Consider the following 57,671-nt stretch of genomic DNA (forward strand, 5'->3'; position numbering starts at 1 on the left):
ACATAATGAAATGGTTTTTTTATGCTTTATATTCGCTGCCTCCCTAAGACTTAGCTCCAAAAAAATCTATTATAATGGATGGGGGAACGAACCCCCCAAGAGCGCTGCATCTAGATTATTAATTTAATACTATACCATAATACTATAATTTTCCACGTTATTTTTCCTGCACAAGTTGATTATGAGCTGCCTTATACTTATAGTATTCTCAAAAAAACTTTACTCCGTTTCTGTATGCTGCTGTGATGGATTTTTTTATAAAAGTTTGTTTAATCGGTACGAGCATAAGCAGGAAGCCAACAAATACGAGAATTCCGGAAATACCAAATGATGCTTGAGGGAATAACATCTCACCGAATATACCCGATAAGATGGGCGCTAACCCCGCACCAAACCAACGGACAAAATTATAAACAACTGATGTTACACTCCTGGCATAAGGTGATGATTCCATGGCATGAGTAGTGAATAAAGCATTATTCAACCCGGAAACAAGGCCTGACAAAATCACAAGGGCAATCTTACCTCGAGAGAAGCAGCAATAAAAAATGAATGTATAAAAGACATTACATCAAAACACTTTGGCCGCTATATTTTTTTTAAGAGGAGACTAAGACTCGAAAAAGAGGAAATTTCCTGGTGTAAATGGGTGTTATCTTTATTGGAGAAGTAGAGAGACAAGAAAATTCTTAAACAAAAAGAAGCGCTCAAACGGCGCTTCTTTTTGTTTGGTTATATTATCGCATGTTCATTTCGCTTGGCTTAGGACCTTTGCGTTGGTTCTTGTCAAGCTTATTAATCTTATCCATTTCATCAGCTGTTAATTCAAAATCAAATATATTAAAGTTTTCTTCAATTCGTGAAGGTGTTACAGATTTAGGAATGACGATCGTATTGTTTTGCAAGTGCCAGCGAAGCACAACTTGAGCTGCTGTTTTGCCATGCGTATCAGCAATCTCTTGAACGACCTCATCTTTAAGAACATCGCCGCCTTGGTCTAACGGACTCCATGCTTCTACAAAGATATCGTGTTTGGCACAGAAGTCTTTCAACTCATTTTGCACAAGATATGGATGGCATTCCACTTGGTTCAAAACAGGCTTTACGTCGCATTCGGCAAAAAGACGTTCCAAATGCTCAATATCAAAATTACAAACACCGATCGCTTTCACGCGGCCATCATTATAAAGCTTTTCTAACGCTTTGTATGTATCCACGTACTCATCGAATTGAGGAGTCGGCCAATGAATTAAATACAAATCTACATAATCAAGTCCGAGCCTTTCAAGACTTTCATCAAATGCCCGTAATGTGTTGTCATAGCCTTGATCGCTGTTCCATACTTTTGTCGTAATAAATAAATCTTCGCGAGGAACAGACGCATTCTTGATCGCTTTTCCGACCCCTTTTTCATTTTTGTAAATCATAGCTGTATCAATAGAGGTATAACCAACTTCAATTGCTTTTTCTACGGCAGTTGTAGCTTGATCATCTTCTACTTGCCATACACCAAATCCGAGCTGGGGCATTTTTAGACCATTATTTAATGTAACGAAATCCATTTGAAAGCACTCCTTGTCGTTTGATTCTTAAATAGTATATCGAGTTTTTGATTGTATTGTCATACAATGTGCTTCGGGCTGTTATACGTTTAGCTATTTAGAATGCTATTGCTGTACCGTAAATTTCTTTACCTTCAGTGGAGAGAGAATGTAGTCGCCTACTTGAGAGCTGAATGATTTAAAGTGCGGCGTTTTTTCATGTTCTTCAAGATCAGATGCCGTATCCCATTCTTCTAGCATAATAAACGTATTTTTTACTTCTACATCTTGAACTAGAAAATAACTAATATTTCCCGGCTCTTGTTGTGAAGCTTGTACTAGAGGTTTAACAAAATTTAAAAACGCTTCTGTCTTTTCTGGATTGACCTCCATATATGCGTGAATAACAATCATTTCAATTCCCTCCATGTCATAAAATTTATTTCCTTACTCTACCCATTGAATGATTTGTGATCTCGTTTGTCTTGTTTTTTCACGTGGTTCTTTCACACGGAAGCCAAAAGCAACCATACAAGAGATGCCAAATTGATTTGTATCAAGTATACCTTCTTCTACTAGAATTTGCTCGACTTTACCTTTATCGAAGCCTTCCATCGGACAAGAATCGATGCCGATTTGTGCAGCTGCGGTCATCATGTTTCCTAATGCAATATACGTTTGTCTGCATCCCCATTCAAACATAGCACGTTCATTACCAAGCAAGTCAAAATCGGATTCTAGAAATTTATGATATAAACCGCCTTTTCCTATCACCACATCTTCTGGGAGTTGTTGAACATCTTTCATCATACGGAGAATATGCTTAGAATCAGCAAGCAGCTCTTTCGGTGTTCTAGACAAGATAATAACAAAGTGGCTGGATGTTGGTAATTGTTTTTGTCCTCCCCAAGTAACTGGCAATAGTTTATCCCTTAGAGTTTCATTTTGAATGACAAGAAACTTCCATGGTTCAAAACCAAATGAACTAGGAGATAAACGTCCTGTTTCTAAGATGAAATTAAAATCTTGTTCACTTATTTTTTTGGCAGGGTCAAATTCTTTAGTTGCATGTCTATACTGATATGCCTGTAGTATGTCTTCTTTTTTATTTGTCATGATCGTCATGAATAACACTTCCTTTTTATTAAATTTAATAGCTTTTCATATAAGTAAAGTATAAGTTGTTGGATTTAATATTGTAAGTACGCACATAATTGTTGTATAGTACCACCTTTTATACCATTAAAATATTGTCGATTAGCCTTCTGCTGAACCTGTCTATAATTTTTAAGCTCTATTATCATTGATCAATGTACTAAGACACTTAAGAAAAACTAGATTATCTGCTATAATGTTATTTATCATAGTATATTCTCCTTTTGTATGGGCTGGGCAAAAGGTCAAACCCCAATACAATTAGGGGATTTTTTATGGATTTATACCGGCTTTTCTTTCATTTTACAGAATGTTTGTAAAGCTAGATTGTTTTAAGAGGGAGGATAATGGATGAAAAAGGTAAAAATTGGTTTGGCGTATCAAATATTAATTGGACTTATACTCGGTATTGTAGTAGGTGCAATATTTTACGGTAATGATAACATTGCAGCTTACTTGCAGCCGATTGGAGATATATTTCTTCGGGCGATAAAAATGATCGTTGTTCCAATTGTGATTGCTTCTATTGTAGTTGGTGTAGCTGGTGTAGGAGATTTGAAAAGGGTCGGAAGATTAGGATTTAAAACAATATTGTATTTCGAGATTGTAACAACGATCGCCATGGTTGTAGGGTTGTTATTCGCCAACATATTCCAGCCGGGTGTTGGTATTGATCGATCAAAATTAACAGAAAGCAGTATTTCTCAATATGAAGAAACAGCAGAAACCCAGGAAGAGCACGGAGTTGTAGAGACATTTGTAGAAATTATACCGACGAATATTTTCCAAGCATTTGTCGAGGGAGATATGCTTGCTATTGTTTTCTTTTCTGTTCTCTTTGGAGCTGGAGTTGCAGCGATAGGAGAACGAGGTAAACCAGTCTTGGACTTTTTCCAAGGTGTTGGGGATACGATGTTCTGGATTACAAACCAAATCATGAAGCTGGCGCCTTTTGGGGTATTTGCTTTAATTGGCATTACGGTATCTAAGTTTGGATTAGAATCGCTGATTCCGCTTGGAAAACTGGCAATCGTTACGTATGGAAGTATGGTCTTTTTTGTAATTGTCGTATTTAATATAATTGCAAGAATAGCCGGAATCCGTTTGTTCTCGTTGCTACGTTTGTTAAAGGATGAAATTTTGCTTGCTTTTTCTACTTCGAGTTCAGAAACAGTACTCCCAAGAGTCATGCAAAAGCTTGAAAAGTTTGGTTGTCCGAAGGCAATCACTTCCTTTGTAGTTCCGACAGGCTATACGTTTAATTTGGACGGTTCTACACTTTATCAAGCTTTAGCCTCCGTTTTTATTGCTCAAATGTTTGGTGTAGAAATAACGATCGGACAGCAGCTTATGATTGTTCTCGTGCTTATTGTGACTTCAAAAGGTATTGCTGCAGTGCCAGGCGCGTCATTCGTTGTGTTGCTTGCCACATTAAATGCAGTAAATTTACCTGTAGAAGGTCTTGCTTTTATTGCCGGTATTGACCGGATCTTAGATATGGGCAGAACTGCTGTGAATGTTGTCGGGAACTCTTTAGCGGCGGTTGTTATTTCTAAATGGGAAGGTAAATTCAACCAAGAAAAACAAGTTGCGTAATAAACCCCAAAAAAGACCCGTATCACTAAAAGTGGTACGGGTTTTTTTGATATGGATGATTAGACAAACGGAGCCTATCCATAAAAAGCTTATCGTCTGATAATAATATCTAGTCTTGTATTACGGTTATTTTTTTACCTGTCTCTGCAGAATTTTGTATTGCGTCTAACAGTTGATGCAATTTGACAGCGTCATTAAAATTGGGCATTTGCCGTTTATTTTCTGCTATATCTTGCGCGAAACGATGATACGCTCTTTCAACATACCCTGCTGGATAACGATCTTTTTCGGAGGATATTCTTATTTCTTCCGAAAAGGCATGATCAATTTCAGAATGCAAGGACGAATAATTAGGATGTGTGATTTTTTCGACGGTCAGGTTACCAAATTGTACGTGACCAACGGAATTGCTCTGTTTTAAACGAAATACACCCTTTTCTCCTCTAACTTCCAAATGAAACTCAGGATATACTCCCCCTTGAATGTGTACGGATGCAGTGATTCCATCAATTAGTGTTCCGTGTATTGCGATTTGATCAGCTGTAGTTTTAGCCGTTGTTAAACCGGTTTCTTGGATGATTGCTTCGGAATAATTTTGACTCATTACAGCTGAGACTTTTTTAAAATCACTAAGAATGTAGCAAAGCACATCAAGCGAGTGCCCGCCATTTATCGTAAGGAGACTCGCTCCCTTTTCTTTTTTTAATAGATAAGCGTTTCTTTCATCTGTGATTCTGCCTTTTCCTTGTGTAGCGACTTGCATTGTACAGGAAAGGACCCTGCCGATTTCCCCTTGTTTGATCGCTTGTTTTACATAATTGACCTCCGGTGATTGCCGTGCTTGTAATCCAATCACGTGGTGAATATTCGCTTGATCGGCCATTTTTGCCATCTCTTTCGCTTCAGAGGTGTTTATTCCCAATGGCCATTCACAATAGAGGTGCTTCTTTTCTTCAATGGCAGTGATGGCAGCTTCATAATGGAAAGGAACCTTCACACTTACGACGACTAAATCAACATCTTCGGATTTTGCTAATTCCCTATGATTAGTAAAAGCTAAGGGAGCGTTAATCGCCATGGCGCTTTTTTTCGCGGTTTCCATCTTAGATGTCCCAATAGCCGTAATTTGATAAAAAGGACTTTCTTTCAGAACGGGAATATGTGTTTTGCTCGCCCACTGATTATTTAAAGAACCTCCTATAATCCCGGCATTAATTACATTTTGCTTCATGGTTTATCCCTCCAAAATGCGTATTGCATTTAGTATACTTAATAAGTGATATCATAAATAATGTTAATTTATGATAGTAGTATCACTATTTTTGATAGGGAGGTGCATCAATGGATATCGAAAACTTGAAAGCTTTTATAACAGTTGCCGAACTAAAAAGCATATCTGCTGCGGCGATAAAGCTTAATCACCTCCAATCCAATATGACTGCGAAAATAAAGAAGATTGAATCCTATTATAATCAAGAGCTGTTTATTAGAAATTCAAAAGGTATGGAATTAACTAAAGATGGAGAAAAATTATATCACCAATTAAAAAAGATCTTGATCCTCTGGGAAGAAACTGAAAATAAAATGAAAAAGCACGAAGAAACGCTCAGGATAGGGACGATGATATCAGTTGGTGGAACTCAATTCTCCTCAGCATTAAATAAACTTTATCAAACATACCCTGACTTATCGGTTACGTTAAAAACGGGTTCCACTGATTATATTGAACATCAAATTCTTGGCGGAACAATTGATATAGCTTATACGATTGGATCGTCAAATCATAAGAAAATCACCTATAAAAAAGTGGGGCAAGAAGAGCTGGTTATTATCGGTAAAGGTATTGAGAAAAACACAATTTTTAAAGAGTATATCAGCCGAAAAAATCTGCTTGTTCTTTCGGATAAATGCTTGTATCTCACGTTGTTACGCAATATTTTCACAGGCATGGGTCGTGAGTATGGGGAAATCATTGAAGTAGGCGATCCGGAATCACTCTTGCAGTTTTCAATAATGGGAATGGGGATTTCCTTAGTATCGAAACGTACGGCAAACCGCTACAACATCAACAATTATATAGAGGTACCTTCAGTTTATAAATACATCAACATTTACTTAATTACTCGTTTGCACCATGAATTAACACCTATTGAAAGACAATTTACAGAATTGAATCATTCGCTTGTGAACGAATAATGGAGAGAAAGTATTTAACCGAATGGTTGACTAATTCTAGGTTGTTCTTTATTGTTAACTATATGGTTAAACAAAGTAGCCACAATTTAGATTGGATTTTTCATGCTACGTCAGACCGAATTATTACGGTGGGTATTTAATGATTGCAGGGTTGAAAGAGATCGTAGAAAGCGAATGAATTAAAAAATAAGGAGATGTTTTTAATGGAAAAGGTGACACCATTCTTAATGTTCGAAGGAAATGCGGAAGAAGCCATGAATTATTATACTTCTTTGATTGAAGAATCAGAAATTACCAGAATCACTCGTTATGGACCAAATGAAGCAGGAGATGAGGGCAGTGTGATGCAGGCTGTCTTTTCATTAAAAGGACAGGAATTTATGTGCATTGACAGTAACGTAAAGCATGAGTTCACGTTTACCCCTTCCTTTTCAGTGTTTCTTACATGTGATTCTGAAGAGGAAATTACCCGGCTTTATGAGAGCCTCTCAGATGGCGGGGGCGCCCTAATGCCATTAGGTGATTATTTCTTTAGTAAGAAGTTCGGTTGGATTGTCGATAGGTTTGGAGTTTCATGGCAGCTCAATTTTCCAAGCTAAATGTTGGATGGTGTTCCTTCTAAAGAGGAGCGCCATTTTTTATTCCTCCTTTACATAAAGAGTTGAAAATGCCCTGTTCTTTAGTTAAAGAAGTATTCAAATTTTAGATTTTAAAATTACATATTTTTTTAACAATTTTTGTTTACATTTTTAGTGCACAGAAGTATGATAATCATCGGTTTCATATTTCTAAATCGCTGAGACCTAAAGGTGCGGGGGAACCATTTTTGTGGATTGTTACACAATCCAAAGGGGTGAATCCTTTTAAAAGGTAGGGCTACTCAAATGGTCCGAATCCGACAGCTAACCTCGTAAGCGTTATATGAGAAGGAAGGTGGAGCTTGTGAGACAAAAATTATATTGTCTTCAGGCCTATTATCTATGGCTTGCAGGCATTTTTTATTTTAATTGAACTAAAGTGTTTTCGTAGAGTGTTATTTGATATACAGGAAAAGATATGTTTAATACAATCTGGTAGTGAAATTTGTGATTTCTTCTCTAAAGAGATTTTTAATAGGCCGGCCATTAAAATCAACTGAACTAGGGGAACAGAAGCTTAACAAAACAAAAGCATTAGCCATCCTATCTTCTGACGTTTTATCATCAGTAGCCTATGGTCCGGAGCAAATTTTAATTGTCCTGGCAACAGTTGGTGCAGTAGCATTTTGGTATTCAATTCCGATAGCAATGGGAGTATTAATTCTATTAACTGCTCTCATATTGTCGTACAGGCAGATTATCTTTCGCCTATCCTCATGGCGGTGGAGCGTATGTAGTATCAAAGCATAATTTGGGTATAAATCCGGGGTTAATCGCTGGAGGATCCTTGCTGGTAGATTATATTTTAACAGTGGCAGTTAGTGTATCTGCTGGTACAGATGCGATAACATCTGCATTTCCTGCCTTACATTCTTATAATGTGATCATTGCGATTATCTTTGTGATTTTTCTTACCATCTTAAATTTAAGAGGGGTAACGGAATCCGCCTCTATTTTGGCGTATCCGGTGTATTTATTTGTTTTAGCGTTATTCGTATTGATTGGTGTGGGCATCTACAACATTGTAACAGGTCAGGTTCCGCCTGATTTACATCCATCAATTGGTACACCCGTGGCAGGAATCAGTTTATTCATCCTCCTGCGAGCGTTTGCCTCAGGCAGCTCTGCTTTAACAGGAGTTGAAGCCATTTCGAATGCCATTCCCAATTTTAAAGACCCGGCACCTAATAATGCAGCTAAAACGTTACTTGCGATGGGTGCCTTGCTCGCTTTGTTATTTTCGGGAATTGTATATTTGGCCTATTATTACGGGATTACTCCCAGTGAAGAGGTCACTGTTGTCTCACAACTTACGGAAGAGACATTTGGTCGAAATTTCATGTATTTCTTTATCCAAGGAACTACAGCATTGATATTGATCCTGGCTGCCAATACAGGTTATTCAGCGTTCCCATTACTTGCGGTTAATCTTGCCAAGGATAAGTTTATTCCAAGAATGTTTACAATAAGAGGAGACCGGTTAGGATACTCGAATGGGATTATTATTCTTGGGATTGCCTCGATCATATTAATTCTTGCTTTTAAAGGACAAACTGAACAGCTTATCCCGCTATATGCAGTCGGCGTGTTTATTCCATTTACGCTGTCTCAGTCGGGAATGATTGTTAAATGGATTCGTGAAAAACCAAAAGGATGGGTATTTAGGCTTGTTATTAATTCAACCGGTGCCTTGATTAGCTTTACCGTTACGATCATTTTCTTTTTAACCAAATTCGCACAGGTTTGGCCAGTCTTAGTTTTTTTACCCATTATCGTTTTTGTTTTTCACCAGATAAAGAAGCATTATGACGCAGTTGGCGACCAATTGCGACTGACAACATGTGAACCTTCTGTCCCGATTAATGGGAACGTCATTATTGTTCCTGTGGCTGGTATGACTCATGTAGTAGAGAACACGTTAAACTATGCTAAAACTCTTTCGGCAGAAAAGATCATTGCCGTTTACGTTGCGTTTGACAGAGAAGTCGAAAGAAAGTTTGAAGAAAAGTGGAAGAAATGGCAGCCTGATGTCAGACTCGTGACACTTCACTCTCACTATAGAAGTATTATTCATCCTTTGACCAAATTTGTTGATACGGTTGAGCACAAAGCCAGAGAGTCGGATTATCGGGTTACGGTCGTCATCCCTCAGTTTATTCCTAAAAAAGGCTGGCACAATATTCTTCATAACCAATCTAGTTTATTGATTCGGGCATATTTGCTTTATCGGCGGGACGTAGTCGTTACTACTGTCCCTTACCATTTAAAAAAATGAGTTTTTACGGGTGTCTCCTTAATGAGGCACCTTTTTTAATTATACCTTTTAATAATTTTTTTCTTTTTCAGGCAGGAATAGGATAAACATAAGAGAATGATTTGTAGTCGGAATAAAAATTAGAGGGGAATGGGCAAGTATGGGAATACAAATGAAAAGTATCTTTGTTAATTTACCGGTGAAAGATTTGGAAAAAACGAAAGAATTTTTTTCGAAAATTGGTTTTGAATTTAACGAAAAATTTACTGATGAAAATGCAGCGAGCATGGTGATTGGTGAAAATATCTTTGCCATGCTGTTGGTGGAAGAGTTTTTTAAAACGTTTACGAAAAAAGAACTTTCTGATGCAGCAAAAAGTACAGAAGTTATCGTTGGGTTAGCAGTTGATAGCAGGGATAAGGTTGATGAGATTGTAAATAAAGCGCTGGATGCAGGCGGAAAGCCTTCAAATGATCCGATGGACCATGGCTTTATGTACGGATGGAGTTTTGAGGACATAGACGGCCATCTTTGGGAAGTCTTTTACATGGATGAAAGTGCAGTCTGAGCAAGAGTAAAAATAAGAAATTGATCGCCCTGAACTTCTTTGATAAACCTATAGGCACAATCCTTTCATGTGGAGTTGTGTCTTTTTCATTTTAAAGTACAGTGTTTGCTGGTTCGGTTCAGCAGGAAAAAAGTGTGTAATGTAGAAATTTATTTAAGAGATTATATATTTTCTATTAGCGAAAAAAGGTCAACCTCATACTTAAGAACAGGAGAAATTCTAAGTTATGTACGAACTAAAAACAAAAGAAAATGACAGCAGTGTCATTGAGTTTATTGAAAATGTCGATAGCCCTAAAAAACGTGAAGATGCATATAAATTATTAGATATTTTCACAGAAACGACTGGCTGTCAAGCGAAGATGTGGGGGCCGAGCATTATCGGTTTTGGTTCCTATCATTATAAATATGAATCCGGTCACGAAGGCGATGCGCCGCTTGTTGGCTTTTCACCTCGAAAAGCAAAAATCAGCTTGTATTTTGCGACTGGTGATACAAAACGAGAGGAATTGTTAAAGGACTTTGGAAAACATACAACAGGAAAAGCGTGTGTATACATTAATAAGGTGGCAGATATTGATGTTGACGTGTTAAAAGCGTTAATTCATCAATCTGTTGCGTTTTTAAGAGAAACGTATCCAAACCAGTAGAAAGCGATTATGTTTTTAGGGAACCCTATATATGGAGGAATGCAAAATGAACCATCTTGTTGTCTATGCACACCCACATCCTGAAAGTTTTAATCATGCAATATTGGAAACAGCTGTTAAAGCTTTAGAAGACAAAGGTCATCAGGTGTTTGTAAGAGATTTGTATGCATTGGATTTTCAGCCTGTTCTGAAGCCCCAAGATACGGCTGCGATGAAATCAGGCAATATTCCTGACGATATTAAAACCGAACAAGAGTTCATTACAAAAGCAGATGTTATCACATTTATCTATCCAATTTGGTGGTCGGGTCTTCCTGCCATTCTCAAAGGTTATGTAGACCGGGTATTCGCCTATGGCTTTGCTTATGCTTATGGGGAAGGAGAAATTATTCAGTTACTTAAAGGGAAAAAAGGTTTGATCATTAATACTCACGGTACTCCTAAAGAGATTTACGACGAAATGGGAATGACCGCCAGTTTAACCATTACTTCAGATGTTGGCATATTTGATTTTACAGGGATTGAACCTTTGGATCATTTACTGTTTGGCAATGTCTCTGAATACCTTGAAGAAGCAGCGCTGAAGGATATCCTCAAGCAGGTTGAAGAGAAAATCAATTCTCTTTGTTAGCAAGAGGTACTGATTTTTAATCAAATATGAACAAAAAAGTTTGGAGAAAATCGCCAAACTTTTTCTAATTCGGATTCTTTCTATAGAAGTCGATGATATTTCCGTATCGATCCGACTCGATATGGCAGCACTCCATCAGCCTCTCCTTTAGCATTTCCCGTCCGCGCTGCACTCTTGATTTGGCTCCTGAATAGGAGATGGCGAGCCGGCTGCTTAGTTGTTTTTGGGACATGCCCTTTAGCTCGGTGAGTTCGAGTGCATCTCTATATTTATCCGGTAATCGTTGAATCGTTGACTTGAAGCATGAAATCACTCCTTTTTCAAAATTCTCTTCCTCATATTCATCATTTGTTTCAATATGAAACGGCAGTTCCTCTGTCCGTTTTTCTTTCCGGTAGTAATCCACGATACTATTGCGGGCAATTTGATAAATCCATGATTGTACTTTATTTTCATCCTTTAACTCGGAAATATGGCCGTGTATCTTCATAAACACATTTTGGACGATATCTTCCACATCAGAATGATTATATGTTCTTTTTGAGATAAATCGTCTGACGGGTAGATGATATTCATTCCAGAGAACTTGGATATCCATGAAAGTTTCTCTCCTTGCGTTCGTTATATTTTGCCTGCGCCATCTTTAGTGTACATCAATTTTAGAAGAAGGAGGAGCATTATAGTCTCACTTGGCAACTGGCATACCATTAGGAGACTTTGTTAAATCAATGTTTTAATTCGTATAATATTTTTAGATATACGGAATAAATACGTGGGTGAGCTAGTTTATTCTAAAACGTAAGGCAGGTATTCATTTATGTTTGATCCAACCGTCTTTGAAAATCTAAAAGTTGCTATTGAAAATCAGATTTATGATTTGGATAATTTGTCGGGAAAAATTAAGATAACCAATCGGATAGATCGACTTGATATGTCAGTACTGTCGAGAGAATTCGCGATACAATTCTCACTATTAGATCGAAGTGATATCTCTGCAGAAATTCGACTGGTTGCACCTTTGAGAGAACTGGCGGCAGAAATAATGGAAGTGCCGGGAGAAAATCCTGGCTGTATACTAATCTTGCGTTTTTATATTCAAATCATAAATATATCGATGCAGTGCGAAATCATTCAAGACATAATGCAGCAAATTTGGAGTCTCGACATTGCCCCGACTCAAACATTACGCTTTGTTTACGGCAGGGAAGAATCCATTTATATGAATACGATCGAGCTGGAATTCAATCGTAAAATTAACGAGGATCATATGGGCGATATCCCCAATTTAATTGATCATGTGCTTCGAACCCTTTCTGAATTAAGAAATATATAAGGACTGAAGAATACTTAGGAAATTGCCTCCCGCTAGCTTTTGGGAGGTTTTTTATTCCTGCTAACCGACAAACTTTTTTAGTGGTAATCTATCGCGTCAAAATAAGAACATAAAATGATTATCGATAAAATCTTTTGTTAAACTTTCCCTTCTTTTGTTAATTAAATATTAAAATACATAGTTACATATATGAAAATACTTGTCATGTCATTATAATGTAAAATGCCAGATATTATTAAAGGGTTGATGATATGAAACCATTGTATATAAAAGTGAAAGAAGCACTTGATAAAGATATAAGAACCGGAAAGATTATGGTGGGAGACCGGCTGCCTTCAGAGCTGGAGCTGGCGAAACAGTCTAAAGTCAGCAGAGAAACTGTTCGTTCTGCAATTCGATTACTGGAGGAAGAGGGAAAAGTCCATGTTAAACACGGAGTCGGGACCTTTGTTGTCAATCCTATACCTCATGCGCCAAGCAGTTTAGAAAAATTAATGAGTGTAACCTCCATGATTAAATATGCCGGTCTTGAGGACGGAGAAAAACGGGAAAATATTAAAGTAGAAAGAACGAATGAAGAATGGGCTTCACTTCTACAGCTCAATCACGAGGAGGAAGTGATTGTCCATGAAAGAATTCGAACAGCTGATCAGGAGCCGGTCGTATTCTCGAAAAATATCCTGCCGAAAAAACTTGTCGGAGAATCACTTATAGCAAAAGGTTCAATAGGGTCTTTGTTTCAGTATTTAAAAGAAGAATGCAAAATTGATATTTATAAAGCGGCAGCGGAAATCGTTGTTCCTTTACATACTGATCGAAATTGCCAAAAGCTTTTGATATACCCTGATACGACAGTTTTGCTATTAAAACAGATTCATTATGATCGGAATAATCAGCCAGTATTATATTCGTATGATTACTTTAGAAATGATATTTTTAAATTCTCTGTGGAAAGAACGAAAATTGATTTTTAACTATGAAAAAGTTCTATCTCATTTTGATGCAAGAAGGGTTCTTCTCTTTTTGTAAAAATGAAATAGAACTTTTTTAATTTTTAGGCAGTCTTCTTAACAAATTTTATACATAATTCAAAATATCAATTTACATTCGGATGTTAAGTTATAAAAGTATGAAGTATAGACAACTAATAATAATTCAAATGATAATTATCGTTTTCTCCTACGATTACATTCAATATACAGTTATTGTTGTCTATACTTCTTTTTTATTCGGAATAAAAAATTACTAATATTATACGAATGTACAACTAGGGGAGGAGGTGTAAAGTTGTGGTACTTTAGGACACTGAGAAAAAGAAGAATAATAGAATTTATTGGTCTTTCAATATTTTTGCTATTCTTTTTCGGTCCATTATTAAATTTGGTTTTATTAGCTTTTTCTGGAAAGTGGGAGCATCCTGATAAATGGCCTTCTACATGGTCTTTGGAATGGTGGTCGTATGTTCTACAGGATGAATCGATCCTTCGAGCTATGGGGCTGTCATTTTTAATTGCTTCTCTAGTCACCTTGATTTCTTTAATCATTTGTTTACCGGCTGCCTATGCGTTTGCCAGAATTAGCTTTCCGTTACGACGATTTTTTCTGTTCTCATTTTTATTAACAAATGCTTTTCCGAAAATGGGGTTGTACGTTGCAATTGCCGTTCTGTTTTACCAGTTTAATCTGATGAACACCTTTACTGGTATTATTCTAATCCATCTGATTAACACCCTGATGTTTATGACGTGGATTCCATCGGCTGCCTTTGAAAATGTCCATCGTTCTCAAGAAGAATCAGCGCGAGATGCCGGAGCTTCGCCTCTGAGGGTTTTTTGGCACATCACTCTGCCGATGGCAAAGCCGGGAATCATTGTAGCTTCAGTCTTTACCTTCCTAAACTCATTAGATGAAGCGGAGGGAACCTTTTTAGTCGGAATCCCGGATTTTCAGACGATGCCCGTCATCATGTACACGATCATTGCTGATTATCCGAGTACAGCAGGTGCGGTATTTTCCGTCATTCTGACATTGCCGACGATTATATTATTGATGGCTGCCAGAAAATTTGTCGGTGCGGATTCCTTTGCCGATGGATTGCGAATGAAATAATCGAAGAAAGGAGAGAGTCATTTGCCTGTACAGTTATCGATTCAAAATTTAACCAAGATTTATGAGACAGGAGAAGGAGTCAAAGATATTTCCATTGATGTAGAAAAAGGACAACTGGTTACACTGCTTGGCCCGTCCGGCTGTGGGAAAACGACGGTATTGCGAAGCGCTGGCGGTTTCATTGAGCCAAACAGCGGGTCCATCAAGATTGGCGGGAATGAAGTGCTTCACTTGCCACCTGAAAAGCGGCCGACTGCGATGGTTTTTCAAAGCTACAATTTATGGCCGCATATGACAGTTTTTGATAATCTGGCTTTCAGTCTCAAGCTGAAAAAAGTCAAAAAACAGGAAATAAAAGAAAAGGTTTCATGGGCGTTAGCTCTCGTTCGATTATCAGGAGCCGAGAAAAAATATCCCGGTGAACTTTCGGGAGGACAGCAGCAACGGATTGCATTGGCTCGAGCACTTTTATTAAATCCGGAAGTTCTGCTTTTGGATGAGCCGTTTTCTGCTCTTGATGCAAAACTACGCCATGAATTAAGGGAAGAATTGCGAGAAATTCAGGCACAGCAAAACTTAACAATGCTGTTTGTTACCCATGATCAAGAAGAGGCCTTGTCCATATCAGACAAAGTAGTCGTTATGAATCATGGCAACATTGAGCAGATTGCAACTCCGAAAGAAATTTATAACAATCCGGCTTCTCTATTTGTTGCTCAGTTTATCGGCAGAATGAACTTTTTAAATGGACAAGCAGAATCAAATCTAATAAATGCCGGAACGCTTCAGTTTCCTAATCCTGGTCATAATAACGGCGACGTTACTATAGCCATTCGCCCGGAAGACGTATCCGTAGCTGAACCTTTTGAAAACGGACTGGAAGCGAGAGTAGATAAAGTGATGATGCTCGGACATTATGTAGAAGTTACAATACATAGCATGTTGGGACAAATTAAGATGTTTGTTGACAGCAGTAAAATAGACCAGTTTCGTCTTGATGAAAATATCAAGGTGAAGTTTACTAAAATCCAATCTTTTCAAAATTCAAATTCTGCAAAATTAGAAGATAGGAGTGAAGTTTATGAAAATGTTTAAAAAAGCAATAGCATTTGCGGCTATGGGAGCTACAGTACTATCTCTTGCTGCATGCGGAAGCAGCGAAAGCGGGTCAACAAATTCTAATGGTGATGAAGTTACGAAAATTTCACTGTACAGCAGCGGATCTCAAAATGTCGAGATGTTTTGGGAAAAGGTCGTTAGTGATTTTGAAAAGGAAAATAAAAATATTGATGTCGACTTTGTCTTTGTCCCATCTGGAACAGGAGGCCAGGCAACGATCGATAAGATTGTCGCTGCAAAGAAATCAGGCAAAGATTCAAAGGTCGATCTTTATGAAGGGCAATTAGCTGATATTGTTCGAAGTAATGAAGAAGGCGGTTTGTTTTATTCATTAGATGAAACAGGAATCCCGAACCTTAAGAACGTTCAAGAAGCGAATATGAAAGGAACGAATAATATAGCTGTTCCATATCGTGCTGCGTCTGTCGTACTTGCCTACAATTCGGAAAAGGTGAAGGACGTCCCAAACACAGCTGATGAAATGTATCAGTGGATAAAAGACCATCCCGGCAGGTTTGCCTACAACGACCCAAGTACTGGTGGATCAGGCAGCTCATTTGTGTTATCGACAATCTATAACCAATTGCCTGCAGACGCAATGAATTCACAAGATGAAAGCATTATGAAAGATTGGAATAAAGGTTTCGGAATATTAAAAGATTTGGCTCCTCATTTATACAAAGAAGGGGTTTATCCGAAGAAAAACCAAGGAACATTGGACTTGCTTGCAAACGGTGAAGTGGATATGATTCCCGTTTGGTCTGATATGGCGTTGGAACAGTTAAATAAAAAATTATTGCCCGAATCTACTAAATTGAAGCAAATTGATCCTGCATTTACTGGCGGACCATCCTACATGATGGCACCAGATAATGGAGATGAAAAGCGGAAAGAAGCAGCGCAAACATTTATGAATTACATTCTTACGAAAGAAGTTCAACAGACAGTTATGGATCAGATGTATGGCTACCCTGGAATTAAGTGGGAGCACTTGTCCAAAGAGGACCAAGAACGTTTTGCTGATGTCAGCGGCGGATATCGAATTTTCAACGGCGGAGCATTATCCGAAGAATTAACAAAACAATGGCAAAGAGAGATCCCTACTCGATGAGTAAAAAATGGAAATTGAGCATGTTAGGAATTGGGCTCGTTATGCCCTCTTTCCTAACATTGCTTGTCCTTGTAATCTATCCGGTGTTCCTTTCTGTTAAAGAGAGTTTTACAAACGGAGAAGGACAATTCAGCTTTGAAAATTATATTTATATTTTTACGGAGCCATTAATTGTTCAAAACATCCGCCATACGTTATTTGTCACGGTTATTTCATGTATTTTTGTTCTGGGTATCGGCTATTTGCTTGCTGTTTATTTGCGCTTTTCCAACAGCGCTGTTTCAAAGTGGATCAACAAACTATACTTTATTCCTATGTTTATACCGGGGGTTATTGCTGTATACGGCTTTATCAATTTTTATCGAGACAATGGCTGGGTAGCAAGATTCGTCGGAGAAAATAATTTACCTCCTATTATTTACGATGTGAAGGGATTGTTGATGATCAATATTTGGTTCAATATTCCTTTTACAACGATGCTATTAGTACCTGCGCTTCAGGCAATTCCGAATTCAATTATCGAAAGTGCAAGGGATTCCGGTGCGAAAAAACTTCAGCTATTTACGAGGTTTATTCTGCCTTTGTCTTATCGGACGATGCTCATTGCGGTGACGTTCTTATTCATGGGGATTGTAGGCAGCTTTACGGCTCCATTTTTAATTGATCGGAATGCGCCGCAGATGCTCGGTGTTTCCATGCAGCAGCATTTCGCTGTCTATAATGAACTCGGACAGTCCAGCAGCTTGGCCGTTTTTATGTTTTTAATGTGCTCATTTGTCGGATTCTTTTATATACGCAGTAACTTGAGTCATTCGAAAAAACGTTTTTAAAGGCGGGATTGTATTGGAAACAATTCAGATAAAGCAGACAATCACTCAGAACCAAGAGCAGAAGGTGGAATTTGAAGTACCGGACGAAGGACTTTATTCGATCGAATTGACAGCTTCATCACCTACCTCATGGAATGAAAAGGAAAATGAAGCCGTTATGGCAAGGTTGTACATCAATGATACACATCACCAGGATATCGTCTTATTTTATGGTGATCGTTTGTTCACGTACCAACGTTTGTTGGGGGAATTATGTGAGGGAAACTATACATTAAGCATTGAATTTTTTAACCCGCTTGCTCAAGCATCCTCCGCTTGGATTGAGAAAGTAAATATAAAAAAGCTTGAGCTTCAAGGCCACGACTTGCTTGCAGCTAAGTTTTCGCCAAAATTATACGGAAGGTCAGTCTATAGCAATTATGACAATTTGTACACCGATACTCCGTTAGAAATGATCTACTTTATCGAAGATTGGGAGCATGGAAAGGTGATTGAATACCAGATGGTTTTCAGCCACGAGGACGAGGGAACGCCAGCCAAGCTGCTGATGGCCAAGTGGGGGCGTTTGCTTGATATTGAGTACATGGCCAGGGTTTATTTAACAGACGATCTCAACGTGGACCACGTAGATTACCAGGGTCCTCACCACAAAATTATGTCCTATAGCAAGCCGATGCTGGAGGGAAAACGTCCAGTATTGCAAACGGCTACGTGTAACGGAAATTTTACCGACCGCATCACGAGTGAATATTACTTTTTCTTTTTACCAAGCTATGAATGGAAAAAGGACGAGGAGCCCCGGGAAATCGTCATGGAAAAATTCCCATACGTAAACGCAATGATGCAGTGGGAAGCGGAGAGGCAGCTCACAACTGGCCTTTCAGATATTAATATAATCAAAGATTTGAAACAATATCTTTTTATTCAGTCGTCAGTCTGGGAAGTAAACCTAGGACAACCAACGATAGATATCGCATGCAAGCTATCCGGTGAAAACAGGTGGCATTCCAGTTCATTTGGCAAGAAACAGATCGGCCATTTTTCCCCTGGCTATACGGGACCGTATAACCATTTTGGCATTGCCGTTTTGCTGCCCGAAAACAAAAGCCATACAGATATTGAAGAAATCAAGGTTTGTTTAATTAACGAAGAGATTTCTTCGGTAGTTGTAAAAGATCTTAAAGTCCTTTTCATGAATGAAAGGAGTGAAATCGAGCTTAAATGCCAAGTCAATTTCACGGCTGAATTGACTCGAAATCAAAGCGAAAAAACAGTTTGGAACAAATAGAGGAGAAAAAAGATGCAACAAACAAGCACGCGTATTCTATTTGAAACAACTTCAGAAATATCCAGCAATAGTTCACAGTCTCATTTGAAACATACGTTTTTCGTTCCAAAAGAGACAACAAATCTGACGGTGCAATTTCATTTTGAACCTGCCCAATTAGATGACAATGAGTTGGGGCAAAAAATCATTGAAGAGTCCTTTCATTATTATGAGTTGGAAACAGAGAATGCAGCAAAAAGAACACTACATGACTTCCCAATTAAGAACCTTTTAACACTATCTATTGATGACCCAGATGGATTCCGAGGGGCTCATCACTGCCATAAACCAACACAACGAATGACAGTGAATGAAACGAATTCTTCGCCGGGTATTCTGAACAAACAAAATTCCCCTGGTTTATGGTCGGTAACCGTTAGCACACATGCCGTCGTAACTGAAAAGTGCCGGTTTACCTTATCTGTCACAGCTGACGGACCAGAAAATGATATCTGCAGAAGCTTAACGATCCCGTGGCAGCACCGGCCATTAATGAAAAATATATTAGAGAATGAAGCGCGAGGAACGATTTTGCCAAGAAAGCAATATAATCATTGCCGTTGGGTTCCTGCCGAGCTGCATACGCATACGTATCACAGCGATGGGCAGCAGTCGGTGCGAGAAATGGCAGAAGCTGCAAAACAAATGGGCTTAGAGGTCGTGGCGATCACAGATCATAATACAACCCGCCCGTTGCAGGAGATGGAAGAAGCAAGCCGTGAATTCAGGATTAAAATGCTTTTCGGGTTAGAATGGACGACGTTTTATGGGCATTTGCTGACCATCGGATATGACAAGCTGACGTATACGGATTGGCGGACAATTGGGCCGTTGGACATTGCTAAAGGAATTGACCAAATCCATAGCTGTGGAGCCATCGCAGGGATAGCACATCCTTTCCGTCTGGGAAACCCGATCGGAACAGGATGCCATTGGGAGTTTCCGTTTAAGAGCATTAATGATTTTGATTTTATTGAAGTTTGGAACTCTACCAGACCAGGCTCCCGCTATTATAATCAAAAAGCATTTCAATATTGGACAGAATTATTGAATCACGGGTACATCATTACAGCAACTGCAGGAAGAGACTGGCATAAGAATGACGAGAAGAATGTGTTTCCGGCGATTACTCATGTTCATATGCCGGCGGATACAAAAAAAGAAACAGATGATTTTCAGGCGGAATTTTTGAAATCGATTAAAGAGGGAGCCTTATCGATCTCCTATGGATATCCAGTCATATTAGAAGCGAGTATAGGCTCTGATACTTTTTCGATTGGTGACATTATTAAATCAGAAAATAACAAAGTTTCCTTCCATGCCCGCACGGACGGATGGGAAGACGTTACAAATATAAATCAACGAACTTTTCGTTTTCGATTAGTTTCAAATGTTGGTACATTAATAGAAGAAACCGGTGGAACACATGAGCTGTTTTATGAAATGGACAGTTATGAATTAAGCTGGGTAAGAGCTGAATTATACGCTGAAATATATGACGAAGTTGAATTGATTGCTTTTACAAATCCGATTTATTTTATCAAGTAACACGAGTAATAATCCTTCCTGGGTTTTAGATCTGGGCGGGGGATTACCTGTTGTAACATAGAACCTTGCACAAGTTGTTTTTATATCTGTACTCCAGATCAAATGGTCTTTTATCTACAAGAACAAGGTGTAAGTGCATATTGTAATAGATTTGGAGATAGCCGCCCTGGCTTACCGGCCAGGCGACGCTCTTTCTGTTTTTTTATCTCTTCTGGCCTTGTATCGTCTGGGCCGCCATAGATAGTAGCTACTTGCAAAATTGCTTTCATAAGGTAAGGCGCCTCTTCGTGAAGTGAACCCCAAAGCGTATCAAGCATAAAGTCAAACGTTGTTTAAGTATCTTTGATGCTGCCTAGATCGTAAGTAAGAACTTCATCCGCTCCCTTGTAATAATCTTAACATGTATGTTCCGAGCAGTTTCAATATATTTTCATTAATAGAATAATAAGGGAATGGAAAGTCCTTTTTTACTATCATGAAACAACGAAATAGTAATAATAACCCCATTCCTTTCGCGTTTTTCTAATCCTTTAGAACTTATTTTTATTAACATGATATCCACATTAAACAAGTACTTGCTTAACCTGTGTTTGTTAGTTTGTTTATAGATATTGCCTCAAGATTTACACCCTATAAAAAAGGAGGAGTCATATTTTGAGCAAAAGCATGAACAGACGTGATTTTTTAAAGGCAGGAAGCATGAGTACAGCTGTATTGGCATTAGGGACGACCGGAATACTTTCACTTGGAACAGAAAATGCATTAGCAAAACCTACTCTTACAAAAAAAAGAGGATTTGCAGGTTTTGGCCCGTTAATTAAAGATCCGGGCGGGATGCTGGATCTTCCGAGAGGTTTCCAATACCGTATTATCTCTGAGGAAGGCGGCAAACTTTCGGATGGACGTCCAATCCCGGGAAAATTTGATGGTATGGCTGCATTTTCAGGACCAAAAAATTCTACCATTCTTGTTCGAAATCATGAGTTAGATGGGAATACAAAATATCCGGTGATAGGAAAAAATCCATATAGCAAAGATAATACTGGCGGTACGACAGCTCTAATTGTCGGACCTGACCGTAAAGTGATTGATGAATATGTGACCTCTGCAGGTACAATCCGAAACTGTGCGGGTGGTGCAACTCCTTGGGGCACATGGCTCACTTGTGAAGAAACACTTGAAGAGGGACACGGATATGTTTTTGAAATAGATCCTCACAATCCTGAAAATAACTTATCAAAAACTCCAATCAGAGAAATGGGTGCCTTTTCTCATGAGGCAACAGCAATCGATCCATCAACTGGAATCGTTTATTTAACAGAAGACTCAACCCCCAGCTTCCTTTATCGGTTTATACCGAACGATCGCAGCCGAAGACCGGGAGCCTTGCACAATGGCGGCATATTACAAGCAGCAGCAATTGAGGAAATGTCGATTGCAAGTGCCAGTAAATTTTATACTGGTCAAAAATTCGGCATCGTATGGAAAGATGTTGATCCTGAAAAACCTAGTCTTGAAGCAAAAACGAAAGGCTGCATCCAATTCAGCCGCTTAGAGGGCGCTTATTTTTCCGGAGGAGTATTTTGGTTTGATGATACATCTGCAGGGGATAACAGTCTTGGCCGCGTTTACCGTTATATCCCGGCTACAAATACATTAGAGCTTTTTTACGAGTCTACAGAAATCAATGATTTAGAAATGCCGGATAATATTTGCATTACTCCGTGGGGAGACCTTTGGATTGCAGAGGATGGCGACGGGGTTGACCGTATCATTGGAATCACTCCAGAAGGTGAAAGCTATGTTTTTGCTGAGAACAAGCTTAATGGTTCTGAATTAGCCGGTCCCACCTTTTCTTGCGATGGAAGAACTTTTTTCGTAAATGTTCAAAGCCCTGGGATCTCCTATGCGATTTGGGGACCTTTCAATCGCAAAAACGCCGGCCGTCAAAGACTAATGGGACATGCTGCTCCACCAGCCGCTTACTCCCCGCAAGTATCAGACAAGCTTTCAGCGTTTGCAGAAAATCAAGGCATAACAACCCTTGAAGCGGCAGCATTCCAACGCCATGGTATGCCAATTTTATAGGGTACTGCTGAAGAGCGAATTGAAATTGCAGAAGCCCCCGAGTTAGAGAATTTTATTAGTAATTTAGGAGGAATCGTATAATGTTTCAAAATATCGGAGTTCCAGGTCTAATTATCATACTCGTCATTGCGTTAATCATTTTTGGACCTTCTAAGCTCCCTGAAATTGGACGCGCATTTGGGAACACATTAAAAGAGTTCAAAAAAGCTACAAATGATCTTGTGAATGGCAATAGTGATGAGAAATCAAAGATTGATGAAGGCAAAAAACTTCAAGCTGTTCAGAAAGAAGATACTAAAAATACCGGAAGCTGAAAACTAGAAGACTGCAGGCAGACAATAATCTGCTTGCAGTCTTTCTAGTTTTTGTGAAAGGGAATCATTTAGGAAAACTGTATCTCCTTTATTGTACAAAATATCGTTTACCAAAAAGAATAGACGTTGACTCATCTACCGCACTGCGAACGACTCAGGCCGTATATATAAAATAGCCAAAAATCATCGACTCTCAGTGTTGTTCAAACGTTTGTTTAAGGCGAAAAAGGCGATGTAATCCTTTACTTAGAAGGCAATTTTTTCTCAAGAAGCAAGACGTCTCGCCACTTTCCATCCAACTTCCCGATTTTCTCTCTTCGTCCAACTTCGCGGAATCCGAATTTTTGGTGCAAGGATAGGCTTGCTTGGTTTTCGGGAAAGATACCTGATTGCAGAGTCCAAAACCCTTCTTTTTCACACTCTTCTATCAGATTTTTCATAAGGCTGGATCCGACCTTCTTCCCGCTGAATTCTGGATCAATATAAATACTTACTCCGGCCACTCCGCGATATACCGGACGGCTTGAATATGGGCTGAGAGCAACCCAGCCAACAATTTGATTGCCTTGCAAAGCTACTAATCGACCGAATTGCAAATGGTCAATATCCCATTTCTCCCATGAAGGCGCTTCTGTTTCAAACGTGGCATTTCCCGTTTCTATCCCTTTTATGTAGATCGTCTGAACTGCTTCCCAATCTTCTTCCTTCATCGTTCGAACAGTTAGTGTGTTTTGCATCATTTAATCTCCTTTCGTAATAAGTGTTATCCGCAATTATTCCAGGTTCCGCTTGCATCAATAATAACTATAGCTTCTAATTTTTCAATATTCTCATTTTTAGATGTAAAGAAGGTATAAGGTCTTCACCCAATTTCTTAATTTCATTTTATCAAAATTCTTACGAAAGATAAGGTGAGACGGCTAACCAGGGGCAGTTTGTCGGAACGATATCAATAGGTTTTATAGCGGCTGATCTTTCTTCGATAATGAATAACATGCCGACTTTAGAGAAATACCTGAATCTTTCTCTACAATCTCTTAAAGTTGCAAAAAGACTCTTTTTTTTGCTTCAGGAAACTTTTTTTGCTGCTTATTACATATATAGAAGAGTATAAAAAGGTTGCTGTAGACCCACTAGGTGCTAGCTTGATAATATATTCAAGTAGTACTTTTAGGGGGTTCATGCCTGTGGAGCAACAAAAATATAACGACATAAAACTTGGAGAACGCGGAGCCATTATTAGTATCATTGCATATATTTGTTTGTCTTCATTAAAATTAATTATTGGCTATATAGCAGGTTCTGACGCTCTAAGAGCTGATGGTTTAAATAATGCCACTGATATCGTTGCCTCGATCGCTGTTCTAATCGGATTAAAGTTATCTCGTAAGCCCGCAGATCAAGATCATCCTTATGGGCACTGGAAATCCGAAACGGTTGCCTCGATGGTTGCTTCTTTTATTATGATGGCTGTTGGAATCCAGGTGTTATATGATGCAGTGTCTTCCGTTTTTGAGGGAAAGCAAGAATCTCCGGATTTAATTGCTGCAATGACTGGACTTTTCAGTGCGCTAGTGATGTACTTTGTTTATCGGTATAATAAAAAGCTAGCCACCAAAATTAAAAGTCACGCAGTAATGGCTGCTGCTAAAGATAATCTTTCTGATGCTTGGGTTAGTATTGGTACTGTAATCGGTATACTAGGGGCTCAAGTTTATCTTCCTTGGCTCGATCCGTTGACTGCAATCATCGTAGGGTTATTAATTTGTAAAACAGCTTGGGATATTTTTCGAGATGCGTCTCATCAATTAACAGACGGTATTAATGAAAAAGAAGTAGAATCCTTCAAGGAAACTGTGATGGATATCTACGGAGTAAAAGGCGTTAGGAATATAAAAGCAAGATATTATGGAAGTAACGCTGTAGTGGACGTAGTTATTCTTGTTAATTCTAATTTGGATATAAGAGACGCCCATGAGATTTCTACAAAGGTTGAAAATGAATTGATTCGAAAGCATGATGTATACGATGTGCATGTTCATGTAGAGCCTAATTAATAACAAAAAAGCCGTCCTTTAGGCGGCTCAAAAGCTATGAATTCGTCCTTTTCTTGATATCGTGATGTTGGAGTTGAGACAAGAGTTTTTAGTGGCAGGATTATTAAGGTTAATGTTACGTGATTTCAGTCATCTGAGATGGAGCTTCGTGGCTTGGCAAAAATCATGGTGCAACACTTTTACATTCTCTCCATCTAGATATGAGACAAAAATTACATATTGGAGATCAATTTCTATACTTTTTGTATGTCTTCAATTAACAGGCTGCGTGTCAGCAGCTCTGTTCCTGTTCATCAACGTACGAATCGTTTCCTCAATCGCTTGCTCGTGAGGAGTCCACGCTATCGGTCCTATCTCCCGTTCATACTTTTCACCGCTCAATACAAACGGCTCTTCTGTGAGGTAAAGCATCTCTACTACCTCTTTCATCACCGGATTGAACATTCCAATCAGCGACAGGCTGATGCGTCCTAGAGGAAAGACAGGCTTACGTTTTCCGCTAGCTTTCTGTGCGATTTTCACCAAATCATGGCCTGAAATGACGCCAGGACCTGGGATATGCCAATTTTGCCCGTAAGAAGCATCCCTACTGGCGATTTCTACAATCATACGTGCCGCATCAGGCAGGTAGACGTATTCACGAGGGATGTTCATGTTCCCGATAAATGCAGTCGGTTTGCCGGCTGCGATTGCCTCCATTGTAACGTTGAGATACGATGCTTGTGCGGAAGGTCCATAGTAATCCGGGAGCCGCACTATGAGAGGCTTTGCACCTCGCCAGCGCGAATTGAAAATCAGCTCCTCATAGGCAAGCCTAACTTTTCCCTTGCGTGTGTGAGGACGTTTTGGATGAACTTCTGTTGCTTTTTGTGTGGAAGTTCTTTTTCCGTATGGATAGATACCATCCACAACAACAACCTTTGCCTCTATCAGCTCGGCAGCTTTCATCACAGCTTCCCCGAGTGGCAAAAGCCGCGCTTCCATTTCATGATAGGGTATATTCGCACTGTGGAAAATTACATCTGCCCCTGCAGCAGCCTTCACGATATCCTCTGGCTTAAACGCATCCCCAGTTTTTAGCTTTAACAATGACGGATTGCCAAGTTCATTTGCAAGTCTCTCGAGTTTATCAGCAGACCGGCCAAACGCTACCGTCTCGATTCCTCTTTTCACCAATTCTGCCGTAATCGGATTCCCAACGCCGCCTGTTGCACCTAATACGATTGCTTTTTTCATGAATATCTCTCCTCACATTTAATTATTGATTAACCAATTACAATTTTGTAAAAAATTTTGAACTCCGAAAAAGTACATATGAAAAAATTTTTAATGCTAAGGTTGGCTTCACCTAACAATCAGTGGGGGTATAATGTAAGACTAATTGCGTTAGGCGCCTTATTGCCCCGCCTGCATCGAAACCCCGACTGATTGAAGTTGAATTTTATCTCTTAACCATTAAATCCGGCATATCAATCGCCATCGATACGTTACACAGCATTCCTCTCGCCAGAAAATCTGAAGTTTTCTGTTGTGCATCCGTAATTTCAGCTTGCTCAAAAGCACGTTGAACCAAGTGTTTTACTTGACTCATCCCTTTTTTCATCGCATCTCGGATTGGAGTTTCGCGGATCGTCTGCGCCTGCATTTGCAGCAGAATCTCGTTAGTGTGTGAATGCATAATCTCCTCGTATGCCTCAATAAGCCCTTCCTCCAGCTGCTCAGGAGCGGCCGAATTGATCACTTGTTCAAATGCCGCAATGATGCGCTGCCATGATAACTCAAGTGATTCCACAAGCAATGACTCCTTCGTAAAAAAACGATAGACATAAGGCTGGGATATCGCCGCACGCTCAGCCACTTGCGCCGTGGTAGCGCGATAATAGCCGATTTCTGCAAACACTTCAACTGCAGCTGACACAATATCGGCGCGCCGATCCGAAGATGTCGCTCTTTTAGCCATAATATTATTGCTCCTTCGTAGGTTTGATGAAGTTATTGATTGACCAATCACAACTTTATAATCATTATATTACAGTTCATTATAGGTTGCAACTATTTTAAATGCTAGTGCAAATCCGTTGGAGTTCACGAATATAAAAAGAAAAACGATGAACCACATCATTCACATGTCTTTCATCGTTTCTCAATAGCTGGTATCACTACATTTCTTTTAAATGCCAAACATAACTTTGGAAATCACCTTTTATTTCTGCGGGGATGCTCAATCCAACATAAGTAAGTTCATCACCGCCATAAATGTTATCGGTTCCGACGACTTTATATTGTTTAGAAACATCAATTCCTTTAAGCTTTAAAACTGTTAATGGTGCTGCTGGTTCAGCTAAAACCCTGAAAAAATATACAATAGCTTCTGTCTTGTTGTTATCGGTGAATAACCATGCTGCATTATTACCTTCAAATGGGTTTTGCAAGCGGTAGAAATCTCCAAACTGGATTAATTTTCGTATTTTCTTGTAGTCGGAAACTTGTTTTTTGACGATTTCTTTTTCGGCTTCAGACATCTGAGTTAAATCAAGCTCATATCCTAAATTACCAGACATCGCCACATCACCGCGCATATCTAAAGAGATACTTCGGTGCACTTGGTGATTTGGAACTGCTGAAACATGTGAACCCATAGATACAATTGGATAAACAAGGCTTGTTCCATATTGAATCTTCAGACGTGACACTGCGTCTGTATTATCACTTGTCCATGTCTGCGGCATATAGTATAGAATTCCTGGATCAAATCTGCCCCCGCCGCCTGAGCAGCTTTCAAATAAAACATGTGGAAAAGCAGCTGTGATTTTGTCCATGACGTTATATAAGCCAAGCATATAACGATGCGCTGTTTCTCTTTGTCTTTCTGGGGGAAGGGCAGCAGAGCCGATTTCTGTCATATGCCTGTTCATGTCCCATTTTACATAAGAGATCGGAACGCTAGCTAAAATATCACAAACTCTCTTTGTAATCTCTTCGCAAACCTCGTCCCTTGAGAAGTCTAGAATTAATTGATTGCGGCTCTCCGAACGATTACGGTCGGTTACATGGAGACACCAATCCGGGTGTTCACGATAAAGGTCACTATCAACAGAGATCATTTCCGGTTCAAACCAGAGTCCAAATTCCATCCCAATATGATTGACCCGCCGCGCAAGATTATCCAAACCATCAGGAATCTTTTCGCGATCCACGTACCAATCTCCTAAAGAAGAAGTATCATTGTTTCTCTTGCTAAACCAACCATCATCAAGAACAAATAACTCAATGCCTAATTCATGACCTACCTTTGCAATGTCTAAAATTTTCTCTGCATTAAAATCAAAATAGGTAGCTTCCCAGTTATTCACTAATATAGGGCGCTCTTTATCCCGGTAGGTTCCTCTTGCAAGGCGGGTACGATATAAATTATGAAAAGTCCGCGACATGTCTCCAAGACCTTCAGATGAGTAAACCATTACCGCTTCCGGAGTTTGAAACACTTCACCCGGATCCAGCTTCCAGCTAAAATCAAATGGATTAATTCCCATGGTTACTCTAGTATTTTTAAACTGGTCTACTTCCACCTGAGCCAAGAAATTCCCGCTATAAACAAAGTTAAAGGCGTAGACTTCGCCTGAATCTTCAGTTGTTCCTTTCCTTAACAATGCAATAAACGGATTATGCTGATGGCTGCTGGCTCCTCTCGTACTTTCAACCGACTGGATCCCATGACGAAGCGGCTGTCTTTCAATATGTCTCTCCTTTAAGTGGGCACCGTGAAGATGTAAGAAATCAAACTCGGAATCTCTAAAATCAACACACAAACTTAAAGCACTTAACAATTTTAATGACTGTGTTCCTTCATTAATAAAACGCACTGATCGAGTGATGACATTAAACTGCTCGTAAACGGTATAACTTAATATGACATTTAAACCTGTTAAACGATCTTCCATCTTAATGTCGAGAGTTTCGGCCTCTTCCTCGTTTTCTATATATGTAGAAGGCAGACCATCCAAAGAGCGCTTTCCTTTATAGATTGTGTGAGATAGATATTTCAAGTCGGATATGGTTGAACCGTTTTCTAGCTGAATTTGATATGCTGGTTTTCTATAATCCGTATTGCCGTACTGTGGATATTCTTGTGGAAGAGTATCTAACGAAAACGTTCTATCTTCCTTATATGGATTTCCAGAAAATCCACGGTCTAGCAGCTGTATATGATTTGAATGATGATATTCGCTTATCTTTTTCCCCCAATACAAGTGAAAAAGATAACCGTCTCGAACAATTTCCATAACATAGCTGGTATCTTTAGCTTGCAAATGGAACGTCTTATTTTTCTCATTAAATTTAATTCCCATGATTGATTCACTCCTAAAGGCTTCCAGGATGGTAGGATATTCGTGTTAATTAGTTTAATGATTGCCAAATATCTCACAAGAGAGCTTACCGGAATATATGATAATTTGATTACGGGTTAAATATATAATCAAATTAGGGTCCGTTCAATTGATTTACTTTTGCGAAAGTAATTTCTGTTTTATTTAAGCGGTTTCAGTAATCGAAGGATTTTTCCTGATTCTAGAACTGCCCGACAATGTGAAAACAGATATAATTGTAAAAAATAAAGCGATAAAGCCTAGTAAAAGATAAGCATCTTTAAAACCTACAGTATCGTACATATTTCCAGCAATCGCAGACAAAAAAGTAGCGCCAACTTGTTTTGAAAATTGAAAAGCAATAAGGTAAATAGTTGCCGATAATTCTGCGTTAAAATGTTCATTAATATATTTGAAAATAGCAACAAGCAGGATTGGAACCTCCAATGCATGCATGAGTTTTAATAAAATAATTACAACTGCGTCATCCGCAAAACCAGACCCGATAATACGGATGGACATGATACAACCGCAATAGATTAATGCATTTTTCGCACCAATTTTAATAATAAAGAAGGGTGCTATTATCATGACACACGCTTCCATAAAGGTTTGAATCGTTAACAAATTGCCAAACACTCCAGCACCTTCAGATGGCGAGGAAAAGAATTGGGTAAAGTAAACCGGAAATTGTTGGTCAAATACTTCATAAATACAACCGACGCCGACAACATATATAATTAAAAACCAAAATTTTCTGTTTTTGAACGTCTCAAGTATTGATTTTTTAGATGTTGCTTCCTGTATTTCAGTTTTCTTCATTTCGTTATTATTCGTTATTTTTGTTAATGCAAAAACAATAGCTAATACAACGGCTGCTAGTGAACTTATCCAATAGAGCAGATTGGGATCGGTGCTAAATAAACGACCTGTAATAAATACGGCAGTTGCAGCCCCCAAACTTCCGAACATTCTTACTTGGCCGTATTCAAAGCTTTTTACACGGCTCACTTTTTCAATATACGCTTCAATTGCACCGCAGCCCCCATTAAAACAGGCCCCCAGGTAAGCGCCTCCAATTATGGCCCCTAAAAAAATGTTACTTTGAAGTAAAAAAGGGAAAATATAAATGAAAAACGGAGCAATAAAAACTAATAGAGCAATAAAAACCCACATGAGGTTCTTTTTAAACCCTAACTTATCAGAAATGATTCCAAAAAAAGGCTGGAAACACATTGCAGCTATCGCTACAGCTGAAAACACGATACCAGCTTCAGTAGATGTTAACCCCATTTTGTTCGTTAACCAAAGTGAAAAAAATGTCGTACAGACAGCCCATATAAAGTAATACAGATAGAAAAAACTCCCGAATAACCAAAAATCTTTGCTTAATTTCCCCAACAAAATCATCCCCTCAGTGATTTTTGTTATTAATAACCTTTGATTCGTCAAAGTATCCCATTTATTCTTCCGTTTGCCTGGTGAAAAATCCAACAGCTTACTTAAACTGATTCTGCTAATAATTATCAGGCTGCCTGAGGTTACGGGATCGAGATGTGAAGGCGCTTTCTTTTGTTACGTGTATATCCACATTCCAAAACTCGTCCTCTGTTTTTTTTCTTGTAACCAAAAAATAACGATCGTCGCTAGCACTCTTGATACGGCGGAAGTGAAGACAAACAATATCTTTTTATTTCAGCAATGTAAGCGCCTCCTTTCATATATTGAATAGTTTACTAAACATTAACTAGGAGGATGTTAGAAACAAGTTGTCCGAAAATTTACTAAATAAATCTTATCATTTTTAGTAAACGTTTTCAATGTTATTTTGAAATGAGAGTGGGATTAACTAAAAGAATCATAGACTACTATTGTGTTTAAGCTTTATTTTCTTCGATAAATTTAGTAAAACATATTTTCCTGATTAACCGGTTTCGGGGCATGTTGATAAGAATTTTGCGGAGAGCTCTTTATCTTTAGTCACTCGGAAACATAGCAGAATATCAGGGGCAGAGTCCGAAAAGGAGTCGATCAGTATATGGTCTATATATTTAACGAATCCTATCCGGAGAACTCATACTTAATTTTTAGAGTTGGAAAAAACAAAATCGGAATGCAGGATGAAAAAGTCAATTTCGAGGCGCCAGCATGATCAATACGCCAACTAAACAAAGCGCAGCTCCAACCCAGTCATATGTATCAGGCGATTTCTTATCGATTCCCCATCCCCAAAGGACAGACAAGATGATAAAAACCCCTCCGTAAGCTGCATACACTCTTCCGAAAGTCGGGAAGGATTGAAACGTAGCAATCACCCCATATAAAGCTAAGGCTATGCCGCCCGCAACCCCCCAATAAACAGAGCGCAAATTAGATAGCCCCCGCCAATTTCAGCCAAACCAGCTAACAAAAAAAGCAAAATTACTGAGAGCAAAACATTCATTCCTTTCTTCACTTTATGATATAGGTTATTTTACATAAAAAAAGGAGTGATCACATTAACATTCTAATGAATATTTGAATAATATTTAAATTCGGGTATACTACATTTAGATGGACATTTGAATGAATAAGGAGCCATGACAATGAAAAGAAATGATACATGTGAAACGTATTGTTATGACGAAGAAAAAGTCAATCGGATACAGGAAGAATTAAAAACGAATGATATAAGCAGTATCGCCAAAATGTTTAAAGTGATTGGTGATAACAACCGTGCGAAAATAGCATTTTCCTTAACGAAGGATGAGGAATTGTGTGTGTGCGATGTGGCTAATATTATAGGGACTTCGATAGCTACCGCGTCTCACCACCTCAGGACTTTGCATAAGCATGGAATTGTGAAATATCGCAAAGAAGGAAAATTGGTTTTTTACTCATTGGATGATGAGCACATCAGGCAATTAATCGTCATTGCACTCGCACATCAACAGGAGGCGTACAGCCATGTCTAACGCACAGCAAAAAACGTATCGAGTTCAAGGATTTAGCTGTGCGAATTGTGCAGCCACCTTTGAAAAAAATGTGAAACAGCTTGAAGGCGTTGAAGATGCGCAAGTGAATTTCGGAGCTTCAAAGCTAACTGTCAAAGGAGATACCACGATTGCAGAGCTTGAAAAAGCCGGGGCATTTGAAAATTTAATAGTGCGTGACGAGAAGGAACAGGCAGTAAAACGAGAACCGTTCTGGAAGCAAAAAGAAAACATAAAAGTATATATTTCTGCAATTTTGTTGTTTCTTAGTTGGTTTATTGGAGTGCAGTACGGAGAAGAAGCGTTATTATCTGTTATCGGTTACGCTGCATCGATCTTAATCGGGGGATACTCTTTATTTAAAACAGGACTCAACAATTTAGTCCGTTTAAGGTTTGATATGAAATCACTCATGACAGTTGCCATTTTAGGCGCAGCCGCGATTGGGGAATGGGGCGAAGGGGCACTAGTTGTTATTCTTTTTGCTGTAAGTGAAGCCTTAGAGCGATATTCTATGGATAAAGCCCGTCAATCGATTCAGTCCCTGATGAATATTGCACCGAAAGAAGCGTTAATTCGACGTGGAGACAAAGAGATTACAATACTTGTTGACGATGTGAGAATTGGCGACGTAATGATAGTTAAACCCGGACAAAAACTAGCGATGGATGGAATCGTTATAAAAGGAATTTCGACTTTGAATCAGGCGGCCATCACTGGAGAGTCTATCCCGGTAACAAAAACAATGGATGATGAAGTATTTGCCGGTACGTTGAATGAAGAAGGTTTGTTAGAGGTTCGGGTAACAAAGAGAGTGGAGGATACTACTCTCGCAAAAATCATTCACCTGGTTGAAGAAGCTCAAGCTGAACGCGCACCATCACAAGCGTTTGTTGATAAATTTGCTAAATACTATACGCCGGCCATTATCTTTATTGCGTTCTTGATTGCAATTGCTCCTCCGTTAATAACTGACGGAAATTGGAGTGACTGGATTTATCGCGGCTTAGCGGTGTTAGTCGTAGGCTGTCCTTGTGCATTGGTTATTTCAACCCCTGTTTCGATTGTAACTGCGATCGGAAATGCAGCTAAGAACGGCGTATTAATCAAAGGTGGAGTTCACTTAGAAGAAGCCGGGGCATTACAGGTGATTGCTTTTGATAAAACAGGCACGCTTACAAAAGGCGTGCCGGCTGTTGCAGATGTCATTACCTTATCCGGGAGTGAAAAAGACTGGCTGGCAATTACGGCAGCGATTGAAAAAGGCTCGCAGCATCCGCTGGCATCGGCTATTATTAGAAAAGCTGAACAAGACAATTTGTCATTTCACCCGATCGAAATTGCAAATTTCCAATCGCTGACCGGGAAAGGTGTAAAAGCCGAAATAGACGGTACAACCTATTATGTAGGCAGTCCGAAATTATTTGGTGAATTGAATCAAGGATCCATCAATCAAGGAACGAATCACAAAATCATTGAGCTGCAGAAACAAGGGAAAACAGTGATCGCTCTAGGAACTTCTCAAAAGATCTTGCAATTAATCACGATTGGCGATGAAGTAAGGGCCTCTTCTAAAGAAGTGATTCAAAAGCTTCATGAAATCGGGATTCAAAAAACGGTCATGTTAACTGGAGATAACGAGGCAACTGCAGAAGCAATCGGCAAGGAAGTCGGCGTTTCAGAAATAAAATCAGAGCTCTTGCCGCAGGATAAATTGACTTATGTAAAAGAGCTTCGGAAAAATCATAAAAAGACAGCAATGGTTGGAGATGGAGTGAACGATGCCCCTGCGCTTGCTGCTTCCTCTGTAGGCGTTGCGATGGGCGGCGCGGGAACGGACACGGCACTTGAAACTGCTGATATTGCGCTGATGTCTGATGATTTACGCAAGCTGCCATATACCATTAAATTAAGCCGTAAAGCATTAGCGATCATAAAGCAAAACATAACGTTCTCGTTAGCAATAAAAGTCATTGCGTTGTTACTCATTGCTCCCGGATGGCTGACCTTATGGCTGGCTATTTTTGCAGATATGGGGGCGACACTTCTCGTCACACTTAATAGTTTGAGGCTGTTAAAGGTCATGGAGTGATTGCCTCTTTTGCTTTCTTAGTCATTTGAAAAGGACGTGCAAGATATGGGAATCTTTGATGTTGTAGTAGTTGGAGCAGGTCAGGCAGGATTAGCTATGGGGTATTATTTGAAGCAGAAAAATCTATCTTTTGTATTACCTTATGCAAACAATAAAATAGGTGATTCGTGGAGAAAAAGGTACGAATCACTTGTTTTATTTACAAATCGAAATTATAGCTCGTTACCTGGATTGAAAATGAGCGGCGATCAGGAAGGATATCCGAGCAAAAATGAAATGGCTGATTATTTAGAGCAGTATGTTTCCCATTTTGATTTACCAGTAAAAACAAATACCCCAGTTATAAAAGTAGAAAAGAAAGATGACATATTTATGATTACAACAAACCAAGGTAATATTCAATCTACACAAGTGATCATTGCTTCAGGCGCATTTCAAAAACCATTTATCCCCGCGATTGTTAAAAAGAATGGTGAGACAGAGCCCTTTCAAATCCATTCTTCGTCTTACGATTCGCCAAAGCAATTAAATGAAGGCTCTGTTCTAGTCGTTGGAGGGGGAAATTCTGGAGCACAAATTGCGGTTGAACTTGCTAAAGAAAAAAGTGTCACCTTGGCAGTGAGCCACCCATTAAAATTTTTACCCTTACGCTTTTTAGGAAAAAGCACATTTCATTGGTTAGACTTCTTAGGTTTATTGTATGCAGGAATCAATACTAAAAGGGGAAATGGTTTAGTAAACAAAGTGATCCTATCTTTGGCTATGAGTTGAAAAAACTAATAAAAGAAAACAAAATAGATGTAAAGCCTAGAGTAATAAAAATTGAAGGAAACCAAGCAGTTTTTTTTTCGAGGAAAACAGTATTTCTTCTTTCGAAAATATTATTTGGTCTACGGGATTTATTTCAGATTATGATTGGATCGATATAAACGGAGCATTGAAAAATGGAAAACCTGTTCACGAAAGAGGAATAAGCCCAGTTAAAGGATTATTTTTCATTGGCTTGCCTTGGCAATATCAAAGAGGTTCAGCGTTAATTTGCGGTGTAGGCAAAGATGCAGAATTTTTGATTGAGCACATAAAAACGAATTCTGGTAGTTTTAAAAAAATAGCTAATGCTTCAATTGTAAGTCTAATAAGTAATTGAGCCTTAGCATTATTATGGATTGTTTTCGTTATCAATTACTAAGAGTCTCCCGTTTACATATATCAATGAACTTTTTTACTAGCTCCGATTGTCTTTCGGTTTTGCGCACACAGATGGCAATTTTATTTGTTAAATGGATATCGTTGACGAATACTCTTGCTAGAAGTCCCCGCTCTACATATTCACGGACGACAATCGACGAGACAAAATTTGCGCCGTAACCTGCCATGACTGAACGAATCGCTTCGTGAAGACCGTTGAATTGCAATGATACCATTGGCGGCTGGACATTGTACGTTTGACATAATGAAAACAGCCGCTCTCTCGTTGAGCTTCCTTTTTCACGCATAATAAAAGGTTCTTGTATTATCTGGTGTAAGGATACGATTTGGTTCGCGTACTTATGTTCCGGGGAGACGACAAACCATAATTCATCCTCATAAAGCTCTTCTGCATCGATGGTTGTCGGGTGGCTCCCTGGCATATCGCCACCGAAGACGGCAATATCTGCTTTGTATTGCTGCAGCCGATCAAAAGCACCTTTTGAATTTGTGGTTGTAATAAGTAACTCAACGTCCTCATTTTCCTTTTTAAAGCTTGCCGCCCAATGAGGGATAAGGAAGTTAGCAGGTAAATAGGTAGCCGCGATCCGTAATTTCCCGCGTCTTGCCAGGCGATAATCCTCAACGAACAACTCAATTTGCTGTTCAAGTGCAAACAAATTTCGCGCTTTCTCCGCCAGCTCTATACCAAACTCCGTTAAAGAAATTCCGCGTCCTTCCTGTTTAAACAAGGAGAGACCCAGCTCCTTTTCAAATTTCTTTAGCTGGCTCGAAACTGCGGGCTGGCTAATTCGCAGTTCTTTCGCAGCCATTGTGATACTTCCCATTTCTGTCACGATATAAAAGAGCTTTAACGCATGCAGATTCACTTCGCTCAACACTCCTTATATAACTAAAAGTTATAGATAGTTAAAAAACATATATTGGAATTATGATTGATTTCATCATATAGTAGAAGTAGATTCAGAGTAAAGCCGAACGGAGGGGATATGTGATGGATGCACGTAAGACATGGGTTGAGGTTGACCAATACATCACGGAAAAACTGCTTTCAACTGACGCAATTCTTGATGCCGTACTGGATGCCAATGCAGCAGCCGGGTTGCCGGCGATTGATGTTTCACCGAATCAAGGGAAGCTCCTGCATCTGCTTGCCAAGCTGAGAGGCGCTCGTAACGTGTTGGAGATTGGAACGCTTGGGGGTTACAGCACAATCTGGTTAGCACGTGCTTTGCCAAAGAATGGCCGGGTCATTACTTTGGAAGCAAATCAGAAGCATGCTGAAGTTGCAAAGAAAAATCTTGAACTTGCAGGATTATCACAGCAGGTAGAGGTGGTTGTCGGTCCGGCGCTAGACACGCTGCCGACGCTGAGAGCAAAAGGACATGGTGTGTTCGACGTTATTTTCATTGATGCTGATAAGCCAAACAATCCTCATTATTTGAAATGGGCGTTAGAATTGTCGGCTGAAGGCACCCTCATTATTGGCGACAACGTAGTCCGGGAAGGGGAAGTGGTGAATCAGGATAGCAGCGACGAGCGTGTTCAGGGGACGAGACAATTTTTTGATTTGCTGTCTGCGGAAACTCGAATTGATGCGACAGCGCTTCAAACAGTCGGAAGTAAAGGATACGACGGCTTTGTGCTTGGCGTTGTGACGGATGGTGAGAAAAAACAGGAGGGGAAATAATGGGGGAAATGTTTTCTTCAATTCAACCTCAGCATAGGGAGTTTATTAGCAAACAAAAAATGTTTTTTGTCGGATCCGCACCCTTGCAATCAGATGGACATGTGAATATTTCCCCGAAAGGATATGACGCCTTGCGTATCTTCTCTCCGAATGAAGTGGCTTACTTAGACTTGACCGGGAGCGGGAATGAGACTAGCGCTCATTTAGAAGAAAATGGCAGAATAACATTTATGTTTATGGCTGTGGAAGGATCGCCGATGATTATGAGGTTGTACGGAAAAGGACGGGTTATATTGCCTGACAGTACTGAATGGAATGAGCTGATTGGACATTTTGATTACATTCCCGGTGCAAGACAGATTATTTTCGCCGACATTCATTCGGTAAAAACGTCTTGTGGTTTCGGTGTCCCTTTTTATTCATATGAAGGCGAACGAGAAACACTCAAGCATTCGAACGAAAAGAAAGCAGATGGTGACATCAGCGTATACCACTTGCAGAAAAATGCGGTCAGTATGGATGGAATAATGACCCCGTTGGGAAAACAGCTTCAATCGGAGAGAGGATGAGGAAAAAATTGTTGCAAGAACTACAAGTATGAGCATAGAGAAATTTATGAAAAAAGGGACACATATTATTCATGATTAATATGTGTTCCCATTTTTTTAACCCCTGATTCCACGGAACCTATCTCGTTCTTATTTGGTAGGACAATGCTGCGAGACATATCGTGACTCCCCATGTGAAAAATCCTCCATAGACTGGGATTAGCACCCATGGTTCGAACTCCGGGCTGTTAGATAAGTTAATGGAGCCACCGATTAATTTATAAAAAGTAATAATACTGACACTTATGAAAGTTATTCCTCCCAACCAAGCGGGAATGAGTACCAATAAGTGAGGGACATTCCGTCCCCATGGCCGAACCAATGCGAGCGCAAGTAAAGAGGCGATGACAGCTAAGATAACGGTTATGTCGATTCCGCATGAATACAGAAAACTACTGACCGGATCAGCACTCGTTCTCATAGATGCATGCAGCTCTTCGATTCCTTTCTCTGAAACCATTATAGTGACTCCAAATGCCCAAAGAGTCTTTAAAATGGCATAGGGAATGAGGGAGATAGATGCTGCGTACCCGCATTTGTCAGATAGTTTTCGTGTCATGTGATTGCCCTCGCCTCCTTGTATGTCTTAAAGGTCTCGTCGTGACCAGGACTCCGATTTTCATATTTTGCCGAAGTCATAAATAATCGCTAAGACAAAAAATGTTGTGAGTAGAAAAACGAAAGCCAAATAAAGCAGCGTACTTCGTCTAAATCGAGAAATTGGGGCATTGGAAGCTTGCGCGTAATAAGCAGCTGTTAAGCCCGCAAAAATTCCCATGATGACAAACCACGGTTCGTATATCAAAAGATCCCACAAAGCTAGACTTCGGACATCGAGTACAAGCCAGCCAGGGAAGTCAATTGTAATGAATCCTCCCAATAGAAGTGCTTTTGTGATGATTCCACTGATTCCATGGGCGATTAAAAAAGCTGTACAGAGAAGAGTGGGTATTAAGATAATAAGCCTCTGGATCTTCTTACCCCTAATCAAAGGCACCCAATCTGGAACGACCCTGCTCCATGGCTTGACGAGAGCAATCAAGACGAGTCCGCAAAACATAATGATAACACCAGCAATGTAACTTGCCATGTAAAATCCTTCTTTTAGTTGCCCCGGCATGCCAATTTGTCCACCTGCAGATTGATAGAATCGAACGAAAACTGCATATATGAGCGCCCAGAGACAATCGGCGTATGCGGGCCATACCGATACTTTTGTGAAACGTTCAAAGGAATTCAATCTTGGCATAGACGGCACTTTATTGTTTTGATTATTCATACATGCCTCCTGTTTTATCGAAATCGATTCTTCATCATTTCTGTTTCATTCTACATTCCAAAGTGAAAATTTAAGGTGACCTGAGGTTTTAAATCTGGTTTAAGAATTAGTAAGATCTCTTTGTCATAAAAGCTAGAATGATAAGGAAAAGGTGAGGATAAAGGTGTCGTGCGACGGTTAGCCTGGTTGCCGAGGCTCTTCAAGTCGAACCGGAAAAACGATTTCGTTTAGAGGAGCTGAAGAAGGGGAAGCCATTCTGATCGTGGCTGCGGGATTCGTAAGTCTGAAAAGTATGACAACATTGGGAAAGCAGCGTTCACAGGAATAAAGAGAGGGGGAATATGAAAATTGCCACGCTAAGCAAAAAGTATGCTTAGCGCGGAATCGTCTTTTTTTACTTAATTGGTAGTTTTATTCATGTAAATCATGTTCCAATACTCTAGGGACGGCACCTTGAATTTCACATAGTTCCCGTGTTTATCGCTGCCTTTTGTAAATCTCAATTGTTTTGACCGGCCGTCACTACTGTCGGGTGAAGCGATCCAGACAGAATTGATTTCTTCAGAAGGATAATATTTCACTTCAAAGTTTTTCACTTTTTCAGGTTTTTCTTTTTCTCCATCGGTTGCCCGCCAATCATCTTTCGTTACACCAAGCAAGTTAATCATTTGAATAATCTCGTGGTCATCATCCTTTTTGGAATATGCCCAAATTTTATTCGGTTCACCATACTTGCTATTTTTATAGCCCGGGACTTCGATTCGGTTCTTTGTTTCCGTTTGCCCGTCCCGAAGCAAATTTTCATAGGCGACGATAAAGTCATACATCTTCTCTGTATGATTTTTTAATTCATCTGTCATGTATAAATTTTGCGCAGGAAAATATTCATTGCTAAGCATATTGCCGTTGTCTCCAAGTTCCATGCGTGAACCGCCTGCAGCGTAAACCGTGGATCCGGTTAATATGACAGAAGGAGTATTGAACGCATTACCCGGATTCTTTTCTCCATAATCATAATTCATATAGGCAGGGACGACTAAAGATTTTCCTCCGCTTTCGATTCTCGACTGTTCAATTTCTTTTTTTAATGAATAATAAGAATCGTATAACTCTCCGTCACTATCTCTGTCCCACGGCCATATTTCTGCATAAATGACATCGACATCACTCACATTTGCATTTTCAATTCCTTGTGCACCGACTGGGTTGAATGCCAGATATTTATTACCAATGGCTTTTTTGGCAGAATTGAGATACTCCGTATACGTATCTTTTACGTAGAGGGTTTTACCGTCTGCTGTTTGCATTTCTCCCCATTCCCCAACCGTATCGGAATGCCATCCATCAAAATCAAAAGCATTAAAGACTTTATTCATCTCTTTGAAGATGTAATTTTGCCATCCCTTGTTGCTCATATCAAAAAAATACAAATGGGTGATTCCTGTTGGAGTTTCATCTGCCATTTTAAATTTGAATTGTCCTTCTCCACGATCATTGTTATCCGAGTAATACAATGCCCAATCTTGTTTGACTCCGTCTTTTTCGTAACCTGTTACGGCAGCATAAGCCATGTTATAAGCCATATTTACCATGTTTGCATCCTTGGCTTTTGAAATGTAGTTTCTGATAGCATCGCCATAGATCGGCCTGCCTGACCAATCATCCCATACATCAAGGTTATCGCCGATCGGTTTATGATGACGATACTTCCAATCATAGAACTGAAGTGCGTTAATATGGTAATCTTTCAATTTGTTTATTCTTTCCGTCGTATTTACATTTTTGGTAAAGTCCCACACATAACCGTAGCGAGGAAATTTCGTCCAAGAGGATGATACATCTACACCGACAGTATCTGTATCAATTTCTTTCTTATTGTGTTTCGCATCAACTTCAATTAAGTACCCTTTGAAATCTTCCGTCGGTGCCTTCCATTCAAATTTCAAATATTTTGATTGGCCTTTCTTGAGTGAGAAAGCTTGTTTCATCTTTGCATCAACGGTCTTACTTAAATGTTTTATCTTTACTTCAATTGTTCCATTGTTAATCGTGTCTTTCATTTTGTTCGTGAGCTTCACAGATATTTTCACTGTGTCTTTCGGATTGTACATTGATTTATCAGTTGTAACGGATTGAATCATTTTTTCACTAGATTCTTTAGCATAAATCTGTGAAGCGTTAAAAGAGTAAAAAATACTGCTTACTAACAAAAAAATACCTGCGAACTTCCCTACTCTTAATGAAAAACGTTTCAAATTAAACCACTCCCTTATTATATTTTGTAGTAAACGTTTACTCTTTTGGGAAAGAATATGTTTAAAAGAGTGGTATGAATAAGGTATTAAGGAGTTTTTAAAGCGCTTCCAATTAGATATTATATAAAATACATTGAATAGAATAATCCCAAAAGCAACATGAAAACGTTTACTTAAGTTCATATTAATAGCTGATATTCTAAATGTCTACGACTTATTGATTTTTCATACGATTTTCCTATGAGATGCAGCTGCTTTCTGTCTGATCATTGTATTTTGCTATACTAAGTGATATGTGTATCAAAAGAAAAGGTGAGTGATGGAATTGTCTATAGAACAAGTCAAAACCTATTTCAAGCAATGGAACAGAGAAAAAGACATCGTTGAATTTGAGGTGTCGAGTGCAACGGTTGGACAAGCTGCCGATGCTCTTCAAGTCGAACCTGAAAGAATTGCAAAAACGATAGCATTCAGGGGGCCTGAACAAGAGGAAGCCATTCTTATCGTGGCTGCAGGTGATGCAAAAATCGATAATAAAATGTTTCGCGAGACATTTGATATCAAGGCACGAATGCTCTCACCTGAAGAAACGCTACCGGACATGCGGTAGGAGGGGTTTATCCGTTTGGATTAAAAAATGATTTGCCTGTTTTTATGGATATCTCCCTACAACGATTTACTACCGTGTACCCTGCATGCGGCAGCAGCAATTCTGCAATTGGCCTTTCTTGTGAAGAGCTTTATACATACGGGAACGCTGAGAAGTGGGTGGACGTGTGTAAGGGTTGGAATGAAGATTAAGGCTGACTTTGCATAATCAATCAAAATAAAGTGATACTATGGCTTGTTCCCTCATAGAATGCGAGTAAGGAAATACATAAAGGGGGACATGCCATGCATGGACAGGAAGCCGAGGATTTCACGATTACAAAAGAGCTTCTATCACATTATCATCATTTAAGCATAAAGTCGAAAGACCTGAATGAAGAGCTGAACCAGCTAAAAAAAGTATTCAATGACTATTTTGATCGTACAGCCGGTAAACAGATGAAAGGTGAAATCCAGATAGGTGACTATAAATTGCAAAGGCAGATTCGCAAGACAGAAAGCTTTCATGATGTGAAAACAGTTGAGAAGCTTGAAGAACTTCGGCTTACCGATTGCATAGTTAAAAAGCCCGATAAAGAAAAAATCGAAGCTGCAATCACACTTGGAATTCTTTCAAGTGAAGACTTAAATGACTGTATTATCAAAAAAACGTCTCAAGCGATTGTTTTGAAAGAGATCAGTCGGTAATTGCTCCTTAAATGGGAGCTTTTTTCTGTTCAATATCGTTCTTTCATGTGCAACCGCATTCTGTTGCCGATAATTGGCAAACCCGCTTTATACGATAAATTAAAAGAATCTATTTTGAAACATATTTAGATTTACGTTATAATTGCCAAAATGAAAGAGGAGAGTCTTTAAAATGAACTTTATAGAAAATATTAATTGGGCAGAAATTGCCCTTGAGGCAGGAATTATCCTATTAAAGTTAATTGCCATCCTTATTGTGTTTCAAATTGTTCGATCTATAGGAAAGAAACTCATTCATTCTTCCTTTACAAAGATGCAGGAAAAGAAGGAAATGTCGTTAGGCAGAACAAAAACATTACAAGCTTTAACTGTTAGTATCTTTTCTTATGTAATTATCTTTATCACATTGGTGATTGTGTTAGGAATCTTCGGAATCAATGCAGCAGGATTAATTGCAGGTGCAGGTATTATAGGATTAGCGGTTGGATTTGGTGCACAAGGTCTTGTCAGTGATGTGGTAACAGGTTTTTTCTTGTTATTAGAAAAACAAATTGATGTTGGAGATTATGTCACTACTGCTGGTTATGGTGGTATTGTAGAAGAAGTAGGATTACGAACAACACAAATTCGTAGTTTTGATGGAACTCTTAACTACATTCCTAACCGAGAGATTACCTTACTTAGTAACCATTCTCGTGGTAACATGAGAGCTTTAGTGGATATAGGTATTTCTTATGATGATAATATTGATAAAGCTATAGAAGTTATTCAAGGAGTTTGCGATAAAGTTAAGGAAGAAAACGAAAATATTGTTGAAGGTCCAAATGTACTCGGTGTTCATAATCTTGGAGCATCAGATGTTGTCCTTCGTGTCATTGCGAAAACACAAAATATGGAACAATGGGGCGCTGAAAGACAACTTCGAAAAGCCATAAAAGAAGCTCTTGACCAAAACGGAATCGAGATTCCATTTCCACACCAGGTATACATTGAAAAACAACAGGCAGCAAGATAGTAAGTTTCAAAACGGAAACTAAAACGCGAGCACTCAAAGGAGAGTGCTCGTTTTTTGTTGGATTTTTTTCTTCATTATAAGGGTAGGCTGTCCCGGTCAACGTCTGCATAAATTCCTGGTAAATCCAAAAGGACAATTCGTCTTCCGAAGAATGGCCGTTTGAAAATCTTCAATTGATTACCTTACTTTGTTAGACACTAGTAGTTTAGACTTGTTTTATACAGTAATTTGAAATGATTATTGGATTGGTTAAACGCAAATAACTGATAATCTAGGTAAAAAGGATTCCCTGTTTTTCTATCATTAGCAATATTGCTCGTTTGTTATAGAATTGTTATTTTTTATATGGAGATGGCAAACATGTATTAGAAAACAAAATGAAGACTAGGGCTATTTAAAAGTTACCATCCCCAATTGAAGATCCAGTAAATATTGTTGTTGATTGAGTAAACGTTATCGTATTTTCCTAAACTAACTTTGAAAGAGGGATGAGATTGAAAAAAACGTGTATTAAATGGTTACTGGTTTTTAGTTTGGCATTAGGGATTATTTTTCCGGGGACATCAGCCTTTGCAAGCACAAATAAAACAATGATGCAGTATTTCGAGTGGTATGTACCTAATGATGGAAATCATTAGAATCGTTTGCGTGACGATGCTTCATATTTGAAAAACATTGGAGTAACATCTATTTGGATTCCACCGGCATATAAGGGAACAAGTCAGGCCGATGTAGGGTATGGAGTTTATGATATATATGATCTAGGGGAATTTAATCAAAAAGGAACCATAAGGACGAAATATGGAACAAAGGCGGAACTTCAAACGGCTATTAACAACCTGCATGAAAATGGAATTCAAGCATACGGCGATGTAGTAATGAACCATAAAGGGGGAGCAGATTACCTGGAAACCGTCGATGCGGTTGAAGTTGATTCTGCCGATCGCAATCGTGAAGCATCGCAGCCATATACCATTCAAGCTTGGAGTGGTTATGATTTTCCAGGAAGGGGAAATACATACAGTTCTTTTAAATGGAATTGGACTCACTTTGACGGAACGGATTGGGATCAATCGAGGAGCTTGAAGAGAATTTATAAATTCGCAGGCAAAGCATGGGATTGGCAAGTTTCCAGTGAAAATGGAAACTACGATTATCTCATGTATGCAGACATTGATTATGATAATTCTGAAGTCGTCAATGAAATGAAAAATTGGGGAACTTGGTGTTTCATGATAATAAAGTTGTTTAAATCATAATAAAGTCGTTTAAAAAATAATAAAGTCATTTAAAACTTAAACGTCAGTTATGCTATTTAACAATCGGGTCATATTGCGGAATAACGAATCAAACTTTTTGTAAACTTATTTTCGTGATTCACTCCGGAATAAATTTTAGTTGAGCCAATTTCTGAATGATGGTATCCAGATTAATTGGCTCTTAATTTTTATTAAATACGTAATATACATATATATTGATGTGTTGCCTTGCTGCCATGAGGTTTAGAATCCCTTGAAAAATGGATCTATGGCCGACTGTAAGAATCCAAAAGCTGGGGATTATAAATTGGTATTAGGTTCAGTCTGGTCCGCATAGGAGACTCCCCAATCAGATAGAGTTGTTAAAATCGGTAAAAGACTTTGACCAACATCAGAAAGAGAGTACTCTACTTTAGGCGGTACTTGATTATAAACAAATCGATTGATAATACCGTCCTGTTCTAATTCTCTAAGCTGCTTTGTTAACATTTTTTGTGTAATCTGTGGTAATTCTCTTTTTAATTCACCAAAACGCATATTTCTTTCACCCAGATACCATAAAATTAGTACTTTCCATTTACCTCCTATAAGCTGCAATGTTAATTCTATTGAACATCTAAATTCTTTATCTTTGTATTTCACCAACATGTTTTTCCCCTCCCGCTTATAGATAATAACACAGTATCAAATTGGATACTACGTGTCATAAAAGTGCCTACTTGTTATTTTTATACCATAGGCAGTATTATTAGTACCAGATTTGTTTTGAAGGCAAAAGCCAAAATAGCAAAGCAAATAGTGGAGGTGCAAACTATGTACGTAATAACAGGAGCAACTGGAAGAACAGGCAGCATAGTAGCAAATTATTTATTAGATAAGGGACAGACGGTTAGAGTGATTGGTAGAAACTTAGAACGCTTAACGCCTTTTGTACGCAAAGGAGCAGAGCCGTTTGTCTCTGAACCTACAGATGAGGCAAGATTAATTGAGGCCTTTTCGGGGGCTGAAGCAGTCTATGTGATGCTTCAACCTAATTATATTATAACTAGCAATGACTTTCCCGCTTATCAAAAGAGTGTAATAAGCGCAATAACATCTACATTAGAACAGGCAGAAGTTAAAAATGTTGTCTCTCTTAGCAGTTGGGGAGCAGATAAAGAAAAGGACACTGGACCTGTTACAGGATTACATCTGCTTGAACAGCGCTTAAACCAAATTGAACAGCTGAATGTTTTACATTTACGATCTGGATACTTCATGGAAAATTTACTTTCACAAATTAAAAACATTATATTTCATAATGTTGCAAGAGGACCTTTTCTACCCGATGTTCAGTTCCCTATGATTGCCACACGTGACATTGGGCGAATTGCAGGAGAAGCTATGCTAAAACGTAACTATCAAGGTCAACAAATAAGAGAGTTGCACGGAAGCTGTGATTTGAGTATGAGTGAAGCGGTGAAGCTTATAGGAAAAGCTTTTGATAAACCAAACCTCAACTATATACAAACAACCGAAGAAGAAGCCCGAAAAGAAATGAGAATGAATGGGTATTCAGAACATATTATAGGCCTTGTTTTAGAAACAACAAGAGCCTTAAATACAAAGCACATCAGGATGTTGGAACAGCGGACGTTCGAAAATACATCCTCGACTTCATTTGAAACTTTTATAAATGAAGTATTTATACCTCAATATGAGAAGGAAGCGGCTCAAATATAAAAATAGTCTAACCGCAATAATTGATGTGAGAGGTCTGAAGGTAACTTATAAGGAGGCTTTGCCATGCAACGCAGACGAATAGGGAACAGTAATCTAGAAGTATCAGCTCTTGGATTAGGTTGTATGACCATGTCCGATTTTTATGGAAGCGACAGGGATGAGCAAGAATCCATATGGACGATTCATCGTGCATTGGAACTTGGTGTGGATTTTTTGGATACGTCGGATATGTACGGTATCAGAGAAAATGAAAAATTAGTGGGAAAGGCAATTAAAGACCGCCGTCACAAGGTCAATGTAGCTACCAAGTTTGGGGTAGTACGCGACAACAGAGGAGGGATGATGGGATATAACGGAAAGGCGGAATATGTTAAGGATGCCTGTGAAGCAAGCATGCGCAGACTAGGTACTGACCATATCGATCTGTATTATTTGCATCGTATCGATCCCTTTACGCCGATTGAGGAGACTGTAGGCGCGATGGCTGACCTGGTGAAGGAAGGCAAGGTTCGTTATATCGGTCTTTCTGAGGCTCCACCAGATATGATACGCAGAGCACACGTGGTTCATCCAATATCGGCAGTGCAAACGGAATATTCCTTGTGATCCCGGGACATTGAAGACGAGGTTCTTCCTACCTGCAGGGAGCTTGGCATCGGGTTTGTAGCCTACAGTCCACTTGGGCGCGGTTTCCTGACAGGTACGATTCAACGAAACGAGGATTTGGGGTACGATGATATTAGGCGGAATTCCCCTAGATTTCAAGGACGTAACCTACAGAAGAATCTACAATTTGTTGCCCAGATTCAAAAAATTGCTGCCAAGAAGGGATGCACGGCTCCTCAATTAGCACTTAAATGGATCCTTATGCAAGGAAACGATATTGTACCTATTCCAGGAACGAAAAAAAGAAAATATTTAGAAGAAAATATTGGAGCTTTGCAGGTTGAGCTTACTAATTCGGATCTTAAATTAAATAAAAATTAATCAATAACACAAGTCAAATTCCTTAACGTAAAGGTATTTGGCTTTTTGCATGTTGTATTTTGATTAGCGTACAAAATTTCCGAAATGTTGGCTGTACCCCTTAAACAAATTAATGAAACAGCGCCAAAAAATGTTGCCGCAGGCCCCCGATAATATTTTAAGATACCTACGGAAACTCCAGTTGTTGCTATAACATTGGAGGCATTTCAGCAGGATTAATAATGGCTGAAGCCGGGTTTTAAAATAAATTGCACCGTTTTTTCCCCTTTAGTTCTGATTTATCTAAAGGGGTGTCTTTATGTCCAAAGGAAAAGGGGCAACTGAAGATAATCACTGATTTCAATATTTATACAAAAAGTTCTTTATTTTACTTGACTCATTATTTATGGGCAAAATCTTTTTCTTATTCAAGTAACAGGGAAACGAGAAAAATTGTAATTGTATTATCTTGAAATCGAGTCTTCTGCTAAAGGGTGCGATTGTTGTATAACCTTTAGATTTAAACGACTTTATTGTTTTATCTTTGGTATAGAAAAAGTGTTTTACATGAAAATTAAACAACTTTATTTTAACACCGCCCACATTTATGGACGATGTTATGCGAGTTTATAGCATTGATATTAAACAACTTTATTGTCGCCGATCACTTGGTATGCAAATGAACTGAATTTGGACGGATTTAGAATGGATGCAGTTAAACATATCAAGCATAGTTTTTCAAAGGATTGGGTAGACCACGTCAGAGCTTCTACCGGCAAAGAAATGTTTACTGTTTCTGAATACTGGCAAAATAACTTTTCTGCAATTGAAAACTATTTGTCTCAAGTGGATTTTAATCAGTCTGTTTTTGATGTTCCTCTTCATTTTAATTTTCAAAATGCATCCAACTCAAATGGACAATATGATATGAGCAATCTTCTGAATGGAACGGTGGTTTCAAAGTACCCGTCCAATGCCGTTACTTTTGTTGAAAATCATGATTCCCAACCAGGTCAAGCGCTTGAGTCAACAGTCCAATCATGGTTTAAACCCCAAGCATATGCTTTTATTTTAACTAGACAATCGGGTGATCCAACTGTATTCTATGGAGACATGTATGGAACAAAGGGAACGACAAGCTATGAAATTCCTGAATTAAAAGCAAAACTGGAACCGTTACTGCTGGCAAGAAAAAACTATGCGTATGGAACTCAGCATGATTACCTTGATCACTCGGATCTTATTGGTTGGACAAGAGAAGGAAATACGGAGCATGAAAAATCGGGTCTTGCCACGCTAATAACGGATGGAGCAGGTGGATCGAAATGGATGTATGTAGGATCACAAAATGCCGGGGAAACTTGGTATGATATAACGGGAAACCAAACAAATACCGTTTCAATTAATCAGGACGGATGGGGGCAATTTTCGTTGAACGATAAATCTGTTTCAATTTATGTCCAACAATAAAACGTAGGTCACTTGTAGCTTTCGAATAAAGTTTAATCAAATTTAGGAACAGCTAATGACTGTTCCTTTTTTTGTGTGCGGTTTTTCTTACTACGATTCTTGAGGATAACTTCTTTTCCTCATTTCTAGATGATTTTTCGTTCATTGGGTTTATGATGTATAATAAATTCAAAAGATCAGGAGGTGGAAAAAATGGCAAATAATACGTGTTTGTCAAAGAATGCAGCGACTCATGCAAAGCCTGATATTGGAGAGGCGATACTTTGCATGGGGCGAACGTTATTCTAAAAATCGCCTAATAGCTTCTATCATTTCTAATATCTTTGGCTTTGCACCTTATTTTTCATTTAAAAAAAGAATAAGGGGCTAGGCAGGAATGAGATATATAAAAGCAAACGCTATTTTACCTGAGAAGCTGATTGAAGAAATTCAAAAGTATGTCCAAGGAGAAACCATTTATATTCCTAAACCAAAAACGGAATATCAAAAATGGGGAACACGTTCCGGAGGAAGAAAGGTAATTGATGACAGAAACGCCTCTATTAAACGAGCTTTTAAAAGGGGCCGGACGATTCAGCAACTATCTGAGGAATATTTCCTTTCAATAGAAACGATCAAAAAAATTGTGTATTCTAAATAGGTACGATAAGCACTGGTCATCGATGATCGGTGCTTTTTGTATGTCGAGTTTGTTTATCAATCATCTTCTGCATTTCATAAAAATAGCGGATCTTTTAAAATATAAAAGGACTAACAAGTCAGGAGGCGTATTTAAAATGGAACCCTTTATAAGAAGCGATCAGTATAATTTTATCCGAACTCAGACACAGATCTTAATAAATGGCCACTTGTCTGTTAACGATAAGAAGGTTCTTCATGCGCTAAAATTGATCACGGTAGAAAAAGTCATACAATTATTCGAAGACATTAACGATGAGCAAAAACAATTGCTGAACCCGATTGTTAATGTCGAAGATAAGACATGCGCTGAAGAATTTCTATTACAGGTAGAGCCGTATGTCATCCCATTTAAAAATATAACGGAACAAAGGATAAAGAAATTATTCCCTAAAGCAAAGAAGCTGAAGATTCCTTCGTTAGAGGATATGGATTTGAAAGAGATGTCATACTTGGGCTGGAATGATATAGGTTCAAATAAAAAATATATTGTTACCGAGTTGGATCAAAAGCTAATCGGGCTGCAAGGTACATTTAAAAACATCAATCAAAAAGGAATTTGTGCGCTGTGCAACGGGTTTGAAGAGGTGGGTTTATTTGTTTCCGAATCAAAAGGATCAGGAAAAGGCACATTTACTAAAAGAGGAAATTACATTTGCCAAGACAGCCAGAAATGTAATCACAATATGACTACATTGGATAAATTACATGATTTTATTGAGAGGCTGACGAAATGAGTAAATACGGTAAAAGAAAAAGATAGATACAAGCAATTTAGCTTGATCTATCTTTTGGCACTAAGCAGCAAGCCTGTTTTAATCTCCTATATTCAGTACCCATTGACGCAGCTTTTTTTTCGGGTAGTATACATTGCCATTTAACGTAATATGCGGGATGTTTGGGTATTCTTGAATTAGCACTTTTGCATCTTCTTTAGATACACCTAAAAAATCATGGACTTCACTTCAATCAAGAAGTTCGAGCTCGTCATCCTCATCTAGCTTTTCAATAAAATTAACCCCGTTTGGGTTTTTGAAATTTTTTATAAAATGTATGGGTGAAGGAAGCGTTTCAGGCAGAAATTTTAATAAATCGTTTTTTCGTGATTTCAAATCTTCTTTATGATTCTTTTTGTAAGCTATCCAAAACTCAATTGATTCATTCCATTCCTCTTTTGTTTCAGGAAATACTAAAAAACCCGATACATGCATTTCTTTATACCAATCGATTGTGAAATATTTCAAAGAAAGTCCTCCTTACTTAGTGCTAACCATCTGGCATTCGTTAATTTATCCAATACACTCCACCTGAAGAAGGTGTAAATCCACAAGTTTTATAAAAATTAGCATGATGAGAATCATATGATACAGTTACGATTCCTAATCCCATCGCCTGGGCTTCCTTTAGCAGCTCCTTTACTAAATCAACGCCAATCCCTTTTTTCTGATAATTAGGATGAACAATGATGTCTTCCAAATAACCATGTTCTAATCCCATCCCGCAAACGTAACCAAAAGCTATTAATTTATTTTCGTCCCTGGCTCCAGCCCAAAAATTACAACGCTCGAATAAAGCTGGATAATCGTTGTCACGCCTGCCCCAACCAACAAGCTCTCTTAATTCCGGCACTTCATGATTAGCTATTGGCAAGTTAATGATAATTTCAAATTTCACGAATAAGATCTTCCCCTATTTTTAAAATTTTATATCATTTATGATGTATGTAATTAAACAAGATAAACGTCATCATGAGCAAGGCTTCTATTTCTTTAAAGCTTTCGACAGCTTCAAAATGGTATTGAGATTTCAATAAAGCGGACCGCTTCCCCCTCGCAATCACTCGATTATTAATTAACACTTCTGTTTTTGAATCTATGCTAATAGAAGATTTATAGTAGTATGTATTGTCTTCTAATTCTAAAAATAACCCTTCTTGGAGCTTAGTAGAGTTTTTAAGGGAGTAATCCGTTTTAACTTTTCCTATCATTTGATCGTTTTGATAAATGTGACACGTTCCGTTTGATCGAAATAACTTCTTTTTTTGCTCAACGAACGTAAAATGGTCTCCATTTTGTAAGTACAACCTCATTGAAGGCATGTTGCCACCAATGCCGATAGAAACGATGATACTCGCCTTCTTTTTGATTTCCTTTATAGAGCAATTTTTTTTCGGTTGAATATCGTTCCTTCATAAGAGTGTTCCAACCGTCAACTGTTTCATTTGGGGTGTATGTAAAGTCGCGTTTCATTTGCCATTTGTGAATCAGCCAGAGAATAAAAACGCCAGCAAGGAATAAAGACAGCGTGTAAAATTGATGCATTTCAAATTTCCCAATGACAATCAATCGAATAATCATTGCTATCAAGAGAACAATAAATAAAAACAACAATCTTCCCAAACTGTCTCACTCCTCCCTTTCGATTCATACGATCGCAAAAGAAGAAAAGTTTCATAATTGTAATTTTGAGCAATTACTGAAGTGAGTTGAGACTGCCTTAAAAAAACCAGCTCACTGTTGCAGAAGCGAGCTGGTTCCTTATACTATAATGTTAATTTAGCTTTTTCCCTAAGTTGGTATTTATGCTTGAATTCTTTATATTTATTGGCGATTCTGTTGTGGATCGGGTGAGAGCTTGGAATTCCTAAATATTTAGTGATGACTTGATTGATTCCATTTTTACGGATAGCTTGCTTCAATTTGATGGCTTCATGGTCTTTAGAGTAATCAAAAAGCAGTGCAGCAGCCATGGCTTTTGTCAGATGGGAAACGTCCATGCCTAAATCATACGTTTGCAGGGTAGGTCGAACTAAGCGGTCACCTTTAGATAGCTTGCGAATCGGGGCGCGTCCAACACGTACAACCTTATCGGTCAAGCCTGGGTTTGAAAATCGATTAAGGATATTATTAATATATTTCTCATGCTCCGTTTCATCCAGCTGGTATTTTTCTGTTAACAAACTACCGGTTTCATACATGACTTTTTTAATTTCTGCTTTTAATTTTGGATCGTCCATGACTTCTTGGATCGTTGAATATCCTTGAAGATAGCCATAATATGCTGCGCAGCAATGGCCGGTATTGACAGTGAATAGTTTACGTTCGATAAAGGCTTCAAGGGAATCTACTAATTTAATATCCTTTATTTCTGGCAGTCCTCCAAGCATTTCGGAACGGTCAATAACCCATTCAAAATAAGGCTCGACGGTTACTTCAAGCGGATCTTCATGGTTCTGTGCTGGCACGATTCGATCGACAGCTGCATTCGGAAATGCTACGTAGCGATCTGCTTTTTCGTGAAGGTCCTTTTGGATATGCTCGTAAACATATTTTTTCAGCTTAGAGCTTGCTCCAATCCCATTTTCGCAGGCGATAATATGAAGAGGGCGGGTGTTGCTTTGCAACCTAAGCTCAATGCCATCTGCGATTTTCTTAGCTATATTCTGTAAATTTGATACACCAACAGCTGTCGTTATGAGATCGGTCTCCGCGATGCGTTTAGCCACGGAAGCTTTATCTTGTGAAGAGATGGCAGTGATATTTTTTACATCAATTTGATCGTTTGTTTGGTTGGCGATATAGACGGAGTATTGTTTTCGTTGCTTGAGAAGGGAAATTTTCTTTTTGTTTCGTGTAACAAAACATACCTCATAACCTGACTTTGATAGCAGTAGTCCGATAAATCCTCTGCCAATGTTTCCTGCTCCAAAATGTACAGCATGTGGCTTGCCTGAGAGTTTTAACGGGTGTGCGTCTGAATCGTTATTTTCTTTAAACGATTTATTCATAGGCTTTCTCTCCTTTTATATTCATTTTTTGAAAGTGTAAGTTTTCCGCCTAGCGCTGCTTATGCATGTATTTAGAATCATCGCCAGTACTTCCTTCACTTATAAAATTGTACAGTCGCCCTGCCGAAGAAATCGGCAAGGAAACTGTTGTTTACTGTAACTCTTTCAATCTATTATTTTACTTTTTGGAGTAAGTTTTCGATTAGCTCATCTAATTCATGGCTTTCTAATGAATCAATCGTGTGATGGCCAGTGCTAAACGGCAGCTGCTCTGTAATGGTGTTTTTAATTACGACAGTATGAATACCGGCTTTAACGGCTGCACGTGCTCCATTTGGAGAATCTTCGATAGCAATTGCCTCACTGGCTTCCACTCCTAAATGATCTAATGCCTTCAAATATACCGCAGGATCAGGCTTTACATTCTCAACATCATCAGCTGTTGAGAAGCAGTCAAAGTAATCGGCGATGCCGAGCTGGTTCACGTATTTCTCAACCCACTCCATATGAGAACTTGTTGCAAGGCCTATTTTTAGTCCTGCAGCCTTTGCGGCCTTTAAATAATCCAGAACTCCAAGTCTGATGGCTTCTTTTTCCATTAATTCGGTGTGTCTTGATTGGATTGCTTCTCTGAATTCATCAAGGTCTATTGCAATATTATGATGTGTACTTAAATAAGTGTAAGGATTAAAGGAGTGGAGGCTGGTACCGAGGCATTCTGAATATTTTTCTAATGTTAATTCAACTCCATGTTCTTTATACGCATCTCGAAAAGCGACATACCAAGCCGTCTCTGTGTCAATAATTGTGCCGTCGAAATCAAAAATAATAGCTTTAATCATATAAGTTTCCTTTCTCCCTTCAAATAAATTATTTGTCATGCTTCACAGCAGAGTGAACTAAAAAAATTACTTAAAATTCTTTAAAAATTTTGAATCTTATATATAACCGTAACATTAAGTAACAAGGGGTTCAAGGAATTTGCCGGGGAAGGGACAGGTTATGTAATAAAACATAACATGTTAAAGCCTCATGATTATGACAATGGTATCGCTGTCACAAAAAATATAAAAAATTTTTTATGGAGTACAATGAAATCGGATACATTCAAAAAACTTTAACAGCCAAATTTCATGATAAATTGTCTCTAGGACAGCTGAATTTCGATTGAAGGTTTCAAATCTATCACCTATAATAATAGTATTGGAATAATTGTCACATATTTCCGCATGAAAACACCTCAGGTATGGCAATTTGGAATGAAGAATTGTGCCATAATTTTGTGTTTCATACGGATTTTTTTTTCTGAAAAACTGATAGCTAATATAGTTGGAAGGGTGAAGAGAATGACCGGTACGAAAAATGTCCAAAACAAAGCTGATCTTGCCATTGAAGCATCTGGTCTCGCTAAAATATTCGGAAAAAATCGAGCGGTAGATGGAGTAGATTTGGCGATTCCTAAGGGGACCGTTTACGGGTTCTTAGGTCCGAACGGTGCTGGGAAAACGACGACGATTCGCATGCTGGCGACGCTCATTAAACCTGATGAAGGCAGTGCAAGGATACTTGGACATGACCTTGTTGAGGAGGCCGATGCAGTGCGCAGCCGTGTCAGTTTGACAGGACAATTCGCTTCGGTCGACGAAGACCTCTCCGGTATGGAGAATCTTATTTTGATCGCCCGGCTTATGGGATATACACGGAAACAGGCGAAAGAAAGGGCGAGTGAACTGCTCCATGCCTTTGGTTTGGAGGAGGCAGCTAAGCGCCAGGTGAAAAAATACTCGGGCGGGATGCGGCGGCGGATTGATATTGCTGCCAGCATCATCGTCTTGCCCGATCTTTTGTTTCTTGATGAACCGACCACAGGGCTTGACCCTCGAAGCCGTAATCAAATTTGGGATATTGTTCGGGAGCTTGTGGGCTTAGGGACGACTGTTTTGTTAACGACACAGTATCTTGACGAGGCTGATCAGCTGGCTGATCGAATTGCAGTGATTGATCGAGGCAAGATCATTGCGGAAGGGACAAGCGGCGAGTTAAAAGCGTCTGTAGGAACGGGGACACTGCATATAAGACTGCTTGACCCGGAAACACGGCCGCAGGCGGAAAAGCTGCTGGCTGAAAAACTTGATACGTCTATAACTCTCGCATCTGACCCGGTAGCACTTTCCGCCCGGGTAACTGACACCGAGCGTGTAGCATTTGCTCTCGGCGAACTCGCACGTGCCGGTATTAAGATCGCTGATTTTTCCCTTGGACAGCCGAGTCTTGACGAAGTGTTTCTTACATTAACTGGCCGTCCGGCAGAAGAGGATGCTATGAAGGAGGAGGTAGGGTCATGAGTAGTCCAAATACGTCTGAGGATAAATTAAAGGCAGCGCTTTCGGCTCGTGTACGCCCGCAAAGACCAAATGGCTTAAACTCTTCGCTTACCTTTGGCTGGCGGGCGCTATTGAAGATTAAATATGTCCCGGAGCAGCTCTTTGATGTTACATTGTTCCCGGTTATGTTCACACTCATGTTTACGTATCTTTTCGGTGGTGCGCTCGCTGGCTCGACCGGAGAGTATTTACAGTTTTTGCTTCCGGGAATTTTAGTCCAAACCGTGGTATTCACGACGATCTATACCGGGGTTGCGTTAAACACGGATATCTCTAAAGGAATTTTTGACCGTTTCCGCTCTTTGCCGATATGGGGGCCGTCTCCGCTTGTTGGAGCCATGATTGCTGACACCGTCCGCTACAGCATTGCTTCGGTCATCGTGATTGTTCTCGGGTTAATACTCGGTTTTCGTCCGGCCGGCGGTGTACTTGGTGTGCTGCTTGGGATATTGCTGCTCCTCATTTTCGCCTTCAGCCTGGCTTGGATATTTACGATTCTCGGATTAGTGATGCGCACTCCGAATTCCGTGATGGGAGTAAGCATGACTGTGCTCTTTCCGCTCACGTTTGCCAGTAACATCTTCGTTAATCCGGAGACAATGCCCTCTTGGCTGCAGGCTTTCGTCAACGTCAACCCGATTACCCTCCTAGTGACGGCAGTCCGCGGCTTGATGCAAAACACGGCGACCTTTGGAGAGGTCGGCTGGGTTCTATTGGCATCTGTTGTGATTACGGCTATTTTTGCACCGATTACGATGTATTTGTACCGGAACAAGCGATAAGAAGCTCAATATATAAAAATCATTTTGATGTCCCTTATTATACTGAAGAAGAGGGAGAACAAGTGGCTTTAGTTTTACGAAGAATAAAATAGTTTCTAGGTAATAGAGTTTTCTCTAAAAGAGAAGTTTATCATTGTTTGGATAAACCTCTCTTTTATTCATTAATCTATTTAAATTTATATGTTACTGTCACTTCTTGAAAATTATTTGGTTCCATATAATCAAACACATATTTGATCAATAATTCATTTGGTTCTTTCCATTCTAACTGATATGCTCCATTTAAAAAAGGTTTATAACCATCATCTGTTCTTATATTTGTTAAATGCGTCATAAATAATCCCGAGTTTGACAATTGATAGATTTCACCATGTCCGGTTTCGATTATCAAAAAGCTCTCTTGACTATCTGGTGAAGAGAAAGTCGTATATTCAGCATCGTAATATTCTAATCCATTTAACAATACTAGAGCAAAAATAAATGAACCGATACCTATTACAATTCCCCTGATTACTTTATCTTTTTGTTTATAATTAATTAAATAAACTCCAGAAACAACCGTAGTAATTATGAATAGGCCATTGAGAAATTGATGATTAATTCCTTTTGCCGGGGTTCCAAATTGAATGTATATCCCTTTCATAGTAAACAAATATGAAATAAGTAAAAAAAACAGACTCAAAATTAAAGAAACTATTGAAATTTTAAGAAGTTCTTTATTGTTATATATCATTATTTATCTCCTATTTCTGCGGGGATTAAAAACAATACAATTT

Annotated in this window: 52 protein-coding genes, 8 pseudogenes and 1 riboswitch; of the genes and pseudogenes, 37 read left to right on the forward strand and 23 right to left on the reverse strand. The window is 38.9% G+C overall.

Translation table 11 applies throughout. The features are described 5' to 3' along the window. Positions 1-529: 529 nt before the first annotated feature. A pseudogene (locus JOC74_RS24315) lies at positions 530-673 on the forward strand (hypothetical protein); the annotation flags it as partial. A gap of 64 nt (positions 674-737) precedes the next feature. Here the strand turns inward: JOC74_RS24315 and JOC74_RS14115 are convergent. From JOC74_RS14115 to JOC74_RS14125, 3 genes are all read right to left on the reverse strand, one after another. Further along, positions 738-1,562 carry an aldo/keto reductase gene (locus JOC74_RS14115; protein ID WP_053605316.1) on the reverse strand — a complete coding sequence of 275 codons (825 nt, stop codon included), beginning with the start codon at positions 1,560-1,562 and terminating at the stop codon, positions 738-740. A gap of 105 nt (positions 1,563-1,667) precedes the next feature. Beyond that, complete coding sequence (locus tag JOC74_RS14120; RefSeq protein WP_053605317.1) at positions 1,668-1,955, reverse strand: putative quinol monooxygenase; 288 nt, start codon at positions 1,953-1,955, stop codon at positions 1,668-1,670. Positions 1,956-1,988: 33 nt separating this feature from the next. Beyond that, positions 1,989-2,666 carry an NAD(P)H-dependent oxidoreductase gene (locus JOC74_RS14125; RefSeq protein ID WP_053605318.1) on the reverse strand — a complete coding sequence of 226 codons (678 nt, stop codon included), beginning with the start codon at positions 2,664-2,666 and terminating at the stop codon, positions 1,989-1,991. A gap of 381 nt (positions 2,667-3,047) precedes the next feature. Between JOC74_RS14125 and JOC74_RS14130 the strand changes: the two genes are divergently transcribed. Further along, the gene (locus JOC74_RS14130; RefSeq protein ID WP_053605319.1) at positions 3,048-4,292 is read left to right on the forward strand and encodes a cation:dicarboxylate symporter family transporter; all 1,245 of its coding nucleotides are present in this window, start codon (positions 3,048-3,050) and stop codon (positions 4,290-4,292) included. 109 nt (positions 4,293-4,401) lie between these two features. On the opposite strand, the gene JOC74_RS14135 is transcribed toward JOC74_RS14130, so the two are convergent. Beyond that, positions 4,402-5,523: a Gfo/Idh/MocA family protein gene (locus tag JOC74_RS14135; RefSeq protein WP_053605320.1), complete on the reverse strand. Its 1,122-nt coding sequence runs from the start codon at positions 5,521-5,523 to the stop codon at positions 4,402-4,404. A gap of 110 nt (positions 5,524-5,633) precedes the next feature. On the opposite strand from JOC74_RS14135, the gene JOC74_RS14140 reads away from it, so the two are divergent. The 6 genes and pseudogenes from JOC74_RS14140 (at position 5,634) to JOC74_RS14165 (ending at position 11,228) form a co-directional block, all read left to right on the forward strand. Further along, a complete protein-coding gene (locus tag JOC74_RS14140; RefSeq protein ID WP_053605321.1) occupies positions 5,634-6,488 on the forward strand; it encodes a LysR family transcriptional regulator in 855 nt (284 codons plus the stop codon). Between the two features lie 203 nt (positions 6,489-6,691). Then, positions 6,692-7,087 carry a VOC family protein gene (locus JOC74_RS14145; RefSeq protein ID WP_053605322.1) on the forward strand — a complete coding sequence of 132 codons (396 nt, stop codon included), beginning with the start codon at positions 6,692-6,694 and terminating at the stop codon, positions 7,085-7,087. 185 nt (positions 7,088-7,272) lie between these two features. Beyond that, positions 7,273-7,421: riboswitch (cyclic di-AMP (ydaO/yuaA leader) on the forward strand. A 152-nt stretch (positions 7,422-7,573) separates the two neighbouring features. Then, positions 7,574-9,401, forward strand: a pseudogene (kimA, locus tag JOC74_RS14150) (potassium transporter KimA). 139 nt (positions 9,402-9,540) lie between these two features. Next, the gene (locus JOC74_RS14155) at positions 9,541-9,948 is read left to right on the forward strand and encodes a VOC family protein (RefSeq protein WP_053605323.1); all 408 of its coding nucleotides are present in this window, start codon (positions 9,541-9,543) and stop codon (positions 9,946-9,948) included. 226 nt (positions 9,949-10,174) lie between these two features. Then, positions 10,175-10,597 carry a DUF1801 domain-containing protein gene (locus JOC74_RS14160; RefSeq protein WP_053605324.1) on the forward strand — a complete coding sequence of 141 codons (423 nt, stop codon included), beginning with the start codon at positions 10,175-10,177 and terminating at the stop codon, positions 10,595-10,597. Positions 10,598-10,643: 46 nt separating this feature from the next. Beyond that, positions 10,644-11,228: an NAD(P)H-dependent oxidoreductase gene (locus tag JOC74_RS14165; RefSeq protein WP_211086191.1), complete on the forward strand. Its 585-nt coding sequence runs from the start codon at positions 10,644-10,646 to the stop codon at positions 11,226-11,228. Positions 11,229-11,292: 64 nt separating this feature from the next. Here the strand turns inward: JOC74_RS14165 and sigZ are convergent, their stop codons facing one another. Then, positions 11,293-11,826 (reverse strand): RNA polymerase sigma factor SigZ, encoded by a 534-nt coding sequence (sigZ, locus tag JOC74_RS14170; protein ID WP_053605326.1) that lies wholly within the window; start codon positions 11,824-11,826, stop codon positions 11,293-11,295. 219 nt (positions 11,827-12,045) lie between these two features. Between sigZ and JOC74_RS14175 the strand changes: the two genes are divergently transcribed. From JOC74_RS14175 to JOC74_RS14220, 10 genes are all read left to right on the forward strand, one after another. Continuing rightward, positions 12,046-12,561 carry a hypothetical protein gene (locus JOC74_RS14175; RefSeq protein WP_053605327.1) on the forward strand — a complete coding sequence of 172 codons (516 nt, stop codon included), beginning with the start codon at positions 12,046-12,048 and terminating at the stop codon, positions 12,559-12,561. A gap of 251 nt (positions 12,562-12,812) precedes the next feature. After that, the gene (locus JOC74_RS14180; RefSeq protein WP_053605328.1) at positions 12,813-13,535 is read left to right on the forward strand and encodes a GntR family transcriptional regulator; all 723 of its coding nucleotides are present in this window, start codon (positions 12,813-12,815) and stop codon (positions 13,533-13,535) included. Between the two features lie 313 nt (positions 13,536-13,848). Next, the gene (locus JOC74_RS14185; protein ID WP_053605329.1) at positions 13,849-14,670 is read left to right on the forward strand and encodes an ABC transporter permease; all 822 of its coding nucleotides are present in this window, start codon (positions 13,849-13,851) and stop codon (positions 14,668-14,670) included. 21 nt (positions 14,671-14,691) lie between these two features. Then, entirely contained in the window at positions 14,692-15,765 is a 1,074-nt protein-coding gene (locus JOC74_RS14190; RefSeq protein WP_053605330.1) for an ABC transporter ATP-binding protein, read from the forward strand. Continuing rightward, a complete protein-coding gene (locus JOC74_RS14195) occupies positions 15,752-16,900 on the forward strand; it encodes an extracellular solute-binding protein (RefSeq protein WP_225970284.1) in 1,149 nt (382 codons plus the stop codon). The genes JOC74_RS14190 and JOC74_RS14195 overlap by 14 nt, the downstream gene beginning before the upstream one ends. Next, positions 16,897-17,730 carry an ABC transporter permease gene (locus JOC74_RS14200; RefSeq protein ID WP_211086192.1) on the forward strand — a complete coding sequence of 278 codons (834 nt, stop codon included), beginning with the start codon at positions 16,897-16,899 and terminating at the stop codon, positions 17,728-17,730. The genes JOC74_RS14195 and JOC74_RS14200 overlap by 4 nt, the downstream gene beginning before the upstream one ends. A gap of 13 nt (positions 17,731-17,743) precedes the next feature. Then, complete coding sequence (locus JOC74_RS14205; protein WP_053605332.1) at positions 17,744-19,018, forward strand: hypothetical protein; 1,275 nt, start codon at positions 17,744-17,746, stop codon at positions 19,016-19,018. A 12-nt stretch (positions 19,019-19,030) separates the two neighbouring features. Then, positions 19,031-20,605 carry a CehA/McbA family metallohydrolase gene (locus JOC74_RS14210; RefSeq protein WP_053605333.1) on the forward strand — a complete coding sequence of 525 codons (1,575 nt, stop codon included), beginning with the start codon at positions 19,031-19,033 and terminating at the stop codon, positions 20,603-20,605. Positions 20,606-21,259: 654 nt separating this feature from the next. After that, a complete protein-coding gene (locus JOC74_RS14215; protein WP_225970285.1) occupies positions 21,260-22,693 on the forward strand; it encodes an alkaline phosphatase PhoX in 1,434 nt (477 codons plus the stop codon). 80 nt (positions 22,694-22,773) lie between these two features. Continuing rightward, positions 22,774-23,007 (forward strand): twin-arginine translocase TatA/TatE family subunit, encoded by a 234-nt coding sequence (locus JOC74_RS14220; RefSeq protein ID WP_053605335.1) that lies wholly within the window; start codon positions 22,774-22,776, stop codon positions 23,005-23,007. Positions 23,008-23,249: 242 nt separating this feature from the next. Here JOC74_RS14220 and JOC74_RS14225 read toward each other — a convergent pair whose 3' ends face one another. Continuing rightward, positions 23,250-23,744 carry a GNAT family N-acetyltransferase gene (locus JOC74_RS14225; protein ID WP_098945264.1) on the reverse strand — a complete coding sequence of 165 codons (495 nt, stop codon included), beginning with the start codon at positions 23,742-23,744 and terminating at the stop codon, positions 23,250-23,252. 182 nt (positions 23,745-23,926) lie between these two features. Here JOC74_RS14225 and JOC74_RS23595 point away from each other — a divergent pair. Continuing rightward, positions 23,927-24,013 (forward strand): annotated as a pseudogene (locus tag JOC74_RS23595) (ArsB/NhaD family transporter); the annotation flags it as partial. Between the two features lie 181 nt (positions 24,014-24,194). Continuing rightward, the gene (locus JOC74_RS14235) at positions 24,195-25,064 is read left to right on the forward strand and encodes a cation diffusion facilitator family transporter (protein WP_053605337.1); all 870 of its coding nucleotides are present in this window, start codon (positions 24,195-24,197) and stop codon (positions 25,062-25,064) included. A 252-nt stretch (positions 25,065-25,316) separates the two neighbouring features. Here the strand turns inward: JOC74_RS14235 and JOC74_RS14240 are convergent, their stop codons facing one another. The 5 genes and pseudogenes from JOC74_RS14240 to JOC74_RS14260 form a co-directional block, all read right to left on the reverse strand. Further along, a complete protein-coding gene (locus JOC74_RS14240) occupies positions 25,317-26,300 on the reverse strand; it encodes an SDR family NAD(P)-dependent oxidoreductase (RefSeq protein ID WP_053605338.1) in 984 nt (327 codons plus the stop codon). A gap of 205 nt (positions 26,301-26,505) precedes the next feature. Further along, positions 26,506-27,024: a TetR/AcrR family transcriptional regulator gene (locus JOC74_RS14245; protein ID WP_053605339.1), complete on the reverse strand. Its 519-nt coding sequence runs from the start codon at positions 27,022-27,024 to the stop codon at positions 26,506-26,508. Between the two features lie 199 nt (positions 27,025-27,223). After that, complete coding sequence (locus JOC74_RS14250) at positions 27,224-29,413, reverse strand: alpha-galactosidase (RefSeq protein ID WP_053605340.1); 2,190 nt, start codon at positions 29,411-29,413, stop codon at positions 27,224-27,226. 183 nt (positions 29,414-29,596) lie between these two features. Continuing rightward, the gene (locus JOC74_RS14255; RefSeq protein WP_211086193.1) at positions 29,597-30,832 is read right to left on the reverse strand and encodes an MFS transporter; all 1,236 of its coding nucleotides are present in this window, start codon (positions 30,830-30,832) and stop codon (positions 29,597-29,599) included. Positions 30,833-31,560: 728 nt separating this feature from the next. Then, positions 31,561-31,874: pseudogene (locus tag JOC74_RS14260) on the reverse strand (YnfA family protein). A 142-nt stretch (positions 31,875-32,016) separates the two neighbouring features. Here JOC74_RS14260 and JOC74_RS14265 point away from each other — a divergent pair. The 4 genes from JOC74_RS14265 to JOC74_RS24320 all read left to right on the forward strand — a co-directional run bounded on the left by JOC74_RS14265 (position 32,017) and on the right by JOC74_RS24320 (position 35,642). Further along, positions 32,017-32,385 carry an ArsR/SmtB family transcription factor gene (locus tag JOC74_RS14265; protein WP_053605341.1) on the forward strand — a complete coding sequence of 123 codons (369 nt, stop codon included), beginning with the start codon at positions 32,017-32,019 and terminating at the stop codon, positions 32,383-32,385. Then, the gene (locus tag JOC74_RS14270; RefSeq protein ID WP_098945265.1) at positions 32,378-34,495 is read left to right on the forward strand and encodes a heavy metal translocating P-type ATPase; all 2,118 of its coding nucleotides are present in this window, start codon (positions 32,378-32,380) and stop codon (positions 34,493-34,495) included. The genes JOC74_RS14265 and JOC74_RS14270 overlap by 8 nt, the downstream gene beginning before the upstream one ends. Positions 34,496-34,540: 45 nt before the next feature. Further along, positions 34,541-35,266: a flavin-containing monooxygenase gene (locus JOC74_RS14275; RefSeq protein WP_376773395.1), complete on the forward strand. Its 726-nt coding sequence runs from the start codon at positions 34,541-34,543 to the stop codon at positions 35,264-35,266. A 166-nt stretch (positions 35,267-35,432) separates the two neighbouring features. Beyond that, a complete protein-coding gene (locus tag JOC74_RS24320; RefSeq protein WP_376773396.1) occupies positions 35,433-35,642 on the forward strand; it encodes a hypothetical protein in 210 nt (69 codons plus the stop codon). A 31-nt stretch (positions 35,643-35,673) separates the two neighbouring features. Here JOC74_RS24320 and JOC74_RS14280 read toward each other — a convergent pair whose 3' ends face one another. Beyond that, complete coding sequence (locus JOC74_RS14280) at positions 35,674-36,573, reverse strand: LysR family transcriptional regulator (RefSeq protein WP_053605342.1); 900 nt, start codon at positions 36,571-36,573, stop codon at positions 35,674-35,676. A 125-nt stretch (positions 36,574-36,698) separates the two neighbouring features. Between JOC74_RS14280 and JOC74_RS14285 the strand changes: the two genes are divergently transcribed. Next, positions 36,699-37,394, forward strand: a complete 696-nt coding sequence (locus JOC74_RS14285) for an O-methyltransferase (RefSeq protein WP_053605343.1) — start codon at positions 36,699-36,701, stop codon at positions 37,392-37,394. Next, a complete protein-coding gene (locus JOC74_RS14290; RefSeq protein WP_053605344.1) occupies positions 37,394-37,963 on the forward strand; it encodes a pyridoxamine 5'-phosphate oxidase family protein in 570 nt (189 codons plus the stop codon). Before JOC74_RS14285 ends, JOC74_RS14290 begins: the two co-directional genes overlap by 1 nt. Before the next feature lie 118 nt (positions 37,964-38,081). Here the strand turns inward: JOC74_RS14290 and JOC74_RS14295 are convergent, their stop codons facing one another. The 3 genes from JOC74_RS14295 to JOC74_RS14305 all read right to left on the reverse strand — a co-directional run bounded on the left by JOC74_RS14295 (position 38,082) and on the right by JOC74_RS14305 (position 41,536). Further along, entirely contained in the window at positions 38,082-38,561 is a 480-nt protein-coding gene (locus tag JOC74_RS14295) for a DUF3995 domain-containing protein (protein ID WP_053605345.1), read from the reverse strand. Positions 38,562-38,621: 60 nt separating this feature from the next. Then, positions 38,622-39,281 (reverse strand): DUF3995 domain-containing protein, encoded by a 660-nt coding sequence (locus JOC74_RS14300; RefSeq protein ID WP_211086194.1) that lies wholly within the window; start codon positions 39,279-39,281, stop codon positions 38,622-38,624. Between the two features lie 398 nt (positions 39,282-39,679). Further along, complete coding sequence (locus tag JOC74_RS14305) at positions 39,680-41,536, reverse strand: glycoside hydrolase family 66 protein (protein WP_053605347.1); 1,857 nt, start codon at positions 41,534-41,536, stop codon at positions 39,680-39,682. A gap of 325 nt (positions 41,537-41,861) precedes the next feature. Between JOC74_RS14305 and JOC74_RS14310 the strand changes: the two are divergent. From JOC74_RS14310 to JOC74_RS14325, 4 genes and pseudogenes are all read left to right on the forward strand, one after another. Further along, positions 41,862-42,337 (forward strand): annotated as a pseudogene (locus tag JOC74_RS14310) (YbaK/EbsC family protein). Positions 42,338-42,430: 93 nt separating this feature from the next. Beyond that, on the forward strand, positions 42,431-42,832 hold the full coding sequence (locus JOC74_RS14315) for a hypothetical protein (protein WP_053605349.1): 402 nt from the start codon (positions 42,431-42,433) through the stop codon (positions 42,830-42,832). Between the two features lie 172 nt (positions 42,833-43,004). Then, entirely contained in the window at positions 43,005-43,847 is an 843-nt protein-coding gene (locus tag JOC74_RS14320) for a mechanosensitive ion channel family protein (RefSeq protein WP_053605350.1), read from the forward strand. A gap of 488 nt (positions 43,848-44,335) precedes the next feature. Then, a pseudogene (locus JOC74_RS14325) lies at positions 44,336-45,073 on the forward strand (alpha-amylase family glycosyl hydrolase); the annotation flags it as partial. A 333-nt stretch (positions 45,074-45,406) separates the two neighbouring features. Here the strand turns inward: JOC74_RS14325 and JOC74_RS14330 are convergent. After that, complete coding sequence (locus JOC74_RS14330) at positions 45,407-45,754, reverse strand: winged helix-turn-helix transcriptional regulator (RefSeq protein WP_280882441.1); 348 nt, start codon at positions 45,752-45,754, stop codon at positions 45,407-45,409. A gap of 165 nt (positions 45,755-45,919) precedes the next feature. Here JOC74_RS14330 and JOC74_RS14335 point away from each other — a divergent pair, with 165 nt between their 5' ends. The 5 genes and pseudogenes from JOC74_RS14335 to JOC74_RS14355 all read left to right on the forward strand — a co-directional run bounded on the left by JOC74_RS14335 (position 45,920) and on the right by JOC74_RS14355 (position 50,679). Further along, positions 45,920-46,828, forward strand: coding sequence for an NmrA family NAD(P)-binding protein (locus tag JOC74_RS14335; protein WP_053605352.1), 909 nt, complete (start codon positions 45,920-45,922; stop codon positions 46,826-46,828). A 63-nt stretch (positions 46,829-46,891) separates the two neighbouring features. Continuing rightward, positions 46,892-47,815 (forward strand): annotated as a pseudogene (locus tag JOC74_RS14340) (aldo/keto reductase). 645 nt (positions 47,816-48,460) lie between these two features. Beyond that, positions 48,461-49,264 (forward strand): annotated as a pseudogene (locus JOC74_RS14345) (alpha-amylase domain-containing protein); the annotation flags it as partial. A gap of 376 nt (positions 49,265-49,640) precedes the next feature. Further along, positions 49,641-49,904, forward strand: coding sequence for a CD3324 family protein (locus tag JOC74_RS14350; RefSeq protein ID WP_053605353.1), 264 nt, complete (start codon positions 49,641-49,643; stop codon positions 49,902-49,904). Positions 49,905-50,040: 136 nt separating this feature from the next. Then, entirely contained in the window at positions 50,041-50,679 is a 639-nt protein-coding gene (locus JOC74_RS14355) for a FusB/FusC family EF-G-binding protein (protein ID WP_053605354.1), read from the forward strand. 228 nt (positions 50,680-50,907) lie between these two features. Here the strand turns inward: JOC74_RS14355 and JOC74_RS24155 are convergent, their stop codons facing one another. The 6 genes from JOC74_RS24155 to JOC74_RS14390 form a co-directional block, all read right to left on the reverse strand. Beyond that, a complete protein-coding gene (locus tag JOC74_RS24155) occupies positions 50,908-51,186 on the reverse strand; it encodes a DUF4085 family protein (RefSeq protein WP_082364214.1) in 279 nt (92 codons plus the stop codon). 40 nt (positions 51,187-51,226) lie between these two features. Next, positions 51,227-51,616 (reverse strand): GNAT family N-acetyltransferase, encoded by a 390-nt coding sequence (locus JOC74_RS14370; protein WP_053605355.1) that lies wholly within the window; start codon positions 51,614-51,616, stop codon positions 51,227-51,229. 34 nt (positions 51,617-51,650) lie between these two features. Then, complete coding sequence (locus JOC74_RS14375) at positions 51,651-52,031, reverse strand: hypothetical protein (RefSeq protein ID WP_053605356.1); 381 nt, start codon at positions 52,029-52,031, stop codon at positions 51,651-51,653. Further along, positions 51,988-52,341: a hypothetical protein gene (locus JOC74_RS14380; protein ID WP_053605357.1), complete on the reverse strand. Its 354-nt coding sequence runs from the start codon at positions 52,339-52,341 to the stop codon at positions 51,988-51,990. The genes JOC74_RS14375 and JOC74_RS14380 overlap by 44 nt, the downstream gene beginning before the upstream one ends. Before the next feature lie 143 nt (positions 52,342-52,484). After that, the gene (locus JOC74_RS14385; protein ID WP_082364216.1) at positions 52,485-53,729 is read right to left on the reverse strand and encodes a mannitol-1-phosphate 5-dehydrogenase; all 1,245 of its coding nucleotides are present in this window, start codon (positions 53,727-53,729) and stop codon (positions 52,485-52,487) included. Between the two features lie 173 nt (positions 53,730-53,902). Next, a complete protein-coding gene (locus JOC74_RS14390; RefSeq protein WP_053605358.1) occupies positions 53,903-54,571 on the reverse strand; it encodes an HAD family hydrolase in 669 nt (222 codons plus the stop codon). A 504-nt stretch (positions 54,572-55,075) separates the two neighbouring features. Here JOC74_RS14390 and JOC74_RS14395 point away from each other — a divergent pair. Continuing rightward, positions 55,076-56,074 (forward strand): ATP-binding cassette domain-containing protein, encoded by a 999-nt coding sequence (locus JOC74_RS14395; protein ID WP_053605359.1) that lies wholly within the window; start codon positions 55,076-55,078, stop codon positions 56,072-56,074. Continuing rightward, positions 56,071-56,895 (forward strand): ABC transporter permease, encoded by an 825-nt coding sequence (locus JOC74_RS14400; protein ID WP_053605360.1) that lies wholly within the window; start codon positions 56,071-56,073, stop codon positions 56,893-56,895. Before JOC74_RS14395 ends, JOC74_RS14400 begins: the two co-directional genes overlap by 4 nt. A 166-nt stretch (positions 56,896-57,061) precedes the next feature. Here JOC74_RS14400 and JOC74_RS14405 read toward each other — a convergent pair whose 3' ends face one another. Further along, positions 57,062-57,628 carry a hypothetical protein gene (locus tag JOC74_RS14405; RefSeq protein WP_053605361.1) on the reverse strand — a complete coding sequence of 189 codons (567 nt, stop codon included), beginning with the start codon at positions 57,626-57,628 and terminating at the stop codon, positions 57,062-57,064. Between the last annotated feature and the right edge of the window lie 43 nt (positions 57,629-57,671).

This window comes from Bacillus capparidis (assembly GCF_017832095.1).
GTDB lineage: Bacteria > Bacillota > Bacilli > Bacillales > Bacillaceae > Bacillus > Bacillus gobiensis.

Coding starts and splice junctions, on each gene's coding strand:
- JOC74_RS14115 (WP_053605316.1), bottom strand. CDS start 1,562: ATGGATTTCGTTACATTAAATAATGGTCTAAAAATGCCCCAGCTCGGA.
- JOC74_RS14120 (WP_053605317.1), bottom strand. CDS start 1,955: ATGATTGTTATTCACGCATATATGGAGGTCAATCCAGAAAAGACAGAA.
- JOC74_RS14125 (WP_053605318.1), bottom strand. CDS start 2,666: ATGACGATCATGACAAATAAAAAAGAAGACATACTACAGGCATATCAG.
- JOC74_RS14130 (WP_053605319.1), top strand. CDS start 3,048: ATGAAAAAGGTAAAAATTGGTTTGGCGTATCAAATATTAATTGGACTT.
- JOC74_RS14135 (WP_053605320.1), bottom strand. CDS start 5,523: ATGAAGCAAAATGTAATTAATGCCGGGATTATAGGAGGTTCTTTAAAT.
- JOC74_RS14140 (WP_053605321.1), top strand. CDS start 5,634: ATGGATATCGAAAACTTGAAAGCTTTTATAACAGTTGCCGAACTAAAA.
- JOC74_RS14145 (WP_053605322.1), top strand. CDS start 6,692: ATGGAAAAGGTGACACCATTCTTAATGTTCGAAGGAAATGCGGAAGAA.
- JOC74_RS14155 (WP_053605323.1), top strand. CDS start 9,541: ATGGGAATACAAATGAAAAGTATCTTTGTTAATTTACCGGTGAAAGAT.
- JOC74_RS14160 (WP_053605324.1), top strand. CDS start 10,175: ATGTACGAACTAAAAACAAAAGAAAATGACAGCAGTGTCATTGAGTTT.
- JOC74_RS14165 (WP_211086191.1), top strand. CDS start 10,644: ATGAACCATCTTGTTGTCTATGCACACCCACATCCTGAAAGTTTTAAT.
- sigZ (WP_053605326.1), bottom strand. CDS start 11,826: ATGGATATCCAAGTTCTCTGGAATGAATATCATCTACCCGTCAGACGA.
- JOC74_RS14175 (WP_053605327.1), top strand. CDS start 12,046: ATGTTTGATCCAACCGTCTTTGAAAATCTAAAAGTTGCTATTGAAAAT.
- JOC74_RS14180 (WP_053605328.1), top strand. CDS start 12,813: ATGAAACCATTGTATATAAAAGTGAAAGAAGCACTTGATAAAGATATA.
- JOC74_RS14195 (WP_225970284.1), top strand. CDS start 15,752: ATGAAAATGTTTAAAAAAGCAATAGCATTTGCGGCTATGGGAGCTACA.
- JOC74_RS14200 (WP_211086192.1), top strand. CDS start 16,897: ATGAGTAAAAAATGGAAATTGAGCATGTTAGGAATTGGGCTCGTTATG.
- JOC74_RS14210 (WP_053605333.1), top strand. CDS start 19,031: ATGCAACAAACAAGCACGCGTATTCTATTTGAAACAACTTCAGAAATA.
- JOC74_RS14220 (WP_053605335.1), top strand. CDS start 22,774: ATGTTTCAAAATATCGGAGTTCCAGGTCTAATTATCATACTCGTCATT.
- JOC74_RS14225 (WP_098945264.1), bottom strand. CDS start 23,744: ATGCAAAACACACTAACTGTTCGAACGATGAAGGAAGAAGATTGGGAA.
- JOC74_RS14240 (WP_053605338.1), bottom strand. CDS start 26,300: ATGAAAAAAGCAATCGTATTAGGTGCAACAGGCGGCGTTGGGAATCCG.
- JOC74_RS14245 (WP_053605339.1), bottom strand. CDS start 27,024: ATGGCTAAAAGAGCGACATCTTCGGATCGGCGCGCCGATATTGTGTCA.
- JOC74_RS14250 (WP_053605340.1), bottom strand. CDS start 29,413: ATGGGAATTAAATTTAATGAGAAAAATAAGACGTTCCATTTGCAAGCT.
- JOC74_RS14265 (WP_053605341.1), top strand. CDS start 32,017: ATGAAAAGAAATGATACATGTGAAACGTATTGTTATGACGAAGAAAAA.
- JOC74_RS14270 (WP_098945265.1), top strand. CDS start 32,378: ATGTCTAACGCACAGCAAAAAACGTATCGAGTTCAAGGATTTAGCTGT.
- JOC74_RS14275 (WP_376773395.1), top strand. CDS start 34,541: ATGGGAATCTTTGATGTTGTAGTAGTTGGAGCAGGTCAGGCAGGATTA.
- JOC74_RS14285 (WP_053605343.1), top strand. CDS start 36,699: ATGGATGCACGTAAGACATGGGTTGAGGTTGACCAATACATCACGGAA.
- JOC74_RS14290 (WP_053605344.1), top strand. CDS start 37,394: ATGGGGGAAATGTTTTCTTCAATTCAACCTCAGCATAGGGAGTTTATT.
- JOC74_RS14295 (WP_053605345.1), bottom strand. CDS start 38,561: ATGACACGAAAACTATCTGACAAATGCGGGTACGCAGCATCTATCTCC.
- JOC74_RS14300 (WP_211086194.1), bottom strand. CDS start 39,281: ATGAATAATCAAAACAATAAAGTGCCGTCTATGCCAAGATTGAATTCC.
- JOC74_RS14315 (WP_053605349.1), top strand. CDS start 42,431: ATGCATGGACAGGAAGCCGAGGATTTCACGATTACAAAAGAGCTTCTA.
- JOC74_RS14320 (WP_053605350.1), top strand. CDS start 43,005: ATGAACTTTATAGAAAATATTAATTGGGCAGAAATTGCCCTTGAGGCA.
- JOC74_RS14330 (WP_280882441.1), bottom strand. CDS start 45,754: ATGTTGGTGAAATACAAAGATAAAGAATTTAGATGTTCAATAGAATTA.
- JOC74_RS14335 (WP_053605352.1), top strand. CDS start 45,920: ATGTACGTAATAACAGGAGCAACTGGAAGAACAGGCAGCATAGTAGCA.
- JOC74_RS14350 (WP_053605353.1), top strand. CDS start 49,641: ATGAGATATATAAAAGCAAACGCTATTTTACCTGAGAAGCTGATTGAA.
- JOC74_RS14355 (WP_053605354.1), top strand. CDS start 50,041: ATGGAACCCTTTATAAGAAGCGATCAGTATAATTTTATCCGAACTCAG.
- JOC74_RS14375 (WP_053605356.1), bottom strand. CDS start 52,031: ATGAGGTTGTACTTACAAAATGGAGACCATTTTACGTTCGTTGAGCAA.
- JOC74_RS14385 (WP_082364216.1), bottom strand. CDS start 53,729: ATGAATAAATCGTTTAAAGAAAATAACGATTCAGACGCACACCCGTTA.
- JOC74_RS14390 (WP_053605358.1), bottom strand. CDS start 54,571: ATGATTAAAGCTATTATTTTTGATTTCGACGGCACAATTATTGACACA.
- JOC74_RS14395 (WP_053605359.1), top strand. CDS start 55,076: ATGACCGGTACGAAAAATGTCCAAAACAAAGCTGATCTTGCCATTGAA.
- JOC74_RS14400 (WP_053605360.1), top strand. CDS start 56,071: ATGAGTAGTCCAAATACGTCTGAGGATAAATTAAAGGCAGCGCTTTCG.
- JOC74_RS14405 (WP_053605361.1), bottom strand. CDS start 57,628: ATGATATATAACAATAAAGAACTTCTTAAAATTTCAATAGTTTCTTTA.